60 protein-coding genes, 1 tRNA gene and 1 pseudogene (2 of these 62 only partly in view) are annotated in these 56,948 nt (G+C 50.0%); 47 read left to right on the top strand and 15 right to left on the bottom strand.

The window, feature by feature from the left end; genetic code table 11:
* The 6 genes from gyrB to dnaA all read right to left on the bottom strand — a co-directional run.
* Positions 1–1,003, bottom strand: partial view of a DNA topoisomerase (ATP-hydrolyzing) subunit B gene (gyrB, locus tag WFK81_RS18190; protein WP_336787797.1) — the 5' portion only. 905 nt of this gene lie to the left of the window's left edge; the window shows 1,003 of its 1,908 coding nt (coding positions 1–1,003); the start codon lies at positions 1,001–1,003; its stop codon lies off the left edge, out of view.
* 41 nt (positions 1,004–1,044) lie between these two features.
* Positions 1,045–1,296, bottom strand: coding sequence for an extracellular matrix regulator RemB (gene remB, locus WFK81_RS18185; protein ID WP_012772007.1), 252 nt, complete (start codon positions 1,294–1,296; stop codon positions 1,045–1,047).
* 30 nt (positions 1,297–1,326) lie between these two features.
* On the bottom strand, positions 1,327–2,436 hold the full coding sequence (recF, locus tag WFK81_RS18180; RefSeq protein WP_336787796.1) for a DNA replication/repair protein RecF: 1,110 nt from the start codon (positions 2,434–2,436) through the stop codon (positions 1,327–1,329).
* A gap of 38 nt (positions 2,437–2,474) precedes the next feature.
* A complete protein-coding gene (gene yaaA / locus WFK81_RS18175) occupies positions 2,475–2,690 on the bottom strand; it encodes a S4 domain-containing protein YaaA (protein ID WP_167201603.1) in 216 nt (71 codons plus the stop codon).
* 50 nt (positions 2,691–2,740) lie between these two features.
* Positions 2,741–3,883, bottom strand: coding sequence for a DNA polymerase III subunit beta (gene dnaN, locus WFK81_RS18170; RefSeq protein WP_336787795.1), 1,143 nt, complete (start codon positions 3,881–3,883; stop codon positions 2,741–2,743).
* A gap of 239 nt (positions 3,884–4,122) precedes the next feature.
* Entirely contained in the window at positions 4,123–5,475 is a 1,353-nt protein-coding gene (gene dnaA / locus WFK81_RS18165; protein ID WP_336787794.1) for a chromosomal replication initiator protein DnaA, read from the bottom strand.
* A 564-nt stretch (positions 5,476–6,039) separates the two neighbouring features.
* On the opposite strand from dnaA, the gene rpmH reads away from it, so the two are divergent.
* From rpmH to WFK81_RS18105, 12 genes are all read left to right on the top strand, one after another.
* The gene (gene rpmH / locus WFK81_RS18160) at positions 6,040–6,174 is read left to right on the top strand and encodes a 50S ribosomal protein L34 (protein ID WP_015847830.1); all 135 of its coding nucleotides are present in this window, start codon (positions 6,040–6,042) and stop codon (positions 6,172–6,174) included.
* 119 nt (positions 6,175–6,293) lie between these two features.
* Positions 6,294–6,647, top strand: a complete 354-nt coding sequence (rnpA, locus tag WFK81_RS18155) for a ribonuclease P protein component (RefSeq protein ID WP_336787793.1) — start codon at positions 6,294–6,296, stop codon at positions 6,645–6,647.
* 104 nt (positions 6,648–6,751) lie between these two features.
* On the top strand, positions 6,752–7,528 hold the full coding sequence (locus WFK81_RS18150; RefSeq protein ID WP_132308067.1) for a YidC/Oxa1 family membrane protein insertase: 777 nt from the start codon (positions 6,752–6,754) through the stop codon (positions 7,526–7,528).
* Entirely contained in the window at positions 7,525–8,157 is a 633-nt protein-coding gene (gene jag / locus WFK81_RS18145) for an RNA-binding cell elongation regulator Jag/EloR (protein ID WP_336787792.1), read from the top strand. Before WFK81_RS18150 ends, jag begins: the two co-directional genes overlap by 4 nt.
* 84 nt (positions 8,158–8,241) lie before the next feature.
* Positions 8,242–9,621: a tRNA uridine-5-carboxymethylaminomethyl(34) synthesis GTPase MnmE gene (mnmE, locus tag WFK81_RS18140; RefSeq protein WP_336787791.1), complete on the top strand. Its 1,380-nt coding sequence runs from the start codon at positions 8,242–8,244 to the stop codon at positions 9,619–9,621.
* Between the two features lie 70 nt (positions 9,622–9,691).
* Complete coding sequence (gene mnmG / locus WFK81_RS18135) at positions 9,692–11,581, top strand: tRNA uridine-5-carboxymethylaminomethyl(34) synthesis enzyme MnmG (RefSeq protein WP_336787790.1); 1,890 nt, start codon at positions 9,692–9,694, stop codon at positions 11,579–11,581.
* Positions 11,581–12,303 (top strand): 16S rRNA (guanine(527)-N(7))-methyltransferase RsmG, encoded by a 723-nt coding sequence (gene rsmG, locus WFK81_RS18130; RefSeq protein WP_336787789.1) that lies wholly within the window; start codon positions 11,581–11,583, stop codon positions 12,301–12,303. Before mnmG ends, rsmG begins: the two co-directional genes overlap by 1 nt.
* 320 nt (positions 12,304–12,623) lie before the next feature.
* Entirely contained in the window at positions 12,624–13,442 is an 819-nt protein-coding gene (gene noc, locus WFK81_RS18125; protein ID WP_336787788.1) for a nucleoid occlusion protein, read from the top strand.
* 140 nt (positions 13,443–13,582) lie between these two features.
* On the top strand, positions 13,583–14,356 hold the full coding sequence (locus tag WFK81_RS18120; protein ID WP_336787787.1) for a ParA family protein: 774 nt from the start codon (positions 13,583–13,585) through the stop codon (positions 14,354–14,356).
* Positions 14,337–15,194 carry a ParB/RepB/Spo0J family partition protein gene (locus WFK81_RS18115; protein ID WP_336787786.1) on the top strand — a complete coding sequence of 286 codons (858 nt, stop codon included), beginning with the start codon at positions 14,337–14,339 and terminating at the stop codon, positions 15,192–15,194. The genes WFK81_RS18120 and WFK81_RS18115 overlap by 20 nt, the downstream gene beginning before the upstream one ends.
* Before the next feature lie 138 nt (positions 15,195–15,332).
* Positions 15,333–16,490: an aminotransferase class V-fold PLP-dependent enzyme gene (locus WFK81_RS18110; protein WP_336787785.1), complete on the top strand. Its 1,158-nt coding sequence runs from the start codon at positions 15,333–15,335 to the stop codon at positions 16,488–16,490.
* Positions 16,491–16,518: 28 nt separating this feature from the next.
* Complete coding sequence (locus tag WFK81_RS18105; RefSeq protein WP_336787784.1) at positions 16,519–17,001, top strand: DUF4446 family protein; 483 nt, start codon at positions 16,519–16,521, stop codon at positions 16,999–17,001.
* A 4-nt stretch (positions 17,002–17,005) separates the two neighbouring features.
* Here WFK81_RS18105 and yyaC read toward each other — a convergent pair whose 3' ends face one another.
* Positions 17,006–17,620 (bottom strand): spore protease YyaC, encoded by a 615-nt coding sequence (gene yyaC / locus WFK81_RS18100; RefSeq protein WP_336787783.1) that lies wholly within the window; start codon positions 17,618–17,620, stop codon positions 17,006–17,008.
* A gap of 113 nt (positions 17,621–17,733) precedes the next feature.
* Between yyaC and WFK81_RS18095 the strand changes: the two genes are divergently transcribed.
* The 5 genes from WFK81_RS18095 to WFK81_RS18075 all read left to right on the top strand — a co-directional run bounded on the left by WFK81_RS18095 (position 17,734) and on the right by WFK81_RS18075 (position 20,650).
* Positions 17,734–17,973, top strand: coding sequence for a DUF3343 domain-containing protein (locus WFK81_RS18095; RefSeq protein WP_336787782.1), 240 nt, complete (start codon positions 17,734–17,736; stop codon positions 17,971–17,973).
* A gap of 23 nt (positions 17,974–17,996) precedes the next feature.
* Positions 17,997–18,872, top strand: coding sequence for a mechanosensitive ion channel family protein (locus WFK81_RS18090; protein WP_336787781.1), 876 nt, complete (start codon positions 17,997–17,999; stop codon positions 18,870–18,872).
* Positions 18,862–19,080 (top strand): DUF951 domain-containing protein, encoded by a 219-nt coding sequence (locus tag WFK81_RS18085; protein ID WP_116394502.1) that lies wholly within the window; start codon positions 18,862–18,864, stop codon positions 19,078–19,080. The genes WFK81_RS18090 and WFK81_RS18085 overlap by 11 nt, the downstream gene beginning before the upstream one ends.
* Positions 19,081–19,147: 67 nt before the next feature.
* Positions 19,148–19,238: transfer RNA gene (locus WFK81_RS18080), tRNA-Ser, on the top strand.
* Between the two features lie 95 nt (positions 19,239–19,333).
* Positions 19,334–20,650, top strand: a complete 1,317-nt coding sequence (locus tag WFK81_RS18075) for an NAD(P)/FAD-dependent oxidoreductase (protein WP_336787780.1) — start codon at positions 19,334–19,336, stop codon at positions 20,648–20,650.
* A gap of 316 nt (positions 20,651–20,966) precedes the next feature.
* On the opposite strand, the gene WFK81_RS18070 is transcribed toward WFK81_RS18075, so the two are convergent.
* Positions 20,967–21,152 carry a YjzC family protein gene (locus WFK81_RS18070; RefSeq protein WP_132308095.1) on the bottom strand — a complete coding sequence of 62 codons (186 nt, stop codon included), beginning with the start codon at positions 21,150–21,152 and terminating at the stop codon, positions 20,967–20,969.
* A 185-nt stretch (positions 21,153–21,337) separates the two neighbouring features.
* Between WFK81_RS18070 and rpsF the strand changes: the two genes are divergently transcribed.
* The 6 genes from rpsF to WFK81_RS18040 all read left to right on the top strand — a co-directional run bounded on the left by rpsF (position 21,338) and on the right by WFK81_RS18040 (position 25,673).
* Positions 21,338–21,622 (top strand): 30S ribosomal protein S6, encoded by a 285-nt coding sequence (gene rpsF, locus WFK81_RS18065; RefSeq protein ID WP_091189332.1) that lies wholly within the window; start codon positions 21,338–21,340, stop codon positions 21,620–21,622.
* A gap of 36 nt (positions 21,623–21,658) precedes the next feature.
* Entirely contained in the window at positions 21,659–22,195 is a 537-nt protein-coding gene (gene ssb, locus WFK81_RS18060) for a single-stranded DNA-binding protein (protein WP_336787779.1), read from the top strand.
* Positions 22,196–22,213: 18 nt separating this feature from the next.
* Positions 22,214–22,498, top strand: a complete 285-nt coding sequence (rpsR, locus tag WFK81_RS18055) for a 30S ribosomal protein S18 (RefSeq protein WP_015847810.1) — start codon at positions 22,214–22,216, stop codon at positions 22,496–22,498.
* A 237-nt stretch (positions 22,499–22,735) separates the two neighbouring features.
* Entirely contained in the window at positions 22,736–23,158 is a 423-nt protein-coding gene (locus WFK81_RS18050; RefSeq protein WP_336787778.1) for a DUF1641 domain-containing protein, read from the top strand.
* A gap of 23 nt (positions 23,159–23,181) precedes the next feature.
* Complete coding sequence (locus tag WFK81_RS18045) at positions 23,182–24,360, top strand: NAD(P)/FAD-dependent oxidoreductase (RefSeq protein ID WP_336787777.1); 1,179 nt, start codon at positions 23,182–23,184, stop codon at positions 24,358–24,360.
* Between the two features lie 167 nt (positions 24,361–24,527).
* Positions 24,528–25,673 carry a cation:proton antiporter gene (locus tag WFK81_RS18040; RefSeq protein WP_336787776.1) on the top strand — a complete coding sequence of 382 codons (1,146 nt, stop codon included), beginning with the start codon at positions 24,528–24,530 and terminating at the stop codon, positions 25,671–25,673.
* A gap of 53 nt (positions 25,674–25,726) precedes the next feature.
* Here the strand turns inward: WFK81_RS18040 and WFK81_RS18035 are convergent, their stop codons facing one another.
* On the bottom strand, positions 25,727–27,034 hold the full coding sequence (locus WFK81_RS18035) for a hemolysin family protein (RefSeq protein WP_336787775.1): 1,308 nt from the start codon (positions 27,032–27,034) through the stop codon (positions 25,727–25,729).
* A gap of 286 nt (positions 27,035–27,320) precedes the next feature.
* Between WFK81_RS18035 and WFK81_RS18030 the strand changes: the two genes are divergently transcribed.
* Positions 27,321–28,088: a DUF1836 domain-containing protein gene (locus tag WFK81_RS18030; protein ID WP_336787774.1), complete on the top strand. Its 768-nt coding sequence runs from the start codon at positions 27,321–27,323 to the stop codon at positions 28,086–28,088.
* Between the two features lie 126 nt (positions 28,089–28,214).
* Here WFK81_RS18030 and WFK81_RS18025 read toward each other — a convergent pair whose 3' ends face one another.
* Complete coding sequence (locus tag WFK81_RS18025; RefSeq protein ID WP_116394511.1) at positions 28,215–28,568, bottom strand: DUF4870 domain-containing protein; 354 nt, start codon at positions 28,566–28,568, stop codon at positions 28,215–28,217.
* Positions 28,569–28,689: 121 nt separating this feature from the next.
* On the opposite strand from WFK81_RS18025, the gene WFK81_RS18020 reads away from it, so the two are divergent.
* The 14 genes from WFK81_RS18020 to WFK81_RS17955 all read left to right on the top strand — a co-directional run bounded on the left by WFK81_RS18020 (position 28,690) and on the right by WFK81_RS17955 (position 46,095).
* Positions 28,690–29,118, top strand: a complete 429-nt coding sequence (locus WFK81_RS18020) for a CBS domain-containing protein (protein ID WP_336787773.1) — start codon at positions 28,690–28,692, stop codon at positions 29,116–29,118.
* Positions 29,119–29,244: 126 nt separating this feature from the next.
* Complete coding sequence (locus WFK81_RS18015) at positions 29,245–31,086, top strand: amidohydrolase family protein (protein ID WP_336787772.1); 1,842 nt, start codon at positions 29,245–29,247, stop codon at positions 31,084–31,086.
* Between the two features lie 188 nt (positions 31,087–31,274).
* Positions 31,275–32,168: a DUF2232 domain-containing protein gene (locus WFK81_RS18010; RefSeq protein WP_336787771.1), complete on the top strand. Its 894-nt coding sequence runs from the start codon at positions 31,275–31,277 to the stop codon at positions 32,166–32,168.
* A 20-nt stretch (positions 32,169–32,188) separates the two neighbouring features.
* Positions 32,189–34,150 carry a DHH family phosphoesterase gene (locus WFK81_RS18005; RefSeq protein WP_336787770.1) on the top strand — a complete coding sequence of 654 codons (1,962 nt, stop codon included), beginning with the start codon at positions 32,189–32,191 and terminating at the stop codon, positions 34,148–34,150.
* A complete protein-coding gene (gene rplI, locus WFK81_RS18000; RefSeq protein WP_336787769.1) occupies positions 34,147–34,593 on the top strand; it encodes a 50S ribosomal protein L9 in 447 nt (148 codons plus the stop codon). Before WFK81_RS18005 ends, rplI begins: the two co-directional genes overlap by 4 nt.
* Positions 34,594–34,785: 192 nt before the next feature.
* Positions 34,786–36,159 carry a replicative DNA helicase gene (gene dnaB / locus WFK81_RS17995; RefSeq protein ID WP_336787768.1) on the top strand — a complete coding sequence of 458 codons (1,374 nt, stop codon included), beginning with the start codon at positions 34,786–34,788 and terminating at the stop codon, positions 36,157–36,159.
* A 198-nt stretch (positions 36,160–36,357) separates the two neighbouring features.
* A complete protein-coding gene (locus tag WFK81_RS17990; RefSeq protein ID WP_127496875.1) occupies positions 36,358–37,644 on the top strand; it encodes an adenylosuccinate synthase in 1,287 nt (428 codons plus the stop codon).
* 134 nt (positions 37,645–37,778) lie between these two features.
* Positions 37,779–38,453, top strand: a complete 675-nt coding sequence (locus WFK81_RS17985; protein ID WP_336787767.1) for a hypothetical protein — start codon at positions 37,779–37,781, stop codon at positions 38,451–38,453.
* Positions 38,454–38,749: 296 nt separating this feature from the next.
* Entirely contained in the window at positions 38,750–40,147 is a 1,398-nt protein-coding gene (locus WFK81_RS17980) for a peptidoglycan DD-metalloendopeptidase family protein (protein ID WP_336787766.1), read from the top strand.
* A gap of 197 nt (positions 40,148–40,344) precedes the next feature.
* Positions 40,345–41,112, top strand: a complete 768-nt coding sequence (yycF, locus tag WFK81_RS17975) for a response regulator YycF (RefSeq protein WP_336787765.1) — start codon at positions 40,345–40,347, stop codon at positions 41,110–41,112.
* Positions 41,109–42,956, top strand: a complete 1,848-nt coding sequence (walK, locus tag WFK81_RS17970; RefSeq protein WP_336787764.1) for a cell wall metabolism sensor histidine kinase WalK — start codon at positions 41,109–41,111, stop codon at positions 42,954–42,956. The genes yycF and walK overlap by 4 nt, the downstream gene beginning before the upstream one ends.
* The gene (locus tag WFK81_RS17965; protein ID WP_336787763.1) at positions 42,953–44,449 is read left to right on the top strand and encodes a YycH family regulatory protein; all 1,497 of its coding nucleotides are present in this window, start codon (positions 42,953–42,955) and stop codon (positions 44,447–44,449) included. The genes walK and WFK81_RS17965 overlap by 4 nt, the downstream gene beginning before the upstream one ends.
* A gap of 28 nt (positions 44,450–44,477) precedes the next feature.
* The gene (gene yycI / locus WFK81_RS17960) at positions 44,478–45,233 is read left to right on the top strand and encodes a two-component system regulatory protein YycI (protein WP_336787762.1); all 756 of its coding nucleotides are present in this window, start codon (positions 44,478–44,480) and stop codon (positions 45,231–45,233) included.
* Between the two features lie 55 nt (positions 45,234–45,288).
* A complete protein-coding gene (locus tag WFK81_RS17955) occupies positions 45,289–46,095 on the top strand; it encodes an MBL fold metallo-hydrolase (RefSeq protein ID WP_336787761.1) in 807 nt (268 codons plus the stop codon).
* On the opposite strand, the gene WFK81_RS17950 is transcribed toward WFK81_RS17955, so the two are convergent.
* Positions 46,064–46,285, bottom strand: a complete 222-nt coding sequence (locus tag WFK81_RS17950; RefSeq protein ID WP_336787760.1) for a hypothetical protein — start codon at positions 46,283–46,285, stop codon at positions 46,064–46,066. The genes WFK81_RS17955 and WFK81_RS17950 overlap by 32 nt on opposite strands.
* A gap of 154 nt (positions 46,286–46,439) precedes the next feature.
* Here WFK81_RS17950 and WFK81_RS17945 point away from each other — a divergent pair, with 154 nt between their 5' ends.
* Together WFK81_RS17945 and WFK81_RS17940 are read left to right on the top strand one after the other, a co-directional pair.
* Positions 46,440–47,795, top strand: coding sequence for a S1C family serine protease (locus WFK81_RS17945; RefSeq protein WP_336787759.1), 1,356 nt, complete (start codon positions 46,440–46,442; stop codon positions 47,793–47,795).
* A 175-nt stretch (positions 47,796–47,970) separates the two neighbouring features.
* The gene (locus tag WFK81_RS17940; protein WP_336787758.1) at positions 47,971–48,882 is read left to right on the top strand and encodes a DUF4097 family beta strand repeat-containing protein; all 912 of its coding nucleotides are present in this window, start codon (positions 47,971–47,973) and stop codon (positions 48,880–48,882) included.
* Positions 48,883–48,982: 100 nt separating this feature from the next.
* On the opposite strand, the gene WFK81_RS17935 is transcribed toward WFK81_RS17940, so the two are convergent.
* Positions 48,983–49,312, bottom strand: a complete 330-nt coding sequence (locus WFK81_RS17935) for a YnfA family protein (RefSeq protein WP_015847786.1) — start codon at positions 49,310–49,312, stop codon at positions 48,983–48,985.
* Between the two features lie 157 nt (positions 49,313–49,469).
* Between WFK81_RS17935 and WFK81_RS17930 the strand changes: the two genes are divergently transcribed.
* The 6 genes and pseudogenes from WFK81_RS17930 (at position 49,470) to WFK81_RS17910 (ending at position 53,066) form a co-directional block, all read left to right on the top strand.
* On the top strand, positions 49,470–49,640 hold the full coding sequence (locus WFK81_RS17930) for a CxxH/CxxC protein (RefSeq protein WP_015847785.1): 171 nt from the start codon (positions 49,470–49,472) through the stop codon (positions 49,638–49,640).
* Positions 49,641–49,792: 152 nt separating this feature from the next.
* Positions 49,793–50,494 (top strand): ankyrin repeat domain-containing protein, encoded by a 702-nt coding sequence (locus WFK81_RS17925; protein WP_336787757.1) that lies wholly within the window; start codon positions 49,793–49,795, stop codon positions 50,492–50,494.
* A gap of 65 nt (positions 50,495–50,559) precedes the next feature.
* Positions 50,560–51,039 carry a 23S rRNA (pseudouridine(1915)-N(3))-methyltransferase RlmH gene (rlmH, locus tag WFK81_RS17920; RefSeq protein WP_127496882.1) on the top strand — a complete coding sequence of 160 codons (480 nt, stop codon included), beginning with the start codon at positions 50,560–50,562 and terminating at the stop codon, positions 51,037–51,039.
* Between the two features lie 12 nt (positions 51,040–51,051).
* Positions 51,052–51,204: pseudogene (locus WFK81_RS30985) on the top strand (Crp/Fnr family transcriptional regulator); the annotation flags it as partial.
* A gap of 368 nt (positions 51,205–51,572) precedes the next feature.
* Entirely contained in the window at positions 51,573–52,154 is a 582-nt protein-coding gene (locus WFK81_RS17915) for a CAP domain-containing protein (RefSeq protein WP_442956069.1), read from the top strand.
* Between the two features lie 309 nt (positions 52,155–52,463).
* Positions 52,464–53,066, top strand: coding sequence for a class I SAM-dependent methyltransferase (locus tag WFK81_RS17910; RefSeq protein WP_336787755.1), 603 nt, complete (start codon positions 52,464–52,466; stop codon positions 53,064–53,066).
* A gap of 178 nt (positions 53,067–53,244) precedes the next feature.
* Here the strand turns inward: WFK81_RS17910 and WFK81_RS17905 are convergent, their stop codons facing one another.
* The gene (locus WFK81_RS17905; RefSeq protein WP_336787754.1) at positions 53,245–55,269 is read right to left on the bottom strand and encodes a right-handed parallel beta-helix repeat-containing protein; all 2,025 of its coding nucleotides are present in this window, start codon (positions 55,267–55,269) and stop codon (positions 53,245–53,247) included.
* 589 nt (positions 55,270–55,858) lie between these two features.
* Between WFK81_RS17905 and WFK81_RS17900 the strand changes: the two genes are divergently transcribed.
* A complete protein-coding gene (locus tag WFK81_RS17900) occupies positions 55,859–56,281 on the top strand; it encodes a VOC family protein (protein ID WP_336787753.1) in 423 nt (140 codons plus the stop codon).
* 9 nt (positions 56,282–56,290) lie between these two features.
* Here the strand turns inward: WFK81_RS17900 and WFK81_RS17895 are convergent, their stop codons facing one another.
* Both WFK81_RS17895 and WFK81_RS17890 read right to left on the bottom strand, forming a co-directional pair.
* Positions 56,291–56,593, bottom strand: a complete 303-nt coding sequence (locus WFK81_RS17895; protein WP_336787752.1) for a Dabb family protein — start codon at positions 56,591–56,593, stop codon at positions 56,291–56,293.
* 23 nt (positions 56,594–56,616) lie between these two features.
* Positions 56,617–56,948, bottom strand: partial view of an NADPH-dependent FMN reductase gene (locus WFK81_RS17890; protein ID WP_336787751.1) — the 3' portion only. The gene runs 238 nt beyond the window's last position; only the last 332 of its 570 coding nucleotides appear in the window; its start codon lies off the right edge, out of view — the gene reads right to left on this strand; the stop codon is at positions 56,617–56,619.

Here is a 56,948-nt window from a genome sequence, read left to right as displayed (position 1 = left end):
CTTCGAACTGCGGCTCCGGAATTTTAACCGAAATAATCGCCGTCAAGCCCTCGCGGACGTCATCGCCGGAGAAGTTGGAATCGTTGTCTTTGATTAATCCCGTCTTGCGGGCATAGTCGTTAATAATTCGCGTTAACGCGCTCTTGAAGCCGGATTCGTGCGTACCGCCCTCATGCGTATTGATGTTATTGGCGAATGAATGGATATTCTCGCTGTAACCGTCGTTGTACTGCAACGAAACTTCAACCTGGATATGGTCCTTCGAGCCCTCTACATAGATCGGCTCCTCATGCATGACTTCTTTGTTGCGGTTCAAATGCTTAACGAACTCGATAATGCCGCCGTCGTACTTGAAAGTATTCGATGCGCCTGTACGCTCGTCAACCAGTTCAATCTCGAGGCCCCTATTCAGGAATGCCAGCTCGCGGATCCGCGATTGGAGCGTTTCGTATTCGTATACGGTGGTGTCGGTAAAAATCTCAGGATCCGGTTTAAACTTAACCGTCGTGCCGGTTTCATTTGATTCTCCAACAATCTTAACGTCATACTGCGGTACACCGCGGCGGTATTCTTGTTGGTAGATATGGCCATGAAGCTTAACGGTAACCGTTACGTGCTCGGACAACGCATTAACGACGGATACACCTACACCGTGCAATCCGCCTGATACTTTATAACCCTCGCCGCCAAATTTGCCGCCTGCGTGAAGGACGGTCATAACGACTTCAAGAGTCGACTTTTTCAGCTTCGCGTTCTCGCCCACCGGAATACCACGGCCATTATCGATAACCGTGATACTGTTGTCCTCGTGGACGCGAACCTGAATTTTTGTGCAGTACCCGGCCAGCGCTTCGTCGATACTATTATCGACAACCTCCCACACGAGATGGTGGAGGCCCTTGCCGCTGGTAGAGCCGATGTACATCCCCGGACGCTTCCGTACCGCTTCTAAGCCTTCGAGGACCTGTATCTGACTTTCATCATACGTATTCTGCTGACTCAACTGCTCACTACTCCTCTCATACCTGTTCGCCTAGGCTGCTTCTAGCCATTCGCCGCAAAATGATGGGCCCGTTTCTTCAAAGTAGAGGATGAAATCGGCGAATAATAGATTTTCTGCTTCGTCACAACAATGGATTTGGGCTCTTCTTCACCAATTGTTTCGACATCTTTGCGTTTACGGGCTCCTGCCACAAACTGCTTGGATAGCTTGGAGGATTGCTCTATCGATATATCAAAAATGGCTACCAGCTCGGCAGCCCGGATAATTTTCTCGCCGCCCAAATGGATATACATGTCCTCCGCCTCCCGTTTAAATGCCCGTTATCAGCGCGTCACTCGGCCTTCCCGCACATCGTAGATCCCGGCATCGCGGAGCTTGCTCACATTTACGCTCTCGAGTCCGGTCGTTGTAATAAACGTCTGAACCTTGCTCTGAAACGTCTCGATGAGCTGCGTCTGACGGTTCTGATCCAGCTCAGACAAGACATCATCAAGCAATAGCAGCGGGTATTCCCCAATTTCCTCGCAGATCAGCTCTATCTCGGCAAGCTTTAGAGACAACGCCGTTGTGCGCTGCTGCCCCTGCGACCCGTACACAGCCGCCTCCTTGCCGTTGATAAAGAAAGCCATGTCGTCGCGATGAGGCCCAACGAGCGACATTCCTCTGCGAATCTCCTGATCTTTCACCTGTGATAACTTTAACATAAATTGCTCAAATAAAACAGATTCATCTTCGGAGGGGCCGCCGTCAAAGGACGGGCGGTACTCAATGGTGAGGCGCTCGCCGCCCGCTGTTATGCCGGAATGAATGTGCTCCGCCCACCGTTGTAATTTATGAATAAAGTGTTTCCTTTTTTTCATAATTTTAACACCGTGCTCGGCAAGCTGCATATTCCAAATATCCAGCATGGCCTGCTGCGAGCCTCCGGGGGTGGCTGTCTTGAGATAATTATTCCGCTGCGCAAGCACCTTGGTGTATTGCGTCAGCGTATGCAAATAACCGGGCTGTACTTGGCCGATTTCCATATCGAGAAACCGTCTTCGTATGCCCGGCGTTCCTTTTACAATTTCCAAATCCTCTGGAGCAAACATGACGACGTTCAGCGATCCGATGAAATCGCTGAGCTTCCGCTGCTCAAGTCCGTTAATCTTTGCTTTCTTGCCTTGCGACGAATACATCAAATCAAGCTTTAGCGTCCCGTAACGCTTCTCCACCTCGCCGTGGATGCGGGCTGAATCGGCTTCCCAGCCGATCAGCTCCTTATCCTTCGAAGTGCGATGCGACTTGGTAAGGGCAAGGGCGAAGATCGCCTCCAGCAGGTTCGTCTTACCTTGCGCATTAGGCCCGACAAATAAATTGACCTTATTGTCCGTCACAAGCTCAAGCTCTTTGTAGTTGCGATAGTTGTGCAATTGGATGCTTTTTAAAAACACGTTCGTTTGTCCTCCCGGCCTGGCTGCTTCTTAAGCACTTATGCCCCGGTCACCGTAAAGACGCCGCAGCCTTCCACTTCAACGCGGTCGCCGACGTACAGCTTTCTGCCGCGGCGGTTATCCACAACTCCGTTTACGTGAACCTCGTTTTCCTGCAAGAAAAATTTCGCGTGTCCACCTGTGGATATACAATCAGCCAGTTTTAAAAACTGTCCAAGGGTAATGTATTCGTCACGAATGGCGATCTCTTTCATCACTTGCTCACCTGCCTTTCACCGTTATTGCCTAAGCTTGAATCAAGATCTTAGTTCGTTGTCCGATAAGGCAAGATGACATACGTGTTGTAGGAATGATCGGTCGGACGAATAACGATTGGGCTCATTGCCCCGGTAAAGCCGATAAAGATCTGCTCGCTGTCGATGACTTTGAGCACGTCCAGCATGTACTTGGAGTTGAAAGCAATCTTAAGCGGCTCGCCGTCGAACTGCTTGGCTTCCAGCTGCTCGGTAACGCGGCCAAGCTCCGTCGAGCTCGAGGAAATTTCGATCGAGCCGTCATCCAGCGTTGTCAGACGAACGATGTTCGTTTTCTCTTCTCTCGACATCAAATACGCGCGGTCGATTGCATCCGTCAAATTTTTTGTATCTAAAACGAGTTCTGTTTTGAACATGCTCGGAATAATTTTAGAAGTATCCGGGTAAGTTCCGTCGAGCACGCGGGTATAGAACAGGACGTTGCCGATCTTGAAAAGCACTTGGTTGTCGGCTACGACAATATCAACGAGGCCATGCTGATCCGGAACCAGCTTCGACAGCTCGACTAACGTTTTCGCTGCGATTACAACATTGTTAAACCGATAGTCTGCGGCGGTCTCCGCTTGCGCGATGCGGCTGGCCAGACGGTGGCGGTCAGTCGCCACAAACTTCAGCTGCTTGTCCTGCAGGCTCCAAAGCACACCGGTCAGAATAGGTGTCTGCTCATTTACGGAGGCAGCCAGAACAGTCTGGCGGATCATCGCCTTGAGAAGATCGCCAGGCATTTGGAACAGCTCGTTCTGCTCGATGGAAGGGAGAACAGGGAACTCCTCAGGATCGAGGCCAACCATCTGAATATCCGTCGAACCGGAACGAATCAGGGTTTGGAAATGAGCGCCTACTTCAATTTCTACATTGTCAGACGGAAGCTTCTTAACGATTTCGACAAAAAATTTAGCGGGAAGAACAACATTGCCCGGTTTATCCACATGTGCAATAACGAGATTATCCCGTTCTACAGGGATAAAGCTTTGAATAGATATATCGGTATCACTTGCCGTTAAGGTAACCCCTTGATGGGTTACTTCAATCTTGATGCCGCCGAGAATAGGAATAGTCGGACGGGAAGAAGCCGCTTTGGCAACCTGCTGGATGGCTTCGTTCAGTTCGTGTTTGGAAATTGAAAGTTTCATGGTTTCACTCCTAAGTCCGTTTCGGATCGATGGTTTTCTAGGTTTTAAAAATCGGCGGAGCCGTAATGGGCGTTTTCGCCCTATTTTGATGATGTTTTTTTAAAAAATATTAGTAGTCGTAGTAGTAGGCGGCCTTAATATGTGGATAACCGTCTAAAACACGGATAAAGCAAGCCTATCCACATGTGTATAGCTTGTGCATAGGCTTGCTTGGTTGTTCATATAGAAGTGAATAACTTTTACGTGTGATTTTTGATCTTCTCGGTCAGATTCTGCAAAATCTTGTACAAGTCCTGGTCTTGCTTCAGCTGCTGCGAAATTTTCTCGTGCGCATGAATAACGGTCGTATGGTCACGCCCTCCAAACGCCTCGCCGATCTTCGGGAGCGAATAATCGGTTAGCTCGCGGGAGAGATACATGGCAATTTGCCTCGGATAAGCGACGGCTTTGGTCCGTTTCCGCGCTTTGAACTCTTCGAGACGCAAACCATAGAACTCGCCAACCTTTTGCTGAATATCGTTTATGGTGATCATCTTCGGACGGCTTGACGGAATAATATCCTTCAATGCCTCGGCAGCCAGATGGGATGTAATATCCTGATTTATAAGCGAGGAGTAAGCGACCACTCGAATGAGGGCGCCTTCCAGCTCACGAATATTCGTATCGATCTGATTTGCAATGTAGACCATCGCTTCGTTCGGAATATCCAGGTTCTCGGCTTTTGCTTTTTTCCGCAAAATCGCGATCCTTGTCTCCAAATCCGGTGCTTGAATATCCGTTATTAATCCCCACTCGAACCGCGAACGCAGCCTTTCCTCCAAAGTCGGAATTTCCTTCGGCGTACGGTCGCTGGAGATGACGATTTGCTTCCGTTCTTCATGCAAGGCATTAAAGGTATGGAAGAATTCCTCCTGGGTCCCGTCTTTGCCGGCCAAAAACTGAATATCGTCAATCAGCAGCACGTCAATATTGCGATACTTGTTGCGGAAGCTCTCGCCCCGGTTATCCCGGATCGCATTAATGAACTCGTTCGTGAATTTCTCGGACGAAATATACATAATCTTCGTGCTTGGATTGTGATCCATGATGTAGTGGCCGATGGCGTGCATCAAGTGCGTCTTGCCAAGTCCTACGCCGCCGTATAAAAAGAGCGGGTTATAGGCTTTCGCCGGCGCTTCCGCCACGGCAAGCGATGCGGCGTGCGCAAAACGGTTGTTGGCCCCGATAACAAACGTATCAAACGTGTATTTCGGGTTAAGCATATGGGAGAAAGACTCTTCTTGTACGATCGGCGCTTCCGCAGCCTTTGGCGCAGCGATCGGCGCGGGTTCAGCCGGCTTCGCCTCTTCGATCGAAAAGCGTACGTCTACCTGCCTGCCGAGAAACTCAAACAAGGTGTTGCGAATTAATTTGGTATACCGGCCTTCCAGCCATTCAGCCGCAAATGTTGTCGGCGCCGTCACTTCCAGGAGCGAATCGTTCACGAAGGAAGCTTTGGTCGCTTTAAACCAGGTATCGAAACTGGGTTTGCTTAGTTTCGTCTGAATGATTGACAACACTTGCTGCCATAAATCATAGGTATGGCTGTCCACAGACGTCACTCCTTATCAAAAATCGCCGAATAGGCGCAATTAAGCCAAATCATGTCGAATGAATGGTGATTATTACGAAATACCCACAATATGAAGAATAATAGGAACATGAGTTATGAATAGGGGATGAGTTTGTTCACATTGTTATCCACAGGCTGTTGATAAAAGATGCTAAATCGATGAGGTATTCACACCGAAAACATATTAATCATAGCAAAAGATCCCTTGTATTTCAACGAATTGTGAGATTTTATCCACAAATTCAATAGCTTGTGCATAAAAGTTATCTACACCACTACATATTGTTAATATCTTGTTACCATTTCGACAAAGTTCGTCTAAAGTCCCGAAAAATTATGCACATGTTATTAGTTTTCCGACAAAGGGTCTCATTCCATACATTTATCCACAATATTTGGATGGGAGCGTTTTTAATTGACTTTTTGGGCTCGGCGTGGTTTAATAAAAAAAGCGTGTTTCAAAAATTAGCTGTTACAGAGAACAAGCAGATCGGCGCTGAGCCGTACTGTTTTGAGTACTTGATATACGGGAGGTGCAGTTCAGATGAGACCTACATTTAAACCGAATGTAAGCAAACGCAGCAAAGTACATGGCTTCCGCAAACGGATGAGCTCGAAAAACGGACGTAAAGTTTTGGCAGCGCGTCGTCAAAAAGGCAGAAAAGTTCTTAGCGCATAAGCAAAAGACCACGTCGGGTGGTCTTTTTTTTTGCCCTGCGGGCGATACTGATAAGTAGGTCCGCGGGGCAAGCATACATAAAGCGTTATTAATATGAAGAAAGAACGGTGAGCCTGGTCGTGCAAAGAAAATTGCGTCTGCGTAACCGCGCTGACTTCAACCGGATCTATCGTTACGGCAAATCGTTTGCCAATGGACAGTTTGTCGTGTATTGGTCGAGGCAGCCGGTAGCGGAGCCATTCCGGTTAGGCGTCTCCGCCAGCAAAAAAATCGGCAACGCGGTTGTGCGCAACCGGATGAGGAGAGTTATTAAGGAAATCGTCCGTTTGAACGGAGACAAGATCGTGCCGAATACCGATTTTATATTAATAGTAAGAAAACCTGCGGTTGAGATGGAGACAAAGCAGCTGGAGAAGAGCGTTTTTCACGTGCTTAAGAAGGCCGGTTTGCTGAAGAAGGACGCACGATATTAGCAATAGCGGCCAGCATTTCCAAGTTGTTTCTTTGTCCTATTATTTATGGTATAGTTTAGTCAATAAAATAATGCTTAGTATGGAGTGTTCAGAGAGGAGATTTGGTGTTGGTTTTAAAAGGAAACCGCAAGTGGCTGCTCGTACTGGGTATGGTGCTGATGGTTGCTTTGCTATCGGGCTGCGCACCGCATAACGCAACGACGAGTACAGCCGATTTGCAGCACGGCAACTTCTGGGAAAAGAACGTTGTTTATTACTTTGCCCTTACCCTCGATAAGTTTGCAGACTGGTTCAACGGTTCGTATGGACTAGCTATCCTGCTCATTACGATTATTGTTCGTACGGCAATTTTGCCATTAACGCTCAAGCAGTATCGCAGTTCCAAAGCGATGCAGGCGATTCAGCCGCAGATGGCTGAAATCAAGAAAAAATACAAAGATAATCCGCAGAAACAGCAGGAAGAGACAATGAAGCTGTTCCAGGCGAACAAGGTCAATCCAATGGCCGGCTGTTTACCGCTTCTTGTTCAGATGCCTGTGTTTATGGCGCTTTATAACTCGATCTACTGGAATCCCGAGGTTCGTACGCATGAGTTCCTGGGCTTGCAGCTTGGCGAACCGGGACCTTGGTATTTCCTCCCGATCATTGCTGCGGCTACGACATTCGTTCAGTCGAAGATGATGCAGAAGCAGCAAACGCAAACTATGCCGGGCATGGGAGCGATGCTTATGATCTTCCCGGTCCTGATCTTCGTGATGGCCCTTAATTTCCCGTCGGCGCTTCCGCTGTACTGGATTTTCAGTAACATTTACACCATTATCCAAAACTACTTCCTGTACGTTCGTTCATCAAACAAGGGTAAGGAGGCCCTCGCGAAATGAAGAAAATCGTAGCATCAGGAAAAACGATTGATGATGCTGTACGGAGCGGTTTGACACAATTAAAAGTAACCAAGGATCGCGTCAAAGTGCTCGTTATGGAGCAGCCTTCCAAAGGTCTGTTCGGACTCATTGGCGTAAAGGAAGCGAAGGTTGAACTGGAGCTTATACCCGATCCAACGATTGAAGCAGAGCAATTTCTTCGTGATGTGGCAGAGGCGATGGGACTTACGATCGCTATCGAACGGAAACAAACGAAAGAAGCAACTTATCTGTCCGTTTCGGGCGGAGGGGATATTGGCATGCTGATTGGCCGGCGCGGTCAAACGCTTGACGCGCTGCAGTACTTGGTTAACATTGTGGCAAATCGATACTCGGACAGCCATCTTCGGATCGTGCTTGATGCGGAGGATTTTCGCGAGCGTCGCCGCAAGACGCTGGAGGAATTATCGGAACGCCTTGCCGGCAGAGTTGTCCGCACGAAGAAAGAAGTCGTGCTGGAACCGATGTCGTCGCATGAACGCAAAGTGATTCATTCCCAGCTTCAGAACCACCCAAGGGTAAAAACTTACAGCAAAGGCGACGAGCCAAATCGGCGAGTTGTTATTGCTTTAAAGGAAAAGCAGATGTAAAGTTAGATCCATACGTTATTCAATTCGCAGCAATGGCTCTCGTGGTCATTGCTGTTTTTCCATTTGAGAGGTGCATAAAAGCTGATGGTACACGATACGATTGCGGCGATTTCGACGGCGGTTGGAGAGGGCGGCATAGCCATTATTCGCGTCAGCGGTCCTGATGCCATAGAGGGAACCGCGCGAATTTTTCGTTCAAGAACCGATTTGCGGGATGCGGCAACGCATACCGTACATTACGGTCATATTATAGATCCGAAGAATGGGGAACAGGTTGAAGAGGTTCTTGTAACCGTCATGCGCGGTCCCCGTTCGTTCACGGCAGAGGATGTCGTCGAAATTAATGCCCATGGCGGCGTTGTGGCGGTAAAGAAGGTGCTCGATCAGGTGCTTCTGCAGGAGGGCATGCGGCTTGCGGAGCCGGGCGAGTTCACGAAGAGAGCTTTTCTAAACGGCCGGATCGATCTGATGCAGGCGGAGGCGGTTATTGACCTGATCCGTTCGAAGTCGGATCGGGCATTCTCGGTTGCGCGCAAGCAGGCGGAGGGAACCTTGTCGAAGCGGATTAAAGCCCTTCGGCAGACGGTGATTGAGCTGCTTGCTCATATTGAGGTCAATATCGATTACCCTGAGCATGACGTCGAGGATCTGACAAGCAACTATATCCGTGAGCAAAGCGGGTCCGCGCTGGAGGAGATCGGCAAGCTGTTAAAAACGGCGAATGAAGGTAAAATATTGCGAGAGGGCATTATGACCGCTATCGTAGGACGCCCTAATGTGGGCAAGTCCTCCTTGCTTAATATGCTTGCGCAGGAGAATAAAGCGATCGTGACGGATATTCCGGGTACGACGCGGGATGTTATCGAGGAGTATGTGACGCTTAATCACATTCCTCTTAGACTGCTCGATACGGCAGGCATTCGCGAAACGAGCGATGTCGTGGAACGGATCGGAGTCGAGCGTTCGCATAATGCGCTGGAAGAAGCCGATTTGATCCTGTTTGTGCTTAACAATAACGAGCCTATTCATGAGGATGACCGTGCGCTCCTGGAGAAGGTGAAGGACCGCCAGCTTATTCTTATTATTAATAAATCGGACTTGGAATCGAAGCTCGAGATGGCTGAGATTGAGGCATTGATCGATGAAGAGCGGATTGTCCGCATGTCTGTGCGCGAAGAGGAAGGTCTTGACCGGCTGGAAAAGGCGATCAGCAAGCTGTTCTTTGAAGGGCAGCTGGATTCCGGAGATTTGACATATGTCAGCAACGTTCGGCATATTTCTTTGCTGAAGCGTGCGCAGCAATCGCTTATTGATGCCATTGATGCGTCGAATTCCGGCATCCCGATTGACTTGATTCAGATCGATGTGCGTTCCGCATGGGAATCACTTGGCGAAATATTGGGCGATGAGGTTGGCGATTCGTTGATCGACCAGATCTTCTCGCAGTTCTGCTTAGGCAAATAAGAAATAACGATGACGACCGGCAGGGTTTGTGAACCCTTGCGCGGTTTGATGAATTGGAGGGATAAAGAAAATGACCTATGAAGCTGGGCAATACGAAGTGATTGTAATTGGAGCGGGTCATGCCGGTGCGGAAGCAGCGCTTGCTTCCGCGCGAATGGGCTGTGAGACGCTTTTGCTTACAATCAACCTGGACATGGTGGCCTTTATGCCATGCAACCCGTCGATCGGGGGACCGGCAAAAGGACATGTCGTACGCGAGATTGATGCGCTAGGTGGAGAAATGGGCCGCAATATCGATAAAACATTTATCCAAATGCGGATGTTGAACACAGGCAAAGGACCCGCTGTTCACGCGTTGCGCGCACAGGCGGATAAATTCTCTTACCAGCATACGATGAAGAAGACAATCGAGGAGACGGATCATCTCACGCTTCGCCAAGGCATGGCGGAAGATTTGATTGTCGAAGATGGCAAAATTATCGGCATCGTGACCAAAACAGGCGCTATTTATCGGGCTAAAGCGGTTGTCATTACGACGGGCACCTACCTGCGCGGCAAAATTATTATGGGCGAGCTGATGTACGAGAGCGGCCCGAACAACCAGCAGCCATCGGTGAAGTTGTCCGCAAGCCTGAAGGAGCTTGGCTTCAAGCTCGCTCGCTTCAAGACAGGCACGCCGCCGCGCGTGCATAAGGATACGATTGATTTTTCGAAAACGGAAATCCAACCGGGCGATGATAATCCGAAGTTTTTCTCGTACGAAACCAAATCCTCCGACAATGAACAGCTGCCTTGTTGGCTGACGTATACATCGGAAGCAACACATAAAATTATCAACGATAATTTGCACCGTGCCCCTATGTTCTCCGGAGCGATTGAAGGTACGGGTCCGCGTTATTGTCCGTCAATTGAAGATAAAATCGTCCGCTTCGCGGATAAACCGAAGCATCAAATCTTCCTGGAGCCGGAAGGCAAGCATACGTCGGAATATTATGTGCAAGGACTTTCGACAAGTATGCCCGAGGATGTACAGCTCGGTATTTTGAGATCTATTCCAGGTTTGGAAAATGTTGAGATGATGCGTAACGGCTATGCGATTGAATACGATGCGGTTGTACCGACTCAGCTATGGCCATCGCTGGAGACAAAGCTCGTCGACGGGTTATTCACAGCCGGACAAATCAACGGCACTTCCGGTTATGAAGAAGCCGCGGGACAAGGCATTATCGCGGGTATTAACGCAGCGCGCAAAGTGCAGGGGAAAGAGCCGGTTATTATCGACCGTTCCCAAGGCTACATCGGTGTTATGATCGATGATTTGGTGACGAAAGGGACCAACGATCCTTATCGTCTTCTTACTTCCCGTGCCGAATACCGCCTGTTGCTTCGTCATGATAACGCGGATCTTCGTTTGACTCCAATCGGTTATGAGATTGGACTTATTTCGGAAGAACGTTATCAGGCTTTCCTTCATAAGAAAGAGCTTGTGGCTCAAGAAATCGAACGGCTGGGTACGGTGAAAATTAAGCCGGAGGCTGCTCAGCCGGTACTCGATGCCGCGAATTCGGCTCCTATTGCTTTTACAATGGATGCCTTGTCGCTGCTACGCCGTCCGGAATTGTCCTATGCGCTGCTTGAGCAGCTGTCGCCTTCCGATCTTCCGTTGACGGAAGAAATGAAGGAACAGGTTGAAATTCAGATCAAGTATGCCGGCTATATCGAGAAGCAAATGCATCAGGTTGAACGCTTGAGCAAGATGGAGAAAAAGAAAATTCCCGATGATATCGTATACAGCGAAGTGCACGGGTTGGCTTCGGAAGCAAAACAAAAGCTGGCGGATATCCGTCCATTGTCGATCGGCCAGGCATCTCGGATTGCAGGCGTTACCCCGGCGGACATCTCCATTTTGCTTGTATATTTGGAACACTATAACCGGGTGACGGCAGCGAGAGGGCAATGATGACAGAGACGCATGTTTGGTTTGAAAAGCTGCTGGGGGAGAACGGCATCACGTTATCCCCGAAGCAGCTCGAACAATTTGATTCCTATCACCGCTTGCTGGTGGAGTGGAATGAGAAAATGAACCTAACAGGCATCACCGAACGGGATGCCGTATTTGAGAAACATTTTTACGATTCAGTTTCGTTATCGTTCTTCGTTAATATGAAAGAGGTAGGCAGCATTGCCGATATCGGATCCGGAGCAGGGTTCCCAAGTATTCCGCTCAAGATTTGCTTCCCGCATCTGAAAGTTGTCATTGTCGATTCGCTAAACAAGCGGATTCAATTCCTGAATCATTTAGTCCAAGAGCTTGGGCTCGAGAATGTGAACTGTGTTCATGGCCGTGCTGAGGATATCGCGAGATTGCCAGAGTATAGGGATTCCTTCGATCTTGTAACGGCAAGAGCGGTTGCGCGACTGAATGTATTGAACGAGTTTTGTCTGCCTTTCACCCGCAAGGGCGGAACCTTTGCCGCAATGAAAGGCTCGCAAAGTGTGGAAGAGGTGAAGGAGGCTGCCGCAAGCCTGCGTGAGCTTAAAGGGAAAGTTCGTGCAGAGCATGCCTTCAAATTGCCGTTTGAACAGTCGGAGCGTTATATCGTTCTCATCGACAAGACGGATTCTACTCCAAAAAAATACCCGCGCAAAGCAGGCACTCCGCTGAAGCAGCCGCTTGTGTAGCGGATATTGCACAACCTCCGTATGTTCCACGTGAAACATACGGAGGTTTTTATTTGCGACTATTCGAAATATTACGAAGATCAAGCAGGAAAAAACCGAAGGGAAGTCGAAATAAAAGAATAGAGATGGCATCCCGGTTTGAGATGGTTTTACATAGGGTTTGCAGCAGATCCGCTAGTTTCTCCAACGAGGTTGTCTGAGAGAGGCAATATAGATAAAATGGTAGTAACGGGAATTTACCGTTAATGCATAGCAGCACATCTTGGAAACCAACCAATATAACGGCAATGGTTTCTTGGTCGGGTGGTAGAGTAGATAATATGAAAGAATCATTTTCCCGTTTGTTCGGTCTAAGTGATCAGCGGAGCGGTCAAGAAGAGGTTCGGCAAATTCCTATTCAAGATATTGATACGAGTCCATTCCAGCCTCGGACAATTTTCGATGATGATCGTATCGATGAGTTGTGCCAAACGATCAAAACGCATGGCGTTATTCAGCCTATCGTTGTTCGCGCGCGTAATGGCAGATACGAGATTATTGCAGGCGAACGTCGTTGGCGTGCGGTTACGAAGCTTGGATACGATACAATTCCGGCTATTATCCGCGAGTTTAACGATTCACAGACGGCATCAATTGCATTGATCGAAAATTTGCAACGCGAGAATTTGACGGCGATTGAGGAAGCGGTAGCCTACCAAAAGCTGATCGAGCTTCATGAGCTGACACAGGAGAGCCTTGCGCAGCGTTTAGGCAAGAGCCAATCTACAATTGCAAACAAGCTGCGGTTGTTGGGATTAAATGACACTGTCAAAGAGGCGCTTGCTAGTCGTAAAATATCAGAGAGACATGCAAGAGCTTTGCTTTCTCTTGATACGGAAGAGCTGCAGAATCAGGTGCTTGAAGAGATTATTGCGAAGGAATTAAATGTCAAGCAGACGGAGAATCGCATTGCTTCTCTAAAGGAAGAACCGAAGGCGAAGCAAACGAAACGTTTTGCAATGCCGAAGAACACGCGTCTCGCTTTTAATACCATTCGTCAGGCTGTACAGATGGTGTCCAGTACGGGAATGGAAATCAAGGCGGATGAAAAAGACCTTGGCGATTTTTACGAAATAACTATTCATATACCGAAAAATTAGCTTTGCGTAAGTCATCTATGATGAACGTAATAGTACTAATCCGGGCCGTCCTCTTTTGAGGACGGCGAAACCGTTTATACCGATACGTTTCACCGTTTGATCATCAGGGATTAAAAGTTTGGACACAGAGGTGAACAAGTTTGTCTAAAATCATTGCAATAGCCAATCAAAAGGGCGGTGTTGGTAAAACGACAACGTCTGTTAACTTAGGGGCTTGCCTGGCAACACTCGGTAAACGGGTACTGCTCATTGACATTGACCCTCAAGGTAACACGACAAGCGGAATTGGCATTAACAAAGCAGACGTAAATAATTGTATCTACGATGTGCTTATTAACGATGTGCATCCGAAGGATGCCATGTTTGAAACAAAGATTGATGGTCTGAACATCATTCCGGCAACCATTCAGCTTGCAGGTGCCGAGATTGAAATGGTACCAACGATTTCGCGCGAGCTTCGTCTGAAAAAAGCCTTGTCTCTTGTTAAAGATCAATTCGATTACATTCTGATCGATTGCCCGCCATCGCTTGGCTTGCTGACGATTAACTCTTTGACAGCGGCTGATTCGGTTATCATTCCAATTCAATGCGAATATTACGCGCTGGAAGGGTTAAGCCAGCTCTTAAATACAGTAAGGCTTGTTCAAAAGCATCTGAATACCGCTCTTCAAATCGAAGGCGTATTGTTGACCATGCTGGACGCGCGGACTAACTTGGGTATTCAGGTTATTGAAGAAGTGAAAAAGTATTTCCAACAAAAGGTATATCAAACTATCATTCCGCGTAATGTTCGTTTGAGTGAAGCGCCATCTCACGGCGAGGCTATTATTACGTATGACCCAAGATCAAAAGGTGCTGAAGTATATCTTGAACTTGCTAAGGAAGTGATTATGTATGAGCAAGCGGCTAGGTAGAGGACTTGATGCGCTTATTCCATCGCTTTCGGTAAGCGAAGACGATAAAGTCATTGAAATTCAATTGGCGCAACTGCGTCCAAATCCATACCAACCACGTAAAACGTTTGATGACGAGTCCATTAAGGAATTGGCAGAGTCGATCAAGCAACACGGTGTTATTCAGCCGATCATTGTACGGACAGTATTGAAGGGTTACGAGATCATTGCGGGGGAAAGACGGTTCCGTGCTTCCCAGCTCTGCGGAAACGCAACGATCCCTGCAGTCGTTCGAGCATTTTCCGATCAACAGGTTATGGAAATCGCCTTAATTGAAAACCTGCAGCGCGAAGATCTGAATGCGATTGAAACAGCTATGGCTTATCAAGGGTTAATGGATAAGTTTAAGCTAACCCAGGAAGAATTGTCGATGAAGGTGGGCAAGTCTCGTTCTCATATCGCAAACTTCCTTCGCCTTCTTGCGCTGCCTGCTGAGATCAAAGACAATGTTTCACGTGGAACAATCTCGATGGGCCATGCCAGAGCGTTGGTAGGTATTAAGGATGCAGCGGTACAAAAGGATATGGCCAACCGCACCGTCAGCCTTGGGTGGAGCGTGCGCGATCTGGAGGAAGCGATTCAAAAGCTGGAAGTGAAGGAGACGGCAGAAGCGGCAAAAGCGAAAGCGAAGTCGAAGAAACGGGATCCATATATCGAGAGCTTGGAAGAGTCGCTAAGAGACCGTTTTAAAACAACGGTTAAAATTAAACAGCAAAAGGATAAAGGCAAAATCGAGCTGCAATACTTCAATAAACAGGATCTTGAGCGGTTGCTCGAGCTACTCCAAAATATGGCATAATTTATGCAAAATTCTAGCATACCAAAGTTGTAATCTTTGTACTGAAAGATTAAACTAAGGTATGCTATTCTTATGTTCTGTTGTGGTATTTGAGAGAGAGTTTTGAAAGGAAAGAAAGAGAGAGGAGGATGGAATAAGGTGGAAGGGGTTATCTATCTGGACCATGCTGCAACATCGTGGCCAAAACCACCGATTGTACTCGAGGCGATGCAGCATGCCATGCTGCATGAAGCGGCAAATCCGGGACGGGGCAGTCATCGAATGGCCGTAAAGGCAAGTCGGGTCTTGTTTGATACGCGCAAGCAATTAGCGAAGCTGTTTCGGATCAAAAATCCGAATGATATAGCCTTTAGCGCTAATACGACAGCCGCATTAAACATGGCGATAAAGGGCTGGGTGAAGAGCGGGGATCATGTGATTGCAACTTCGGTTGAACATAATTCGGTAAGACGACCTCTGGAGTATTTAAAGCATGCTCTAGGTATTCATGTCACGTATGTAGAAGCGGACGAAGCTGGTCGAATTCAAGTGGAACGGATTGCTTCGGCCATAACTGCACAAACTTCGTTGATTATCGTTAACCATAGCTCTAATCTGCTTGGCACGATTGCACCGGTCGCCCAAATTGGCGAACTGGCCAGAAGCAAAGGAGTAAAGCTGCTTGTTGATGCGGCTCAAAGCGCCGGGATCCTGGAAATTGATGTCGAGGCGATGGGGATCGATATGTTGGCTTTCCCTGGTCATAAAGGATTGCTTGGTCCACAGGGCACAGGAGGCCTATACATCCATCCTGACGTTGATCTCGTTCCTCAGCTGCATGGCGGGACAGGAAGTCAATCTGAGGCTCCTGAACAGCCTAGCGTGCGTCCTGACCGGTATGAGGCGGGTACGCAAAATACACCCGGCCTGGCAGGGCTCAAGGCGGGTGTCGAATATGTTCTGCATGAGACGGTTCATAACATCCATACTAAGGAATGGGCATTAACCCAGCGGATGATGGATGGACTTTTGGCAGTAGACGGGATTAAGGTTCTTGGGCCAAAGCTTGGCGAGCAAAGAACTGGAATTGTCTCATTCGTGGCGGACGGAATAGATCCGTCTGAAATGTCCTTTATTCTTGATCAGCATTATCAAATTGCGGTTAGAGCAGGCTTTCATTGCACGCCGCTAGCCCATGCCTGTGCAGGTACGATTGCGACAGGCGCAGTACGAGCAAGCGTAGGTTGTTTTACAACAGAGCAAGAAGCGGATGCCCTTGTTGCAGCAGTGAAAGAAATACGGAAGCAATATTCTTAGCATATTTTTCTGGGGGCGGAAGTTCGAAATGGATGAGTGGACGAATAACCCGATGAATGGGGTAACGGTTGTACTGGCATTGTTGGTCATCGTGTTATTGATTAGAGTTTCGATTGTTGGCAGAAGACTGAAAAAGCTTAGAAAGCAGTATGTGGAGGTAATGGGCAACACAGGCGTTACGAACCTGGAAGAAGTCATTATTGATCTAAAACAGTCTATTACAGCACAGGAGCTGCAAAGCGAAAAGCTGCAAAAACAGCTGGAACAAGTGAAGGAAGTGCAGCAGCAAGAAAAAGGCCGTGTTGGTGTCCTGCGTTACAACGCATTCGAGAATCAGGGCAGTGATCTTAGTTTCTCTATTGCAGTCGTGAATGCGGCGCAGGATGGAGTAGTGATCTCGGGGCTGCACAGCCGGGAGAATACTTATGTGTATGCCAAGCCGGTAAGCAAAGGCGAATCGAACTATACGCTTACTCCGGAAGAGCGCAAGGCAATAGCTGAAGCTAAATAGATTGCTAAGAACCCGGATGTTCCAGGGCTGCTGCCTGCTCTCTGGAACGGGCGGAAACATGAATGCTGTTCATAATGGAGGAGAATACGCTGGAAGCGATGATGTCGGCCATTTTCATGACCAGATGTAAACGCGTGTTTTGCAAGACAAAATACTCCATAAAGCCCCCGACGTTAACAATGCCTGTAATATGGATATCGCCAACAGGGGGAAGCTCTTTGTTTACACCGGCGCCAGGTCTTACAGGGCCTGTGCCTACTTGAATCGAGCCAATGCTGGATACTTGCCCAAGGCAGGCATCAATGCCGATCACAAACGGCTTCTGATAAGTGCGGTTGATCTGATGAAGTGTCTCTTCGAGGTTCATGGCATGTACAGGCTCTTCTAAAGTGCCGTAAAGGGAAAAGTAGGGGCTCTGATATTTGGAAAGGGTCGTGCCGATCAATGGACCAAGGGAATCGCCGGTTGAACGGTCTGTTCCAACACAGACGATGACGATAGGCCGTCCCGCGGACATTTCATCAATCATAAGAGAAAGCCGGCTGACGATTTGGCCAACAGCGTTCGCTTCCGTGTAAGGAACCTTTAACGGTACATCCTTCAAAAATGATAGTTTCATAGAATCCCCTCCGTAAATGCCAATATGATACTAGTATATGGATGGGACAACCATTTTATACGTCGCGAAGCCAATAGTTTCGTTCTATGAGGTGAGGGAGAGGAGAATTTGCGATGTTGATCGCCTTTGATTCGACGCAGCAGGCGCTGCGCGCAGAGATGCTGCTGGAATATGCAGAGGTAGAAATCGATATATGTCCAACCCCGAAGGAGATTACGGCCGGATGCGCATTATCGATTCATTTTCCGGGAGAAGAACTGGAAACGGTCAAGCATGTTATTGAAGCGGAGAACGTAGAAATAAGAGGAGTTTTCAAACCGGTCCAGGACGGGTATGAACAGGTGACCCTGTAGCATGGCAAGGATGGTGCGGTGGAATGGATATTCAAGCCTACTATAAAGATATTGCAGCATGGTTAACAAACGAGACATTATGGGAAGGTTTTGGACAATCAGTCTTGCGCATTGCGCTTATTATTATCATTGGACAGGTTATAATCTGGATCGCGAACAAAACGATTGACCGGGTCGTATTAAACCGCTCGGCAAGCCGAATGGTTCTTCAAACCAGAAGAATGACGACCGTAGGCAAGCTGGTCAAAAACATGTTCTCCTATGCGGGATATTTCATTATCGGCATGCTTGTGCTGGGCGAATTTGGCGTACAGCTTGCGCCGCTGCTGGCGGGGGCAGGCGTCATTGGATTGGCCATCGGCTTTGGTGCCCAGAGTTTGGTTAAAGATATTATTACGGGCTTCTTTATTATATTTGAAGATCAGTTTGCGGTTGGCGATGTCATTCAGACGGGCAGCTTCAAAGGTACCGTCGAGGTCATTGGACTCCGGGCGACCCGGATCCTGAGCTGGACGGGAGAAGTTCATATTATTCCGAACGGCATGATCAATGAGGTTACGAATTTCTCGATGCATAATTCCATTGCGTTTATTGATGTTTCGATCGGTTATGAGGAAGATGCGGAGAAAGCGATTGCGATTATCCGCCGGGAACTCGAGCGGTTTGAGAATGACAATCTTGTTAAGCCTCCGGAGGTGCTTGGCATTCAGACCATGCTTTCTACCGAGGTCAAGGTACGCATAACGGCAGAATGTCTTCCCAACACTCATCCCGCCGTAGCAAGGGCATTAAATGCTTATATCAAAAAGGTGCTGGACGGCCACGGAATTGACATTCCGTATCCGCGAATGGTAACGTATCATCGCAATGAAAGGGGCGGCGATCCGAATGGAGCGTAAACAATTCGAGCTGGGCGATATCGTCCAAATGAAGAAGCAACATCCCTGCGGATCCAATGAAATGGAAATTATCCGCATGGGGATGGATATCCGCATCAAATGCGTGGGCTGCAAGCATAGCGTTCTGATTCCGAGGGCGAAGTTCGAAAAAAATATGAAGAAAGTACTGCGCTCCGCCGCGGATTCCGGGCAAAACGAACAGGCTTAATATTTTTTCGAAAAACAGTTGCATTAGGACAAGGCCTGTGATAATATAGTTTTTGCTTGACACAAACGGAGAGGTACCCAAGAGGCCCAAGGGGGCTGACTCGAAATCAGCTAGGCGTGTCAAAGCGTGCGTGGGTTCGAATCCCACCCTCTCCGCCATATACAGTCAATAACGCTTAGGCGGTTACATAAAGATAAAGCTCCTACGAAATCACGTAGGAGCTTTTTTTATCTTCAGAAAAGCAGGTGAGTGAATGGATTCGTACGACATTACAATTATCGGAGCAGGCGTGAGCGGCATATTCGCCGCCCACGAATTAGCCGCAAGCGGGCGGAAGATTTTGTTGCTGGATAAAGGCAAGAAGCTGGAGGAACGAACCGATCGTTATATAGGGTTTGGCGGTCTTGGCTTGTCGGAAGGCAAATATAACTTTACGAATGATTTCGGCGGGGAGTTGGAGCGGAAGACCGGCTACGAGGCTGCGCTTACGTTGATGGATGACGTGGATACGATTCTGTGCGAATATGGGGGAGGTGCAGCGGAGCTTTACAGCACCTATGATCTTGAACTATCCGAGCGGGCAAGGGAGGCCGGCTTTGGCGTGCTCACGACAAAGACCAGGCATTTAGGAACCAAACTTTCAAAGGTCGTTCTAGAGCGCATGTATGACTATTTGAACGCGTATATAACAATGAAGTTTGAGTCGGAGCCTGTCCGTATCCTTCGGAAGGATAACGGGCGGTTTGCTATAGAGCTGCCTGACGAGACGGTTATTGATTCCGGACAGGTCATTGTGGCAACCGGCAGAAGCGGGAACGATTGGCTTACCGGCCAATGCGAGAATCTTGGTATTGGCAGGGGAGAAGCGAGGGTCGATCTAGGGCTTCGAATCGAGATGAAGGGCGACCAGCTTGCTTCGATTCTGCAGCGTTCATTCGAGACCAAGCTTAGCTTCGAAGGAGAAGACTACACGGCTACAACTTACTGCATGAATCCGCGGGGCAGGGTTGTGCTCAAGCTTCAGGAAGGACTAGCCATGCCGGATGGACAGAACTTCCGCGAGAAGGAGGAGGGCAGCTCCAATCTAAACTTTACGCTTTTTGTGCCAAACCGGTTTGCTACGCTTAAAGAAGCCGATGATTACTTGAAACATATTGTAGGCGGGATTAACCGCGGGCGGAATCGGATTGCTGCTCAAAGGCTGGGTTCTCTCCGCAGAGGGGAAGAGCACTGCTCTGGCAGCAAAGACAACTTCAAAAGCGTTATGCCAACGCTGGAAGCGGAGTTTGCGGAGCTGAGGGAGGAAGTGCCGGAGCGGTATATAGAAGCCACTCTGGCGTTTCTGAGCGCTTTGGAGAAGCTTTTGGGAGAACCCATTGATGAAGATACCATTCTATACGCGATTGACGGGAAGCTATATTCGCCTGCAATCGAGACAAGCGGGAGATTCGAAACGAATATTCAAGGATTGTACGTTATCGGAGACTGCTCCGGCACAACGCATTCCTTATCCCAGGCAGCTGCAAGCGGCGTTTATGTAGGCCGTCTGCTGGCAGGGAAGAAAGTATAAAAAAGGGACTCTTTCGAGTCCCTTTTTCGACGGTGTTGTAAGTTTCGATGAATTCCCACAATCATGCAACAGAAAACCAGGTGCAATCTTTACAGATCGGTACACAATTCCATCAGGTATCGCTTTTCCGATCGTGATTGCTCGCGTGTTACAGAAAGTATTCTTTAGCACAACGCCTCGCTTCTTAAGTGATGAGCAGTAAAATTCTTCTAGTAGTCCTTGCCCCTATACAGGTCCAATGGAACCACACCTCTCTTCACCGTCGATAATTATGATGTCCGTGCTGCAAAGAAGTTATGCAAGGCTCATTTAAAAATTAATTGTGTCCCATCCGTTTCCATCTACGCTCATGATTAGAGGTCTCCGGAAATTTTTCACCGCGTTTGAGTCGTACCTTCTGCGGATTGGTGATACCCATATGGAAAGAATTATCGCCAGTTTCAATATAGACGCCATCGTTTGGCGCGCTGTCGCCCGGGGAAAACAATGTCCATTCGCCCATACTTGTTCACCTCCTTGTCCGGTTTGTAGTATTCACCGGAGAAGGGGCGGACATGAAAGGCAGAAATCGGGAACGGCGGATGACTTGTCAATGAGTAGGCGATTTGCTATACTGTGTAGATGCGAGTAATAATCTCGTTCCTTGCCCTTTCGGGGGCCGCTTAGTCCAAAAGGAGGTGAAACACAATGCGCAAATATGAAGTGATGTACATCATTCGTCCGGACGTTGAGCAAGAAAACGTTCAAGCCATCGTCGACAAATTCAGTGGCATCATTAACAATGGCGGGGAAGTCACGAAGCAAGATGTGATCGGTAAACGCCGTCTTGCGTATGAGATCAATAAGATTCGTGATGGTTACTACGTTCTGGTTCATTTCAACGCGAACAACGAAGTTGTTAATGAGCTTGACCGCATCATGAAAATTACGGATGAAGTTATCCGTTTCTTGATCGTCAGAGACGTTGCTTAATCCACGCTAGATGTTCGATTGGGAGGTCCAGAGGCGATGTTGAATCGTGTAATACTGATTGGCAGATTAACAAGAGACCCCGAATTGCGTTATACGCCCGCGGGTGTAGCAGTTACGCAATTTACGATAGCAGTAGACCGGCCGTTTACAAGCGGTCAGGGCGAGCGCGAAGCGGATTTTATTCCGGTCGTAACTTGGCGGCAGTTGGCTGAGACATGCGCCAATTACTTGCGTAAAGGTCGTTTAACAGCGGTAGAAGGACGCATTCAAGTGCGTAACTACGAGAACAACGAAGGTAAACGCGTCTATGTGACGGAAGTTATTGCCGATAACGTTCGCTTCTTGGAATCTAACCGTGAAGGCGGAGCTTCGCAAGAGAGTGGCGGTTATGCCGGAGGCAATAACAACAGTGGCGGCGGATCTTTTGGCGGCGGCGGCGGTAACGCTCCTTATGGCGGCGGTAACGGCGGCGGCGGAAGCCGGCCTAGTACTCCACGCAACAACAACAGCCGTGATCCGTTCTCGGATGACGGTCGACCGATCGATATATCAGAAGATGACTTGCCATTTTAATTGAAAGGATGGGTTCGAATGAGCTTCAAGCAAAGAGAAGGCGGAGACGGAGAGCGTCCAGAACGCAAATTCGGCGGCCGCAAAGGCGGACGCAACAAACGCCGTAAAGTATGTTTCTTCACTGTGAACAAAATCACTCACATTGACTATAAAGATACTGATCTGCTCAAAAAGTTCATCAGCGAGCGCGGCAAAATCCTGCCACGTCGTGTAACTGGAACTAGCGCGAAATACCAACGTCTGCTGACTGTTGCTATCAAGCGTGCTCGTACTGTAGCATTGCTGCCGTACACAACTGAGTAGTTCTTTTGGAAGAAAGCCTATTGGGAAACCAATGGGCTTTTTTTCTTTTATTTTATAAAATAGGAATTGATCATTTGGCGGAAGAGGAATACAATAAGATATAGTTCGTGCATACAAGTCGTTGATAATGCTGGGTCTTCATTGTGAATAATTTCACTTTAAATGACAGATGTGGAATAACGGCTTATGCAAGTAAATCAATTGATCGATTACAGATGGAAAGAGGGATGCATTCGTATGTCTGAAACCGTAACGAAATTACCTGAAGAATCCGGTTCTGTACGTGAACTGGACGTGCTTGAGCAACTGCTGAAGCCAGAAATTCAGCAATCGCTGACTCAATTGGTGGAAAACCTGCCTAAACTGGCAGAACTGGTGACTCTGCTCACTAAAGCTTACGATGTGGCTACAACCGTAGCGAACGACAAGGTTCTTGTGAACGATATGGTTCACGGCTTTGGCGAATTTGTTAAACCAATCGTAGATACGACTAAAGGCATCGCTAACGCAGCTGTTGAAGCTGGCGACCGCGCACAGGCCGATAATTCTACAATTGGTCTCTTTGGCATTCTGAAAATGCTGAAGGATCCGCAAGTACAATCCACACTTCGTTTTGCCCAATCGTTCCTGAACGTATTGGCTGAGCGTAAAAACGGTTAATCATACAAGAGCGGAGGGTAAACATGGCTAAGCAAATTTTAATTCTTGGCGGCGGTTACGGCGGTCTTCTTAGCGCACTGACAGCTCGCAAATACATTTCGGCTGAAGAAGCCGAAATTACACTGATCAACAAAACTCCTTACCACCAAATCATTACCGAGCTTCACCGTCTGGCTGTTAGCGGCGTTAACGAAGGAAACGTAGCTCTTCCTTTGGATAAACTGCTGAAAGGCAAATCGATCAACCTGGTTATCGACACTGTAGATAACATTGATCCGGAGAAAAAACAAGTGAAGCTGGCTGGCAACGGCACAGTTAGATACGACCAGCTGGTTGTCGCTCTCGGCGGCGAAACAGCATTCTTCGGCATTCCAGGCCTGGAAGAAAACAGCCTGACGCTGAAATCGGTTGAAGAAGCGAAAGCCGTTAGCGCGCATATCCAAAACCGCATTGCAGCTTACGCGCAATCGAAAAACAAAGCAGATGCAACAATCGTTGTTGGCGGCGGCGGCCTGACAGGCATCGAGCTGATCGGCGAGATCGTTGATATGCTTCCGAAATGGTGCGAACAATACGGCGTTGACAAGAGCGAAATCTCCCTGTACAACATCGAAGCTGGTCCAACGATTCTGATGGGCTTCCCGGCTGACCTTCTTGAGCGCGCGAAATCCAGCCTGACTAACCGCGGCGTTAACCTGATCATGGGTGTAGCGGTTACGGAAGTTCAAGGCAACAAAGTTATGCTGAAAGACGGCAGCTCCATCGAGACGAATACTTTCGTATGGACAGGCGGCGTTACAGGCAACCCTGTAGTCGCTAACTGTGGCATCGAAGTAAACCGCGGCCGCGCTTCGGTAACGGAATTCCTGCAATCGACATCCCACTCGGATATTTTCCTGGCTGGCGACAACGCGTTCGTTATGGGTCCAGAAGGCCGCCCGTACCCGCCAAGCGCGCAAATCGCATGGCAAATGGGCGAGTGCATCGGTTACAACCTGTTTGCGCAAGGCAAAGGCATTCCGATGAAATCGTTCCAATTCGTTAACTCCGGCGTACTTGCGAGCCTTGGCCGCAAAGATGCAATCGGTACGATTGGCGCTAGCCAGCTGAAGCTGAAAGGCACGGCAGCAACTCTGATGAAAGAAGCAAGTAACGTTCGTTACCTGACTCACGTAAACGGTCTATTCTCGTTCTTGAAATAATTTTTGCTGAAAAGCGAAACCGTTTCTCGGTTCGTCCGTATGAATAATAAAATAAGCATGACCTTGGAGGAGCCTGCCACAAGCGGGCTCCTTCTGTCTATTTTTGAGGAGCCCGCATAGATGCGGGCTCCTTTTGTTATGCTGAAAAGAAGGAGGAAGGAGCGAAAATGGAGTTTATTCTATATTTGGCTATTATCATTGTATCCACCAAGCTGGCTGGTGCGTTATCGGTGAAACTGGGACAGCCGGCCGTGCTTGGAAAGCTCATTGCAGGCATCATTATAGGACCGGCTGTGCTTGGCTGGGTGAAACCCGATGATTTTATCGGTCATTTCTCGGAGATTGGCGTTTTGCTGCTTATGTTTATTGCGGGTCTCGAAACGGATCTTGATCAGCTGAGGAAGAACTGGAAGCCATCCTTTGCGGTAGCGATTGGGGGCATCATTCTGCCTTTTGTCGGAGGGTATGGGATTGCTGCAGCGTTTGGATTATCGAACAACGAGGCCCTGTTTCTGGGGCTGCTGCTCTGCGCGACCTCGGTAAGCATATCGGTGCAGACGTTGAAGGAAATGAATAAGCTGCAGTCGAGGGAAGGAACCACTATTCTTGGCGCTGCGGTCGTAGACGATGTTTTGGTCGTAATCCTTCTTGCCGTTATGATGAGCTTTCTTGTACCCGCCAGCGATGTTTCCATCGGGCTTCTGATCGGCAAGAAGCTATTGTTCTTTGTTGCAATCGGACTTGCAGGGTGGCTGTTAGTACCTCGTTTCATGAAATGGTTTGCGCCTTTTAAAGTAACGGAGACCATCATGAGCGCCGGGTTGATTGTATGCTTCGCATTTTCGTACTTTGCAGAAGAGATGGGGATAGCAGGCATTATCGGAGCATTTGCTGCCGGTATTGCCGTATCGCAGACGGCGTTCAAGCATGAAGTGGAATCCAGGGTAGAGCCTATTGCCTATACGCTATTCGTGCCGGTCTTCTTCGTGAGCATCGGGCTCCACATAACGTTTGATGGCGTTGGGGAGCAGCTGCTTTTTATTGTGCTTGTAACGCTTATTGCGGCGGTTACGAAGCTGTTGGGAGGCGGTCTTGGCGCTCGGCTAACGGGCTTTAATAACCGGTCTTCTATTGCTATCGGAGCGGGAATGGTATCGCGGGGCGAGGTGGCGTTAATTATTGCCGCGTCGGGACTGGAATCGGGATTATTGCCGGAGAAGTATTTTACGTCGGTTGTTCTGATTGTTATTCTGACGACGCTTATTACACCGCCGCTATTGAAGCAAGTCTTTAAAGAGAGGCAGACGGCCTAACACGGTGAAAAAGGAAAGGGCAGCCTGCGAAGGCTGCCCTTTGATTATATAATTTACGCCGTTTCCACTTCGGCTTCATGAGTGCTTTCATCGGCTTCTTCTTCGATAATAAGCTCGACCTTCTTAATGCGGTGCTTGCCAACCTCACGGATGATAAAGCGGAGATTCTCGTATTGCATTTCCTTGCCGGGCTTCGGATCGGTAAACTCCGTGAACAGCCAGCCGCCGACCGTGTCGACATCTTCCTGATCGATTGCGACGCCAGTTATTTCGGATACATGGTCAAGCGATACTTTGCCATCAAGCAGGTAGCAGTTATCCGCAAGCTTCTCGATTTCTTTCCGTTCATCGGTATCGAATTCATCCCGAATCTCGCCTACGATTTCCTCCAGAATATCTTCGATTGTAATCATGCCGGAAGTACCGCCGTATTCATCCATCAGAATCGCGATATGAACGCGTTCTTGCTGCATTCGCTTCAAGAGCGTCTTAACCGGCAATACCTCGGATACGGTAAGAACCGGATGAACCAGCTTCTGGAAGTTGAACTCTTTGTTTTCCTGGAATTCAAGGAACAATTGCTTCGTGTTAATCATGCCAACGATATTGTCTTTGCTGCCCGTTGCTACAGGGAAGCGGGTGTACTGCTCTTTACGGATGATGTCCATATTCTCCATCATCGAGTTATTCGTATATAAGCAAATCATATCGGTACGCGGAACCATGATTTCTTTGGCGAGCATTTCGTCAAAGGCGAAGATTCGGCTCACGTAACCGTATTCGGTGTTATTGATTTTACCGCTTTGGAAGCTGTCGTTCAGAATGATCTGAATTTCTTCTTCGCTATGCGCTTCTTCATGCTCTTTCACAGCCTTCAATCCAAACATACGGATCAGGCCTGTTGCGGAACCATTCAGCACCCAGATGAACGGGTACATGATCTTGTGGAAGTAGATGATCGGTTTGGCTACGGCAAAGCTGATAAATTCGGCTTTTTGGATGGCCCAAGTCTTCGGTGCAAGTTCGCCCATGACCACATGCAGGAATGTAACGGCAACGAATGCTATAACAAAGGAAATAATATGATTCAAATCGCTGTGTACGCCCAATTTCTCGAATAACGGATGGATAATTCGTTCAACGGTCGGTTCGCCCAACCAACCAAGTCCGAGGGCGGTAATCGTAATACCGAGCTGACAAGCCGATAGATAGGCATCAAGGTTGCTTGTCACGCGTTGTACGGCTAGCGCGTTTTTCTTCCCCTCGAGCACGAGCTGGTCCACGCGGCTTGCGCGAAGGCGGATAATCGCGAACTCCGTAGCAACGAAGAAGGCGGTTAATACAATTAATACAGCAATCATAAACAAATTAAATCCTATACTACTGTCCATTTGGGTTCTTCACAATCCTTTATCAAATATTATAAGTTCCTATGATCTACTATAACGAACTTCAGCTAGCAGATGCAAACTTGCTATTTTACTTTACGGGCGCATTACCCCCCATTATGACGAAAAATTCGGAGCTAACATTACAATTTTGGCAAATACCTCGTCTTTACAAGGCTCTCTACAGGGGCGTATGATAAGTTCAGATGAGCTTGTAATCATCAAGCCAATCCCTTTAGGTCATAAGGAGGTAAGCGATATGGAAGCTTTTACGCTTACCCGCAAAGAGATGGCGGATTTGCTGCTTGCGATGCAAGGCCAAAATTGCTGTGGGCCGCTACAGGTTCTGCAGCAGGCTTGGAAACAATCGCACCGTGATGCTTATGAATCCGGATCGTCCCTGCCTGCCTTCCTGTCGACGGCGCTTCCGCCCGTCCTGGTGAAGCTGATTAAAGGACGCGAGGTAAAAGGATTCTCTTTGCAGGAGATATCCGCGTTAGGCGGATTAATAGATTTTTCGCAAATGTCGATTACATCGATGCAAAACTGGGTAAAGAGAGATTTCAAGGCTTATTTCGACTGTCCGAAAATCGGCAAAAAATATTCTCTGAACCAAACGGCACTCTTATTTATTATCGAGGACTTGAAATCCAGCCTCGATTTTGGTTCTATACGGAAGCTGTTCGACCGGCTGTTCAACAAACCGGAAGACGAAACAGACGACTTGATTGGCCCGCTTGAGCTGTATGCCGCGTATACTTCGATGTATGAACAGCTTGCCGCAAGCGGCTACCGGCTGTTCGATATGGCTCTCCCTTATGCCGATGCGAAGGACCGGGAGGCCATGATGGAGAAAATGCTCCACGGTGCTTCGGAGCCGTTTCTGCAAGTTTTGCCTAAGTTAAACGAAGAGCAGACAGAGGCGCTGCGCCATATTTTGTTTATCGCCGTAATTTCAATCCGTACTTCTTACTTTCATTCGCTGGCCAAACGGTACTGCCATGCCACCCTGTTTCTGAATTCCTAAACGGTTCATAAACATAGGTAGCCAAGGTGAAGCGGCTATCGCCGTCATTGGCGGGGCGAGTTTCAATCCGGAGAATTCTAAAAAGGCAGCAACGAAAGCCTTGCGCTCCCGTACTGCCTCAGCTTATCAGAATTTATGTGATTGCTGCTCTGCCCAATCGCCGATATACGGCAGCTTGAAGCGCTTGCCCTGCAGGGCAAGCAGCATCAGGGCTATCCATAGAATAAAGCCAAGGGGCGTCAGAACCAAACCAAGAAGCCAACCGATCACGGGAATGAAACCAAGCACGATATTAAGTACAATAAAGACAACGGAAATCGCGATAGACTGAAGGGCATGAAATTTTACGAACCGGCTCTGTTTCTCCACGACCAGGAATATAATACCGGTGATAAAGCCTAGGAAATAAGCAAGCAGTCCTGCCACTTTGGGGTCAATACCCGTTGAGGAACGGTCAGGCTCGAAGGAAGCGCTGGACATGAAGGGATCTCATCCTTTCTATAATCGACTCTCTTGAGAAGATTGTATTCATGTCCGAAAAGGTATATGTCATTACGTATGTTATAGTGAAGCCACTAGAAAGATTGGAGTTGAATGACGGATGAATATTGCGTTTTTTCTGCTGCCCAAGCAGGAAGTTGTAACGGTAACGCAAGATGCAACGCTCAGGCAAACCCTAGAGAAGATGGAGCATCACCGCTACTCTGCGGTCCCGATTATTAATGAAGAAGGGGGCTACGCGGGTACGGTAACGGAAGGTGATCTGCTCTGGTACATGAAGAACACGCCGGGCGTAAGCTTTGAGAATGCCAATAAGGTAAAGCTGCAGGATGTGCCGCTCCGCATGATGAACCGCTCGGTTCGGATTGACGCGGACATGAAGGATTTGATTGCCCTTGCGAAGGTTCAGAACTTTGTTCCCGTCGTGGACGACCGCGGTCATTTCATCGGCATCGTCCGCAGAAGCGAAATTATCGATTACTGCCAGTCCTTTATTCCGGGTTCGCCGTCGGTTGCGATGGAAGCTTGATTTGTCCGTTTGGCATTTATGAGCATGATCATTTCGCACCTCAAAAAGGATGGCTTGCGGGCTATATTTTCAGATAGGTTAGGAGAAAATAGGCCAAAGCGCGAGCATGACTTCAGGAGGGGCTTCATGAATAGGAATGAGCACCAAAAAGACGGAGGCCGCATACGGTACCGTCTTTTTGTTTTATTATTGGCGATGGTTATCTCGCTGGCAGGGCCGGCGAAAGGCTTTGCCGCAGCACCGGAGAACGTCTACGATACGGTTATTGCCGGAGGCAGGGTTATGAATCCGGAAACGGGGCTGGATAAGAAGGGCTGGAATGTAGGCATAATCGGCGACCGGATCGCAATTGTTACATCAAAGCCTTTGAAGGGTAAGCATGTTATAAATGCAGCTGGTCTTGTCGTGGCGCCGGGATTTATCGACAACCTGTCCTATAACCCGAACCCGCTTGGCGTCTGGAACAAGATTGCCGACGGGGTAACGACCAATATTGCGATGCATGGCGGAACCTCCACGCCGAAAGAATGGTATAACTATTATGCAACAAGCACGGCGCCGGTCCATTTCGGAGCATCGTTCTTCTATACCGAAGCCCGCAACCGCTACGAGCTTAGCCGCTATGACAGCGCGCTGCCGCATCAGACCGTAGAGCTGGTCAAGCAGGCGGAGCAGGCGCTGAATAACGGAGCGCTCGGCATTTCCTTCAGCCTTGAATATGTACCGGGAATAACGGCGGCCGAGATCTTGCCGTTGATGGAGCTCGCTTATGAGTATAACGTGCCTGTCTACTTCCATGCCCGGTATTCCGATATGGAGGAGCCGGGCACCAATATGGATGCGCTTAACGAGTTGATCGGATATTCCCGAAAGACGGGCGCAGCCGTCCATATTGATCACATCAACAGCACGGGAGGCACCTTCTCGATGAAGAAGTCGCTTTCCCTTCTGGAGGCTGCCCGCAAGCAGGGGCTCGATATTACCGCCTGCGTCTATCCCTACGATTATTGGGGGACATTCCTCAACTCGACAAGGTTTGATGAAGGCTGGCAGTCGAGATTTCGAATCACCTTCCGCGATCTTCAGATAGCGGGGACCAATCACCGTCTAACCGAGGAGACGTTTGGCCGTTACCGGGCGGAGGGCAAGCTGGCGGTAGCTTACGCCATCCCCGAGCAGGATGTCGTGAATGCGCTGAAGGCGCCTTACGTGATGATCGGGAGCGATGCGATATTGGAGCCGGGCAACAATAACCATCCTCGTGCTTCCGGTACATTCGCCAGAACCATCGGGAGGTATGTCCGGGAGAAGCATACCCTGTCATTAATGGACGCCCTGTCGAAAATGAGTCTTATGCCGGCTCAGAGGCTTGAGAAGCAAGCTCCGGCGCTTCGCAAGAAGGGCAGGCTTGCTGCGGGAATGGACGCGGATATCGTCATTTTCGATTACAAGACGATTAAAGACCGTTCAACCGTCGAACATCCGGAGCAGCTATCGGGCGGCATCCGTTATGTGCTTGTCGGGGGTCAGCTGGCTCTTGATAACGGCAAGCTGAACAAGGATGTACGGGCCGGTCAGCCTGTCCGAAGCGAATTCGCAAGGGTGAAGAGAGGGGCGGGATTGCTTAGCTGGGGGACCCGCCAATATGCGGTAGTCGATTATAAGGGCGTGCCGTTTGTGGACGTCCGCTCGCTTGAACAGCAGGGCTACAGGCTGGCATGGGACAAAACGGCCCATAAGGTCATAGCGCGGCGAAGCAGCAGCCAGACTATTCCGGCGATTAGCGGCGCCGAATTGGCTCCTTCGGAAGGAATGCTAATGCTGGAGCGGGGATATCGGCTGGAGGCGGGGGATGTAAAAGCGGACTTAATCTCGATCGGAACCCGGACGTTTATGCCTTTATCCTTGCTGGGCAAGCTGGGGCTTGAAGTGACCGCAGCGGGCGATGCGGTATGGAAGGCAGGCTGAGCCGCTGGTGACAACGAAGTCGGCAGCGGGGCTTTATATGGCGGGTCCGGGGCTTCATCCGCGACAGGCGGGCGGCAAGCGCTAAAGGATGTACGTGATCTATTTTGCTTTTATGATATAATGGAGTTTGAATGTTTGTTTACTGATTATGTACGCAAGAGGTGAACGGCTTGAAAGGTAAGCCCGGTATGAAAGCAGTTCTATGGAGCGGCGCGTCTCTGCTTCTTATTTTGTCATTGGCGGTACCTGTGTTCAACATGCTGACGATTATGCTGCTGATGGTGCCTTACGTCATTTTGTATACGACGCTGTCAACAAGGTCCTTTTTACTGCATCTTGTACCGGTATGGATCATCGCGGCCGTGATACTAGGGCCGTCGGTTCTTATTATCGCGTTATTTTTCTTGATCCCCGCTATGGTAATGGGGCAGATGTACCGGAAGCGGGCTTCAGCACCGCATATATTAAGGCGAACTACGCTGACGATTTTGTTCTGTCTGCTGGCGGAGCTGCTTATTTTCGAAGGGGTTCTAAACCAATCGTTTATTGATCAAATCGGTGAATTCGTCCGCAGCTTAGTGGCTGACCTGGACTCGGAGCATGTGCTTCCGAAGGAATGGGACAGCGACTATACGGAATCCGTCATCAAGATTATGATCCATTCGATCCCGCAGGCGATCATTCTGATCTCTTTCGTGTATGCGGCCATAACGCAATATTTTGCGCGCAAGGCGCTGGCTTCTTCTATCGAGGATATTCCTACCATGCCTAAGGCGAAAGACTGGATGCTTCCGCGCATCATGGTCTTTTACTACCTGGTCCTTTATATCCTGGAGATGTTTGCGGACAGCGGCAGCAGCTCCTTCTATTCCGTAGCGCTTATGAATTTAGTGCCGCTTATGCGGTATGCGTTCACGATTCAGGCGATCGGATTCTTCTTCTACATCGCGCATCAGCGGAGATGGAATAAGGCGGTCCCGGTTATTATCGCAATTCCGCTTCTTATCTTTCCGCCGCTAAGCTTAATTGGCGTACTTGATGCCGCTTTTCCGATCCGTAAGTCGTTTTCGAAATCATCATAAGCAATAGGAGCGAATAGGAAATGCCGAAGTTTCTTGTCACGCGATGGCATGGCATGCATCAGGTCTGGTCTATCGCATTAATGGTTCTTATGACCGTCGTGCTCACCTGGTTTTGGTGGGTGCTTGGCCTTATCGCGCTTCTTCTCACAATAGCCGCAGCTGTCTATACAGTCCTTGCGGAGCGGGCTTTCCGCAAGGATTTGAAGTCATATCTCGGGACGTTATCCTACCGGGTGAAAAAGGCCGGCAATGACGTCATCGGCGAGCTTCCGTTCGGCGTTATTTTGTATAATGAAGACCGAACGGTAGAATGGCATAATCCGTACATTGCGCAAATTGCGGGCGAGGAATCGGTGATTGGGATGCCGCTCGCCGAGTTGTTCCCGGCTCTGCAGCAGGTTAAGGACAAGGAAGGAACCGTTGAAGCGACGGTTGACGGACATGTCTATCAGCTGCTCTTCAAGCAGAAGGAGCGGATTCTGTACGTACAGGACATTACGCTCCTCTGGCAGCTCAGCAAGCGGTACGACGAAGAGAAGCTAGCAATGGGCGTCGTTATGATCGACAGCCTGGAGGAAGTTACGCAGGGGATGGACGACCATCAGCGGAGCTCGCTCCAGGCGAAGGTAACGACCGAGATTACCGAATGGGCGCAGCGGTATCAGCTGTACCTGAAGAGGGTAACCTCGGACAGGTTCCTCTTGATTACCGATCAGAAGACGCTAAGGCAGCTGGAGCAATCCCGGTTTGTCATTTTGGATGAAGTGCGGGAGATGACCGCCGATCAGAAAATCCCGATTACGCTCAGCATCGGCTTCGCTGCCGGTGCGGAAAGCATCGTCGAGCTTGGCCAATGGGCGCAGTCAAGTCTGGATATTGCCCTTGGACGCGGCGGCGACCAGGCGTCGGTGAAGGTTGGCGGGCGCCAGTCGTTCTACGGCGGAAAGACAAATGCGGTGGAGAAGCGTACCCGTGTCCGCGCCCGCGTCGTTGCGCACGCGCTGCGGGATTTGATTAAGGAAAGCGGCAACGTCGTTATTATGGGTCATAAGATGCCGGATATGGATGCGATAGGCGCGGCTATCGGTATTCTGAAAGCGGCTCTGATGTTTGGCAAGGAAGCTTATATCGTGCTCGAGGGCATTAACCCGGCCATTCAGAAGATGATGGAAATGCTGCGCGAGGACGAGAAGTTCACGAAGAGGTTCATTACGCCGGAGCAGGCGCTTGGCATAACGGACAGCAGGACGCTGACGGTTGTAGTTGATACGCATAAAGCGTCGATGGTGAAAGAGCCGCGGATCCTGGCGCAGACGAATAAAATCGTAGTGGTTGACCACCACCGCCGCGGCGAGGAATTTATCTCGAACGCGATCCTGGTTTATATGGAGCCTTACGCCTCCTCAACCTGCGAGCTCGTGACCGAGCTGCTGCAGTATATTCACGACCGGGTGCTGCTTGACGTGCGCGAGGCAACGGCGCTTCTGGCAGGCATTACGGTCGATACGAAAAACTTCTCGCTCCGGACGGGGGCCCGCACGTTTGACGCGGCATCGTTCCTGCGCCGCAACGGCGCCGATTCGATGATGATCCAACGGATGCTGAAGGAAGATCTTGAGGAGTATGTGCGCAAGGCGGAAATTATCAAGCACGCCGAAGTGTATTATGATCATGTGGCCATTGCGGTGACGGAGCCGGGCCGAAAGGTGGCTCAGCTGCTGATCGCGCAATCGGCGGATACGCTTCTAAATATGACGGATATTTATGCCTCGTTTGTTATTGGGGAAAGGCCGGATGGACTTATCGGCATAAGCGCCCGCTCGCTCGGGCATATGAACGTACAAGTCGTAATGGAAAGAATGGGCGGCGGCGGCCATCTGACGAACGCGGCGGCTCAATTAGAAGGCACCGTGCAGGAAGTGGCGGCCAAGCTCAGAACTGTACTTGCACAAATCGAAGCGGAAGAGGGGTTATTCGAATGAAAGTAATTTTCTTGAAAGACGTTAAGGGTCAAGGCAAAAAGGGCGATGTAAAGGATCTGTCTGAAGGCTACGTACGCAATTTCCTGCTGCCGCAAGGACTTGCGAAGCTGGCATCCGACGGCAACCTGAAGACGCTGGAAGTGCAGAATGCTTCGGAAGAAAAACGCAAAGCGAAGGAAAAAGCGGACGCGGTTGAGCTCGGCAAGAAGCTGGAAGAGCTGAAGGTTGTTATCAAAGCCAAAGCGGGCGAAGGCGGCCGGTTGTTCGGCGCCATTACAAGCAAGCAAATTGCGGAGGCGCTCGCCGCTCAGGCAGGCGTGAAAATCGACAAACGCAAAATCGAGCTGGAAGATGCAATCCGCACCCTCGGCGTTACCCAAGTACCGGTGAAGCTGCATGCGGACGTTAAATCGAAGCTTAACGTACAGGTTACCGAAGAATAAGAGCCCTTATGAAGTAAGCGTAATAGAAGCAAGACAACAATGGCGATGTGAGAGCATCGCCATTGTTGTCCCGCCAGACAGGCCGATGCTGGAACTTTCCATAGCTTTCGGCGGCCTGCAACTGCTACACTGTTCGTTGTAGCATGAACGGAATCGGAAGCAGTCAGCATTCATTGGAAGGGAGCCTAAAGCATGAGCATGAATAGTACGGAGCTGATGTTTGATCGGGTGCCGCCGCAAAACCTGGAGGCGGAGCAAGCCGTAATCGGCGCGATCTTGCTTCAGTCGGAGGCGCTGATCACCGCGATGGAGCGGCTGCGCAGCGAAGACTTTTATAGCGTTCCCCATCAACATATATACGAAGCGATGGTTGAGCTTGGGGAGAGCGGACAGCCGGTCGATCTGATTACGCTGACCGCGTATTTGCAGGACAGACAGCTGATTGAAGAGATTGGCGGCGTCTCCTACTTGGCCAAGCTGGCAAGCGCGGTGCCAACGGCGGCAAACGTCGATTACTACGCGCAGATCGTGGAAGAGAAATCGATGCTTCGCCGGTTGATTCGGACGGCCACCAATATCGTGTCGGACGGTTACGCAAGCACGGATGAAGTCGGTATTCTTCTTAGCGATGCGGAGCGTAAAATTCTGGAGATCTCGAACCGCCGTTCAAGCAGCGGCTTTATCTCCATCCGCGACGTTCTGATGGAAGTATTCGAGAAAGTCGAGACGCTCTACAATCAGAAGGGTGCAGGAACAACGGGTATCCCTTCCGGCTTCGTCGACTTGGATAAAATGACTGCCGGCTTCCAGCGCAGTGACTTGATCATTATTGCGGCCCGTCCTTCCGTAGGCAAAACGGCGTTCGCGCTGAATATTGCCCAGAACGTCGGCGTCCGCGCCCGCGAGACCGTCGCCATCTTCTCGCTCGAGATGTCCGCGGCGCAGCTCGTTCAGCGTATGGTCTGCGCCGAGTCTAACGTAGACGCGACCCGGATGCGTACCGGTCAGCTCGAGGGCGACGATTGGGAGAAGCTGACGATGGCGATTGGCGCCTTGTCGGAAGCTAATGTATTTATAGATGATACGCCGGGCATTACGGTTGCCGATATCCGCGCGAAATGCCGTCGCCTGAAGAAGGAAAAAGGTCTTGGCATGATTCTTATTGATTACTTGCAGCTCATTCAAGGCCGCGGTAAAGCGGGCGAGAACCGTCAGCAGGAAGTATCCGAGATTTCACGTACTCTGAAACAGATCGCCCGTGAGCTGGAAGTGCCGGTTATCGCCCTGTCGCAGCTCAGCCGTGGTGTCGAGCAGCGTCAGGACAAGCGTCCGATGATGTCCGACCTTCGGGAATCGGGTTCGATCGAGCAGGATGCCGACATCGTAGGGTTCCTGTACCGTGACGATTACTACGACAAGGAATCCGAGAAGAAGAACATCATCGAGATCATTCTTGCCAAACAGCGTAACGGCCCGGTCGGGACGGTCGAGCTGGTTTTCCTTAAGCAATTCAATAAATTCGTAAGCTTAGACAGGACCCACGAGGACCCGTCGCAGGCATCATAAGGTTATGTATAATATCCGAACAATTGTATGGGTGACTGTGCAATTGTTCGTTTTTTGTTTGACTTCTCTATACGGGACTGCTACACTGTTATTGCTGTCTTTTACGCGGTCGGACCGTTTTTGAGTAAGATGCGCCGAACCGGTTAATCCTAAGACGGTAATTTTCGGTGAGCAAAATCACCGGACGGGGGTATGTTTATGTCTACGGTTGTTGTTGTCGGTACGCAGTGGGGAGACGAAGGGAAAGGCAAAATTACCGATTACTTGGCGGACGGAGCCGACGTCGTCGCTCGCTATCAAGGTGGTAACAATGCCGGACACACTATTCTCATTGACAACAAGAAGTACAAATTAACGATGATTCCATCGGGTATTTTCAATCAAAATAAAATTTGCGTCATTGGCAACGGAATGGTTATTAACCCGCAAGCGCTGATCGACGAAATTAACTATATTCATGACAACGGCTTCTCTACGGACAACCTGAAAATCAGTGACCGCGCCCATGTCATTATGCCTTACCATCTCGTGCTGGACGGCCTCGAAGAGGACCGCAAGGGCGATAACAAAATCGGTACGACACGCAAAGGCATCGGCCCATGCTACATGGACAAAGCTGCGCGTAACGGTATCCGCATCGCCGACCTTATGGACGCGGAAGAATTTACGGAAAAAACACGCCGTCTCGTAGCGGAGAAAAATCAAGTCATTCAGCAAGTATACGGCGGAGAACCGCTTGATGCCGAAGCCATTATCGCGGAATACTTAGGCTACGCGGAGACGCTTCGTCCGTACGTAACGGACACTTCGGTTGTTCTGAACGATGCGATCGACGCAAACCGTAAAGTACTGTTCGAAGGCGCTCAAGGCGTTATGCTTGATATTGATCAAGGTACTTATCCATTCGTTACTTCTTCCAATCCTTCGGCTGGCGGCGTATGTATCGGTTCCGGCGTAGGTCCTTCGAAGATCCAGCAGGTTATCGGCGTAGCGAAAGCTTACACAACGCGTGTTGGCGATGGCCCGTTTCCAACGGAGCAAATTAACGAAATCGGCGATCTGATTCGCGACAAAGGCCATGAGTATGGCACGGTTACCGGCCGTCCGCGCCGCGTTGGCTGGTTCGACAGCGTTGTTGTCCGCCATGCGCGCCGTGTCAGCGGTATTACGGGTCTGTCCCTTAACTCGCTGGACGTACTGAGCGGTCTTGAGACCGTGAAGATCTGTACGGCTTATAAATACCGCGGAGAGGTAATCGAGCACTATCCGGCAAGCCTCAAGATGCTGGCGGAATGCGAAGCGGTATACGAAGAGATGCCAGGCTGGAGCGAAGATATTACAGGAGCGAAAACACTGGAAGATCTTCCGGTTAACACGCTGAACTACCTGAACCGCGTGTCCGAGCTGACAGGTATTCCGATTGCCATCTTCTCGGTTGGACGCAACCGTGAACAAACGAACATCGTTCGTCCAATCTACGAATAGAACGCGACACATTTAAAGGAAAGGATAGTCCAAGGCGCAATGGCCGGGACTATCCTTTTTTGTCGTTTTCATAGTTTGCTCTCCCTATTCTTTGACCATAATGATAGATAGCAGAAGGAAAGGGATGAGCGTAAATGTGGGTAAAAGCAGCCGTATGGATCGCGAAAATCGTAGCGGCGGGTCTCATTGTCAGCTTTCTCTCCATATGGACTACCGGCTATATCGTTAATAGTTACGTACAAACGCTGCTGAAGCAGTATAACCTGCCGCTGGAGGTACAGCCTATGGCTTTGTCCGGGGTATGGGGCAAGCTGTGGGGCGCGGAGGAGCCGGTCCAGACGGAGGATACCGAGAAGACAGGCACGGAAGCCGGCGACGGGGATAAGGTTGCGGTTGACGCGTTTGCCAACCAGCCGTCCACTGCGCCGCTTACCGATATCGGCATAGGCGGAGGCTCGAAGGCGGAGGGCGGTACAACCGGTCAATCGGCGGAAGCGGGTACAAGCACGGGTCAGACGGAGGGCAACAGCAAGACGGACGATAATGAGGCGCCGTCAATCGACGGCACGGAAACGGCTATTACAACCGAGGACATGAATAACATGAAGGGCCAGATGAGCGAAGCCGATAAGGATCAATTATTCGGATTGCTCATGAGCAAGCTGCCGCAGGAGGCCATGCAGACGATCTCCGGATACATGGAAAACGGGCTGACGGATGAGGAGCTTACGAAAATTCAGCAGCTGATGGCACAATATTTGGACCGCGATCAATATGAACAAATGATGGCAATTCTGAAAAAATATTAATTTCGGCTCTTGACAAGAATGGTTGCCGCGTTTATTAACCATATGTTAAAGTATTAGGCGAGTGATCCGACAGGACATTCGTCTTTTTTTATGTCGGATTCCGTATTTTATTGCAGGAAAAGTGCGAAAAGGAGACCATCATGACCGTTTTCAGCCCCAAGGGTCGTTTCCGGAAGACTTGGAATCTTGTAAACCAATACTTTCGGCCTAGTGATCCGCAAGACTCGAAAGGCAAGAAGCAGCCTCCTTCGGCAGGAGAGAGACCGCATACTCCTATGTGGAAGAGAAAGCCTGTCATGCTTACAGCAGGAGTGCTGGTAGTCCTAGCAGCAGCCGGTATCGGCGGTACCGGATACGTACAAGCGAATACAGTCGATTATTACAACGTATATAAAGACGGCAATATCGTGGGTTCCGTAAATGATCCCGCAGAGGTTGAGCAGCTGATTCAGCAGCAGACCGAAGAGGTAAAGAAAGCGAATCCGGAGCTCAGCATGGTGCTCGACACCGGAGAGATTACGTACAGCGGGGAAAGCGGCTTTAAAGCGGACCCTGAGACCGAAGAGACGTTAAGCAAGCTGAAAGGTCTGTTGACCTCGCATGCGGAAGGCGTCGAGCTGGTGATTGACGGCAAGGTAGCCGGCGTTGTAAAGGACCAGGAAACGGCCGATGCCATTCTGAACCGGGTGCAGAGCAAATACGCTCCGCAGCTTGCGGCAGCGAAGAAACAGAATGAAGTGAAGACGTTGTCCTACTCCAAGACAGAGGCTGAGAAGAAGAAGGAATCACCCAGCGGCAACAAACTGACGGGCGTCAAATTCGTCGAGAATGTTAAGACAGACGCAGTAGAGGTTGATCCAAACAAGATTATGGATGCCAACGAGCTGTACCTGAAGCTTGTGAAGGGCAGCAACAAGCCAACGAAGTATACGGTACAGAAAGGCGACTGTATCGGATGTATTGCCAGTAAGTTCAATATCTCCGAACAAGTCATTTACGATAACAACGGCTGGATCGAGCAAGATATGATTAAGGAAGGCGATGTCCTGGATCTGACCGTGCTTCAGCCGGAGCTAACGGTAAAGACGGAAGAACGCCAGTCCGAAACGATTACTTACGATGCTCCTGTAGAGATCCGCAAGAGCGACTCGATGAAGCTTGGCGAATCGAAGGTGCTGACGGAAGGCAAGAGCGGCAAGAAGACTCTTACATACCGGATTGTGAAGCAGAACGGTAAGGTTGTTACGGAAGAGCTCGTTGATAGTCAGGTTGTCGTGAAGCCGGTAGCCGAGGTTATCATCCGGGGAACCAAGGTTATTCTTGGCGAAGGTACAGGCCATTTTGCATCTCCTGTATCCGGCTGGTCGCTGTCGAGCAAGTATGGTCAGCGCTGGGGACGGATGCATAAAGGCATCGACATGACGGGCGGCAAAACGATCATGGCTCCGGATAACGGTGTTGTTGAGTTTGTTGGCCAAAAGACGGGCTATGGCAATTGCATTATCATTAATCATAAGAATGGCTACAAAACGTTGTACGGACATCTGAAGTCCATCGGCGTGAAGAAAGGCCAGATTGTTGAAAAAGGCGACAGTATCGGCATTATGGGCAGCACCGGCGAATCGACCGGCGTGCATCTGCATTTCGAAATTACGAAAAACGGCGTACTGCAAAACCCGTTGAAGTACTTATAATATATTTTTTATCCAAGAAGGCTGTCCTTAACAGGGCAGTCTTTTTTTTGATCTGGATTTCCCGGAATAACACGTTTGGCGGTATTAATTATGAGTTTTATTGGAAAAGGGCTGAACGAACTTTAATTGGGAACTTGACGACTCACTATGTTAAAATAGAAGAGTAAAAATAGGACGAGCGACAGGCGGGTGTAACGATGCACGGGAAAATTTTAGTGGTCGACGACGAACAGCCCATTGCAGATATATTGAAATTCAACTTGGAGAAAGAAGGGTATCAGGTCATTTGCGCGTTTGACGGCGGCGAGGCAGTGCGCCTCGCATTCGAAGAACAGCCGGACCTGATTTTACTTGATTTGATGCTGCCGGTGAAGGATGGCATGGACGTCTGCCGCGAGGTGCGAACGCGTCTTCATATGCCAATCATCATGCTGACGGCAAAGGATACGGAAATAGATAAGGTGCTGGGACTCGAGCTTGGCGCAGATGATTACGTAACGAAGCCGTTCAGCACGCGAGAGCTGTTGGCCCGGGTCAAAGCCCATTTGCGCCGGCAGCAGAAAACCTCTGAAGCCGCGGCTTCTTCGTCCGACAACGCAAACGCCGGTGAGAACGGTCAAAGTGCCGCGGACGAGAAGCAGGGACTCAAGCTGTTCAACCTGTTTATTGATACCGATATGTATGTCGTCTATAAGGACGGCGAGCCGCTTGACCTGACCCACCGCGAATATGAGCTTGTCTATTACATGGCTCGCAACAGCGGCAAAGTGATGACGCGCGAGCATTTGCTGCAGGCGGTCTGGGGCTTTGAATACTTCGGCGATGTGCGAACCGTGGACGTCACGATCCGTCGTCTTCGCGAGAAGATCGAAGATGATCCAAGCCGTCCGGAATATATTATGACCCGCCGCGGTCTCGGCTATATGATGCGCAATCCGAAGTCGGGAGGGCTTGGCTACGCATGAGCGGGCGGAGGTTTTTTCGCACCATTCAAGTCAAGCTCGTCATTATTTATCTCTTGCTCATCCTTGTCGCGATGCAGCTCATTGGCGTCTACTTCATCAGCACGGTAAAGGCGTCATTGACCGACAATTTCACGACCAATATGAAGGAGCAGGCGGATATTCTCTCGAAGCTGGCGGCGCCTAATCTGTCGATGAAGCCTACCAGCGACGGCGAAACCAATAACGAAAGTACGGAGAACCTCAGTCTTGTGGTCCGCAATTTGTTCAGCATAAGCGGGACGGAGGTGCAGGTGCTGGACGGCAACGGGCGGGTTGTTGCGACCTCGCTGCAGGTGCCGGAATCGTACATCGGGAAGAAAAATACGTCTCTTGCGGTAAGCCGCGCGTTAACCGGAATTTCCGATAACGAAGAAGAGATTATCGACGAGAACGGCATCCGTAAGAAAATCATTGCTCTCCCCGTTACGTACAACGACAACGATAAAGTTGTTGGCGCGGTCTATATGGTGGCGTCCATGGACAGCCTGTACGATACGGTGAACCGGGTTAACCAGATCTTTTTCTCCGGCACGCTTATCGCGCTAGGCCTTACCGGAATTCTTGGCATCTTGCTTGCCCATACGATAACGAGTCCGATTCAGGGTCTAACCAGGCAGGCGGCGGCCGTAGCGGACGGGAAGTTTGATCTGCAGGTGCCGGTGCTTGGGGATGACGAGATCGGGCGGCTAAGCTCGGCCTTTAATGATATGACGATTCGGCTGAAGGAGGCGCTCTCGGTCAACGAAGAGGAGAACGAGAAGCTTGCCTCCATTCTGTCGAACATGAGCGACGGCGTAATCGCAGCCGACGAGAACGGCAAGGTGATTGTCTGGAATCGCCGCTCGCAGGAGATGCTTGACGTGCGCACCTGCGAGGGCTGCAATCTGCCAGATCTGCTTGGCATGCCGTTACAGAAATATCAGGAGCTTCAGAACGGCCGGGAGCAGACCGTCATATTGCCGCGCAGCGAAGATGACGCCGAAATGGATGACGCGGAGGGCGTTCTACGCGTCACCTTTACGCCGATTCACCGCCGCGACAAAGGGATTACGGGAACGATTGCCGTGCTTCAGGATGTTACGGAGCAGGAAAAGCTCGAGCAGTCGCGCCGTCAATTCGTCGCGAACGTCTCGCATGAGCTGCGCACGCCGCTCACCACGATCAAGAGCTATGCGGAGGCGCTTAATGACGGGGCGCTCGATGAGCGGGAGTTGTCCGAGCGGTTTGTCGGCGTTATCCGCAATGAGACGGAGCGGATGATTCGCTTGGTTACGGACCTTCTGCATTTGTCGCGCCTCGATTCCAACCAAGCGCCGCTGCGGCGGCGGAAAACCAACATCCATGAAATGCTGGACGAAGTGACGGACCGCTTCTCTTTCCAGTTGCGCCAGAAGTCGATCCGGGCGGCGATTATCGTCGACCGCGATCTAAAGTCGGCGTGGCTTGATCGCGACCAGATTGACCAGGTGCTCGATAACCTTATATCGAACGCCATTAAATATACGCTTGAGGGCGGGGCTATTGAGCTTAGCGCCCATAAACAGGACACCGCTACGATTGCGATTAGCGTTAAAGATACGGGTATCGGCATTCCGAAGAAGGATTTGTCCCGTATTTTCGACCGTTTTTACCGGGTGGACAAGGCTCGCTCTCGCAATATGGGCGGTACCGGGCTTGGTTTATCCATTGCCCGGGAAATCGTGAAAGCGCATGGCGGCACGATTTCTCTCAAGTCAGAGCTGAACGAGGGCACGACGGTGACCTTTACGCTGCCTTCGCTGCAAGAGGAAGGTGAGACGGCATGATGGAGAAAGCGAAGACGCTCCTGCTCGTTATGCTTGTCGCGCTCAGCTTGATTCAATCGTACTTCCTCGCGTACAGCATGCCCGGCCTTGGCGCAACGGTCAAGACGGGGCAGGATTATATTAACGCTGAACCGCTTGGCAAGGAATCGAATGTGGAAAGCGTCATCTTCCCGGAGGAGATTGTCCTCCACTTCGGCGGCAATGAGCATACGGTACTGTACCCGGGAACCACGTTCTACAATATGATCCTGAAAGACCGGATTCAGGGCCGCGAGTTCAAGGGCTTCCAGCGTAATCCGGCCAACGTGCTTAATTGGGACGAAGTAAGGAAGAACGACATCGGCGTTGAGCTGCGTTTCCAGAACGGTATTCCGGTGGAGCTACTCAAGAAGCTGCTCAAGGTGCAGGGGGATCTGCTGTTCCTAGGCGAGATGATCGACCGGATCTGGATCTTTAAGGCAACGGATTCCGAGGTAGTCCGGACGTTCTTCTTCAGCGCCGACGGGCAAAAGGTATACGAATCGACGCAGGCCGACTTGACGGTCCGCGACGTTCAGGATTATGTCGGCTTTGGCGAATACCAGCCGAAGTATCAGATGACCTCCGACGGCATCTATTTGCCTAAGCAGCCGATACAATCGGTACAAATGGTCTTCCCTTACGAGACCTACTCTTCGGAACTGATGCAGCAGAACCTGTTCTTCGACCCGGCCACTACGAAGGCGCTCTATGATCGGAGCGGCTCGCAGATTTATACGGACGGCAAGCGTGGTCTGCAGATTGAGCAGAAGGGCATGTGGATGATCTATACGAACCCGGCCGCCTCGCAAAGCGAGGAAAATCCGCTTAGCGAGAATGTTTTTGCTTCAGTTGAATTTATTAACGATCATGGCGGTTGGGACGGCGTACATCGTTTCGTTAACCCTGGAATGAATCTTGAAGGCAAGACGGGCAAATACGCGGAGTTCCAGCAATACGTAGATAACTATCCGGTTATCGAAACCAAGGACTTCGAGTACGGAAGCATGCGGCTTACGCTGCAGCAGGGAGTCGTAACGGAGTACAGCCGTTCGCTCATTACGCTTGCCAGCCGGTCGAAGACGAGAGAAGCCAGATGGCTGCCGGGCGGCGCCCAGCTGCGCAGCGCGCTGGATCATTATGACCGCCGTTCGGAGGTTGTCCGTTTGTTCCCGGCTCTTAAAGCTGAACCGCTGGAGAACAATCAAATAAAATTTATTCCGGTATGGGCGGTTCAGCTCGAAGACGGTACGCAGGAGGCACTAACCGAAGCGTATCCGACAGGCTTTGTTCCGCAGGAAGTGAAGGATAGCCCGAGCTCCTCCCATGATTCGGATGAAGGAACCGGCGCGGATAAAGGCGGAAAGGAAGCTTCGGGACAGGAGACCGCGTCCAAGGACGGCAACAGTCTGTTCGGAGGCTCGGATCCGCTGCAAAATCCGATCGCGCCGCCGGATAAAGAAAGCAAGCAATAAGCCGTAACGAACGGAGGCGAAAGATCAGGTGGATTGGGGCAGGGCCAAAAGCGTGCTTATTATTTCGTTTCTGCTGCTTAATATTTTGCTCGGCTATCAGGTATGGTCGAACATCGGCGAGCAGTTAAACGCCAACAAGAATACAGCAGAGCTTCCGAGCGAGACCTACGCCTTCATGAAGCAGAAGGGGATTGAGCTGTCCGCCAATCTGCCGGTCGAAACCCCGAAGCTGCGGGATTTAACGTATATGCTGCGCAGCGGCACCCTTGAAGGGCTGCCGGAGACGAAGCTGGAGACGCCGGTCGACAGCCGGATTATTTTCTCCGAGAAGGACCTGGTCAAGACGCTGGGCAGCCAGATTGTCGATCTGGACAAGTATAGGTTCGATCCGGCGATGACAAGAGACGGCGTATATGTCCTGTACCGGATGGCGGATAACCGTCCGATGTTTGACGTAAAGCTGGAGCTCTATTACACCAATCAGAAAATAACCGGCTTCCGCCAGGTCCGGGTAGATTTGACGGGCCCGGGCGAAGCCAAGGAACAGACCGTATTGCCTGCTTCGAAGGCAATGGCGCCGTTTATTGAGCGGAACCTGCCGGACGGAGCGGTCATTACCGACATCCAGCTTGGCTACCACGGTCAGATGTTTGATACGGAGGCACAGGTAGCGGCGCCTTATTACCGGGTGCTGCTGGAGGACGGGAACGAGTATTACATTCATGCGATTAACGGGGAAGTTGCGCAGGTGAAGGAAGAAGCGCCGCCGGACCGCGTCCGGTAGCGGATAGATTGGCTTTATTGTTCATGGGAGCAGGGGAAAGGATAGAAGTTAAGCGATGGGACTTACGTTTACAGTACTGGGAAGCGGATCTACGGGCAATGCGACGATAGTTAGCAACGGGGATAAAATGGTGCTGGTCGATGCCGGCCTCAGCATGAAGAAAATAGAGGAGCTTATGCGCGAGCAAGGCGTGTCCGGCCATCAGCTGTCCGCGTTGTTCGTTACGCATGAGCATTCCGACCATATTAAAGGGCTGGGCGCATTCGCCCGCAAGTACGAGCTGCCGATCTTTGCGAATGAGGGAACCTGGGGCGGAATGGAGCGCCATGTTGGCACCATTGAGCCGGAGAAGCGGGTCATTATGGAGACGGGTGAATCGCTGCGGATTGGCACGATGGAAATTTGCTCCTACCCGATCTCGCATGACGCGGCGGAGCCGGTCGGCTATACGTTTGTCGATAACGGGGAAAAGCTAAGCCTTGCGACCGACCTTGGTTACATGAGCGACAAAGTGAAGCAGGCGATTATCGATTCGGACGTGCTGGTGCTTGAATCGAACCATGATACGGAGATGCTTCGAATGGGCCGTTATCCGTGGAACATCAAGCGCCGCATTCTGAGCGATGTCGGGCACTTATCGAATGTTGCCGCCGGGGAGGCATTATGCGAGCTGCTGACGGACCGGACGAAGCGGGTATATCTGGCCCATCTCAGTCTGGACCACAACCTCATGGATCTGGCTATGCTGACGGTGAGAAATGTCATGGAGGATAACGGAATCTTTTTCAAACAGAACGAAAATCCTCTGCGCGCGACGTATCATGACCGGCCTACGGCATGGGATGAAGTGAGGCGGAAATAAACGACTCCAGCTGGTTGTCCAGCTCATCGGCTTTGGCGGTCAGCTCTTCGCGGGTGATCAGACCCTTGTCCACCAATAGCTCAAGCATAGCGCTGAGGGTAAGGACGGTGCGGTAATGGTCTTCCTTCAAATCAGCCAATTTGGCGGCAAGCTCTACTTGCTCACAAGGGGAGAATGGTTTAGTTTTCATAGATACGGTTCGCTCCTTTTTCGCTATGATGGAGGAGTGCGCAAGTAAATCTATTATTATTTTAGTCTAATCTTCCGAAAACATTCTTAGATTGAAAAAATAGTTTTTGTTCGAAATTCAAAGGCAAGCATAAGCATCGATAGGAGCGGTAACGATGGGAATATTTGATGACGATTTCTATTCGACAAAAGTATCAAGACGTGCTCGTTCCACTTCTTCGAAGGATGAATTTGCCTTCTCCAATAAAAAGGGAATGCGCAGCTGGTCGAATGTCCGTATCGCATTTGTTGCTTCTTTCACCAGCGCGGTGGCAGCGGTGTTGTTGTTTGTGCTTGTCTTTGGCGGCGGGGGCATTGGCCCGGGCTCGCATGCGGCAAGCGTATCGGCTTCCGGAAGCGCCTCGCTGGAGCAAAGAACCATTCAGGCTTCGGCAAAGGTTCGTCCGGCGGTCGTCAGCGTCATTAATGAGCAGACGGTTCCTTATGGACTCATTCCCGGTGACGATACTCAGGGTCAAGCAGGCAGCGGTGAGGAAGGGCAGATCCAAGGCTCGAAGCAGGAGGTAGGCGTTGGCTCGGGCGTGATCTTCAAGCTGAAGGACGGCAAGGCCTACATTATTACGAATCATCATGTCATTGCGGGTGCCGAGTCGGTGAAGGTTATGCTCGTGAACGGCGAGAAGCGCGAAGCGAAGATCGTTGGCAGCGACCAGATTACGGACCTGGCGGTGCTCGAGATGGACGGCAAGGACATTAAGACGGTAGCCGAGATTGGCAAGTCGTCGAAGCTGCAGCCGGCTGAATTCGTCCTTGCGATTGGCAATCCTCTTGGACTAGGCGATTCGCTGTCGATGGGGATTGTGAGCAAGACGCACCGGATCGTGCCCGTGTCCTTGAACGAGGATGGCGTGTATGACTGGCAGCAGGAAGTAATTCAGGTGAATGTCTCGATTAACGAAGGCAACAGCGGTGGACCTTTGATTGATATGGATGGCAAGGTTGTTGGCATTAACAGCATGAAGATTGCCGAGGTAGGCGTTGAGGGATTAGGTTTTGCGATACCGATTGATAACGCGATGCCGATTATCGACAGCCTGATGGAGAAGGGATATGTATCCCGCCCTTATCTTGGCGTCTATACAGTGGACCTGGAGCAGTATTTCTTGCAGAAGCAGCAGGAGCAAGCGGCTGGCAGCAATGGCAAGGCCGATCAGGGCAACGGCGCAGCTTCGGGAAGCGGGGAATCCGAGCTGCCTGAGTTAAATCTCCCTGATGAAGTATTGGGCGGGGTTATCGTGCTTGAAGCGGTAGGACCGGCGAAGGACGCGGGCATGAAGCTGAACGATGTGATCGTGAAGCTGGACGAGAAGAGCATTGGCAGCACGATGGAGCTGCGGCAGTACTTATACCAGCAGAAGCATATCGGCGATGAGATTAAAGTAACCTTTTACCGTGACGGCAAGCTGAAGACTGCATCGTTCAAGCTGGCGGAGAAGACGAAGGACGAATAAAAAGTAAGGGAGCCGTGCTGACGGGAAACTGTCGGTGCGGCTTTTTTTGTGCTTTTGTGCGATACCCCGACTAAAGTCTAACCCTTGGGCCATCCTCTGGAAGGTTTCTGGCAATTGCTCGCTGAAGTAAACTATAGTCAAGAAGCAAGAGAGCAGAGAGGGAGAGAATTCAACCATGAATAGACGATGGGTCAGAAATACGATAGGAGTGGTCCTTGTGGCGATCGGAATTATCGCATTGTTGCAATATCAATTCGGCGGAGTGAAAAGCAAGGAATATGCCCACACGTTGCAGCTCGAAAATAAATTGCAGGAGCTGAGCATTACATCCGACAGCCTTGGACTTGAAGTCGATTTTGTTCCAAGCACGGACGGAAGCAACTCGGTTCATGTGGAAGGCAAAGCAAAGCCGGAGGTTATCGACCAGATCAAAAACGCGAGAGTGGAGAACGGCAGGCTGAACCTCCGGCTGAAGGAGAAATGGCATTTTGGCTTATTCGATTTCTCCGGCTGGAACGAGAAGCAGATTGTCACCGTGTCGCTGACGGAAGAGGCTATGGCATCCCTTGAGGCATTGAAAGTGAACAGTGATTCGGGTTCGGTAAGGGTGAACGGTGCAAAGGCAGCAGCCGGTGTGGTGAAATCGGATTCGGGCAGCATTAAGCTTGGAAGCTTTGAGGGCGGCACGCTGTCGCTGAAGTCGGATTCGGGCAGCATTAAGCTTGAGAGCTTCAAAGGCAGCAGCCTGTCGATTAATTCGGATTCGGGCAGCATTCATGCGGGGACTGTTCTTGCGGAACTGAGTGCCTCTTCCGATTCGGGAAGCATTACGATCGATCACCTAAGCGGCAAGGCTGTTGTGCGTTCCGATTCCGGCAGCATCCGTATCGGGAAGGATGATACAACCGGCGCGGACGTGAAGAGCGACTCCGGCAGCGTGAGAATCGAGATACCTGCTTCGTACGGCGGCATGTTTGATCTGGATTCGGATTCCGGCTCCATTCATAAACCGGAGCAGCAAGGGACTTCGGGAGAAGTCATCAAGGTTCGCACAGACAGCGGCAGTATCCGGATTAGCCAGCCATAACATAGGAAGCCGCATGGGCAAAGTGGATGCCCGTGCGGCTTTTGTATTTATTTGAAAGAAGATATTCGGGTAGATAAGCCCCTGGGAGGGCGTAATTGGATTAGCTGCCACGCGGAGCGTAGAGCATAATGGCAACGCCGATGATGCAGACGGCGGCTCCGATCCAGTCGTAGAGATCGGGCGCTTTTTTATCGATGAGCCATCCCCATAGGACGGCCAGAATGATAAAGACTCCTCCATAAGCAGCATAGACGCGGCCGAATGAGGGGAAATTTTGCAGAGTGGGAATAACGCCGTACGCGATCAGGATAATGCCGCCTACGATGCCGTACCAGAGCGGCTTTGCTTCGCGCAGCCATAACCAGACCAGATAACCGCCGCCAATCTCGGCCAAGCCGGCAATCACGAACAGAACGATAGCAATAAACACGGGATAGACTCCTCTTCGTATAGACTTGTAATCATTATACCGGGATGGCGGAAGGAAGGAAATCAAAGGAAGAATTGGCCAGATTACTTCACATCGGCAGGCTTGTTTGCTATGCTAGCTATATAATAAACAACTTTGAAGAGGAAGCGAAATTCGAATGTATTGTGTGTGCAAGCAGCATGTAGAGCTGGCGATTGATAAATTTGTGGACGAATACGAGGATGCGCCGGATATTGTCGATTTGAAGGAAACGGAATTTGCGGATTGGGATCCGCCACGCAGCTGCGATCTTTGCGGGGAGGCAGCCGCCGAATTTTTGGTGGTGTAGGAAGAGAAACTAGTTGAAAGGCGCTTAACGCATTGGTGCGGGGCGCTTTTTTTCATAAGGAAAATTTACTCCATATGGCTGAACCGCTAAACTTATATAGACAGAGTGATTAGGCACCTACAGCAGGGAGGGCTTTGCAATGGGGATACCCTATGAAGCAATGGATGCTTGTAGGCCTCCTGTTGGTTCAAGGATGCGACAACGGTGCTGGAGGCGAACGTTATATTCAAGAAGAGGAGAGTGTACGCGTGATGGGAACGATTGATGAACAGCTTCTTCAAGCCTCGGAGGATGGACAAGCCGATAAAGTCCGCCAACTGATTCAAGATGGCGCAAACCTGGATGTTCAGGATGCGAAGGGACGCACCCCTCTTATGATTGCGACTTACAATAAGGATTTTGCGGTGGCAGAGGTGCTGACCGAAGCGGGGGCGGATGTGAATTTACGGGATGAGATGTTGAACTCGCCATTCCTGTATGCCGGAGCCGAAGGGTATTTGGATATTTTGAGGCTTACGATTGATGCCGGGGCGGATACGAAAATAACGAACCGTTACGGCGGCATAGCCATCATTCCGGCCTCGGAGCACGGTTATGTTGAAGTTGTTCGGGAGCTGCTTGAGCGGACGGATACGAATGTGAATCATGTCAATAATCTAGGTTGGACGGCATTACTCGAAGCCATTATTCTAAATAACGGTAACAAAAGACAGGTAGAGATAGTGAAGCTGCTGATCGAGCATGGGGCAGATGTCAATCTGGCCGATAACGATGGCGTTACTCCGCTGCAGCATGCCCGCAAGAGAGGGTTTAAAGAAATCGAGCAGCTGCTGGCTGATGCCGGGGCGAAATAACAGGAAGAGTTCCACGTGGAACGTAAGAGCGGTATAAATGAAACATACATAAGGGATGAACATTCATGCATATACAGATTGCTTCGGTTGGCAAGCTTAAGGAAAAATATTTGGTGCAAGGCATCGCGGAATATGCCAAGCGGCTCGGGCCGTACGTGAAGCTCACGCTCACGGAAGTGCCCGACGAGAAGGCGCCGGAGACGATGAGTCCGGCGGAGGAAGCGCAAGTGCGCGAGCGGGAGGGGGAACGGCTTCTGGCGCAGCTGAAGCCGGACGCCCATGTAGTCGCGCTCGCGATTGGCGGCGAGCTCTGGTCCAGCGAGGATCTCGCGGACCAGCTCGATAAGCTGGCCACGTATGGGCGGAGCCACGTGGCTTTTGTTATTGGCGGGAGCACGGGGCTTGCTCCCGCGGTGCTGCAGCGCGCCCAGCAGAAGCTCAGCTTCGGGCGCATGACGCTGCCGCACCAGCTGATGCGGCTGGTGCTGATCGAGCAGATCTACCGCGCGGTGAAGATTAACCGCGGTGAACCGTATCACAAGTAACGGCAAGTTTTTGAGCGAAAGGATCACATGTATAACAAGCACCCTCATGACCCGCAGGCATCTCTGATCGACCGGGTACCCCAACATCAATTCGCCAGTTATCTCGGCATTACTCCGGAGTCACTAAGCAGAATTAAGAGGAGAATGCACCAAGACCTTCGCTGATCCGATAACCCTATCCTTGGAAATTAGCCATGAAAAACCCCCTAAGTTTAAGTAATGATTACATTGCAACTTGGGGGGGATTACGTGCATTGACTTAAGTCAAGAGACGAGCCTGGAAATTGGGAACCTCATATCGTGGTTCAGTTGGTTCGCGATCGAGCGGTATCCGTGGGCGATTCCGATGGCTATGGATAGCGACAATGTAACCCGGAGAATAATAATTCAGGAAACTGAAGATCTGCAGAGCAAACGATCTGGTGTTCTGTCCGTCATCAGTTTATTACGGCATCGAGGGTGTGAATAGATTGAAAAGATATATCGCATTAGCAGGGCTATTGCTGGCAACGGGCTGTGCGGCCAATCCTAACATGACACAACATCAAACGGTTCCCAAACAAGCGAGCATTGAGACTCCCGCCAATCCTGCTGCTTTGGCACCTACCGTGACACAGGCATCGTCAATAGCTGCTCCTGGAACGCGGAGAACATCTATATCGGCCAAACAAGCGCCTGATGCAGCTCCAAAATGGTTCATAGGCGAGGGAGGGCCGACAGGAAGTCCCGCGGAACAGACCGCAGAGGTATCCCAATTTGAGCAGCAAGTTCTGCAATTGGTCAATAAAGAAAGGGCAACGGCAGGTCTGAGTCCCCTTGGCATGGACGGTAATTTGTCCAAAATGGCTATGGCAAAGGCGCAGGATATGTTCAATAACAATTACTTCGATCATACGTCTCCGACGTACGGGTCCCCGTTCGAAATGATGGGCAAGTTCGGGATCGTTTATAGGGCAGCAGGCGAGAACATCGCCAAAGGCCAAACCGGTCCTTCACAAGTTATGAACGACTGGATGAACAGTGAAGGGCACAAAGCGAACATCTTGAACAGCAGCTTTACCAAAATCGGTATTGCTTACTTCAAAGGCGAGTGGGTGCAAGAATTTACCGGCTGACTCAGTTTCCCTCTCTGTATATCTTGTTTTTGCTTACTGCAAGAGATGATGTCCTTAACGGTATCGTCTCTTTGCTTTTTCAAGCTTAAAAAGATGGACGGACAGTTGGTTTTGAGGTGTTGTGAGGGGTGGGTTTGTGCTGCAATGATCTCTGGCAGGTTCGATATTCCGGTTCCTGCTGCTATAAAGCCGGGAATGGATTCCCCGAAAGTTACAGCTGATTAATTGGGGAACATCAGCGGCGGAAGAACTTCCATAATATCTATGACTTAGCGGCAAAATAATCTTCCAGAGGGGAATGACAATAGGATGAATCCGTGGAATGAAAGATTCGGATTGGACGAATACGCATATGGCGAGCTGCCCAATGTCTTTATCGAAGAACAAGCGCATCGATTAAAAGGGGAGCGGATCGTTGCTTTCGCGGAAGGCGAAGGCAGGAACGCTGTTTTTTTGGCAAGGCAAGGCTATCGCGTCACGGCATGGGATTATGCGGAGAATGGGTTAAAGAAAACGGAAAAGCTGGCGAAACGGTTTCAAGTGCAGGTGGAAACAGAGCTGAAGGATTTGCTGCACGATTCGGTGCCTTCGGAAGCTTATGACGGCGCCTTTATGGTCTTCGGGCACTTCCCGAAAGCGGATCAAAAGATTGTGTTCGATAAATTACTCGCCGTTGTCAAACCGGGCGGCATCATTATGTTGGAGGTTTATTCGGAGGATCAGATTCGTTACCAAACCGGCGGTCCTAAATCGGTCGACATGCTCTATAATCCCGCTGATGTACTGGCATGGACGAGCGGTCACGAGGTGCTGCATTTCTTCTATGGAGAGCAAAGAAGAGAAGAGGGGCGGCTGCATACCGGGGTTGGACACGTAATCCAAGTCGTTCTGGCTAAGAAGCAAAGGTTTTGATAATGGAGAGTGGCCGCAAGGCCGTCGGTGGTGAACCGTACCATAATAGGCATGAATTTTCCTTACCTGGGGCAAATCCACTGTGAGACGCTCATTATGTCCATATCATCTTTCTGTAGTGTAACAGTACACACGAAAAAAGATCCAGTCGCCTAAAATGACTGGATCCTCAATAAAACTAAAATTCAAAGTCAATGGTTCCATTTTCGGTCAATTCAAACGGACCGGGTGAGACATCTGCATCAGGTCTCTTTTTTCCGAAAAAGTCGGAGTCAAAACGATATGGGCTGCTGTCCGGTTCCTCATACTTCATATCGGCGTGATAGGTCTTGCCAAGCAGATCGGTGGTAACCAACATTGCAGAGGCTCCCTGGAGCAATTCAGGCTCATTGACCTGGATTTTCACCTTACCTTGCGCAGGATCAATCTCAACTTTTATACCCTTCTGCGCATAACTCTTGGCATTAAATTCATGACTACTTGGAACCGCATTGTTAAAATATAAATTTCCACCCATAGCCACCGGAAGAACTGCATTTCCTATAAAGAAATCCTTTGCGGCATCGCCAAGCTCAGCAAGTTCCTCAGGGGTGTATTCCCACCATTTCTTATCCTTTATATTAGGATGCTTGTTGTAGCCCCCCAGTCCCACAGCATGCAGATAGCAGATGGAATTGTCTGGAACACCATCCATGACCGTCTTCCCGTTCTCTCCAACTTCATCCCTTGGTTTAAGTGGGAGATGCTCAAAAAAGGTTATGGGAACAGGTTCCTTATTAGCATCATTATCCCCCAAAAAGATATTGTTGTAGTACCTGTCATCGCCTCCGGTGATATTGGAGTATCCGGCCATTGCCGTCTCGTGAGGGAAGTGATATGGCGTAGTACGGGTAACCTCGGAACGAACTACAAATCTACCTGCAAACAAATTATGGGCAAATGCTCCACCCTGCGCCATATTTCTGAAATTCATCGGAGAGAGGAACAGATTATGATCAACCATATACGGACCATGGCAAACCTCAACGAAGAAGTCTTCTGAAAGGTTATCAAAAAATACATTGCGGCTGATGCGGGTGCCCTGTGCCTGCCAGTCAAGCCAAAGCGCACGGTAACAGCTATAGATCATATTTTCACTAATTTGCGTATCCAGGGAAGCATGCAGTTTGATTCCTGCTACTTCGGCACCGTGTCTGAGCCGTTTGTGGTGAATATTATAAATACGGTTCTGATAAATCCGGCTGAAGGCTCCCCCCATATGACCCACAATGCCTGCCTGTTCGCAATCATGAATCACATTACCTCGAACGATGTGACTGCCGACTCTATCCTTATGCCAGCCGGAGCGTAATGCTCGCAGAATAACCTCCTGCTCCCGTTGAGTACCGCCTTTAATATGCTTGTCCGAAGCCTTGGTGTGACCTGTTCCGATTTCGGTACCCAGGCTGATCCCAACGCATTTGGATTCACTGATCCTATTGTTTTCAATAATCCAACCCTTGCTCCAGTGAGGTCCGATTAAACCTTCCTGGTAGTCAGTAGGCGGAGCCCATTGAGGGGAGGCTTGACGAAGTGTGAAGCCACTTACGGTTATATAGTTAAGTCCTGGTTTCTCAGGCCAGAAGCAATAAGGACGGACATTAATCTCCACATTTTCCTTACGAGGATCTTTTCCACCAAAATTGGCCCAGATTTTTGTAGTTGTAGCACCAACTTCGGCATACCATTTCAGCAGGGAGTCCTCGGGATATTTGGCTTCGGGCCAAGCTTCGGGCTTGTGAACCTTTTCGACACTCTCGCATTCATACAGAGACTTGCAATCCAAATATACATCACCGAGATGAACAGGGAAGGGCCCGTCAAACAACCAGTCTCCACGGAGCTCCAATTCAAAGGGATTGCGAACGGAAAAGATGGAATTGGGTACCTCTGTGCTCCAAACATGACCTCCTTCAGACTTCCAGCCGGTGATCCGATCAGCCCCTGTAATGACTACTTCCCCGTCTCCTGCGGATCGATATATGATTCTATGCTCCGCTGTTCCTCCATTAGCCGGGTTAACCCATTCCCTGTATACTCCGGCATGAACAATAACCGTATCACCAGCCATGGCAAGAGCCGCAGCGCGTGATATTGTACGAAAGGGTTGCTCAGCTGTTCCTTTTACCTGGTCATTCCCATGTATGGATACATGATATTCCATAAAAGCCTCCTTCTTTCTACCTTATAAAAGTCGTAAGAATTCCTTACAAGCTAGTTGCCGTCATTTTTTTAAACCTTTACATATAGTGTCTCGTCGGATCAGAAGGCTATAAATATTATGAAAAATATAGATGTTTAATGGCAATCATATTATTAAAGCGCTTTAATTTCAGTATAATAGATTCAGGGTACCTTTTAAAGGTGCCCTGAATTCGTTTTGAGGTATGAAGAGTTGAAAAATTTGATCTCACCGTTAGCCCCGATACGCTGAACCTTACCATAAGTAAAGGCAAGTTTTAGGGGTGAAACATGTAGGAGCCTGTAAAAGCGTGATGTATGGCGTGGGTTTGGGATAGGTCACTAATAGGTACTTGGCTGGGGAGTGGACGTAATAGTGTTGGAACCCGAATCATTCCGAAATCGGATACCAAGGAAGCCCTAAAAATTCTAAAACGCTACTGACATAACGTTGTCAGTAGCGTTTTTTTATAATTGGACATGTAAATGTAAAGGAGATAGATAAGTAAAAAGTATGTTTTACAACGGCTGTGGGACACAGCCAAACCTATTGTTAGGAAGGATGATATCTTGTGAATTTCGCTTCTGTACGCATCATTACTGACGACGTGGATCGTCTCGTCGAGTTCTATGAGAAAGTCATGGGGGTTTCGGCGGGGCGGCCCGCGCCCGTATTTGCCGAACTCGTTGTACCGTCATGCACACTTGCAATCGGCCACTCCCAGACGACGCAGCTATTCGGCGCCGGTTCCGCAGTGGGGGCCAATAATCGCACAGTTATTATTGAGTTCCGCGTCGACGATATCGAAGCCGAATATGTGCGTTTGAAGCCATTTGTCGATGATTGGGTAATGGAACCGACCACGATGCCGTGGGGGAACCGTTCTATGCTGTTCCGCGATCCCGATGGCAACCTTCTTAACCTCTTCGAACCTGTGACCGAGGATGCGATTAACCGCCATTTAACACGGATGATTGACCCTATGTGTTTTTAAAGGGGAACATTAAGCAAACGGGTAGTCCATAACGACAATTCCTTCGACAAATGGGCCAATGGATTGCAATAAACGTTGATGCAGGGGATGCTGAATATAATCCCGGCAAGCCTGCTGATTCTCAAAAGTAACTCGGATCCCCAGCGTAAAACCTTGCTTATGCTCAATTTCCTCCGTCACGTTTATCCCGGCGCTAAGATTCACGATCCCCGGAATGTTCCCTTTAAAGTCATGCGCACGCTTTATTGCACCTTCTTTCGCTTCATTAGAAACATCGGGCTTAAACTTCAATAGTACAATATGCTCAAACATCTTACTCCCTCCTAAGTTGCTGATTATTTTTGACTTTCGAGCTGTTTCAATTGGGAAAGTTCCTTCATCCATAGCATGAAATTGTTGGCTACGAAATCAAGGTATTTAATGGTGATTTCATTTATCAGCTCACCCTTTTCGTTAAGCTTCTCATGAACAAGGCCAATGTACACTTCATTTCCAGGCAACAACGGCGAGGAAATGCCGGATGCGAACAGAATATCGCGCAGATGGCCCTGCGCTTTGACCGATCCCAACAATCCCATGGAAGATCCAACGATCCACGAAGGCTTCCCAATCATGACTCGATCCCCGCGGGATAACCAGTCAATCGCATTCGCCATAACGCCGGGAA

Source organism: Paenibacillus sp. MMO-177, assembly GCF_037147795.1.
In the GTDB taxonomy this organism is placed as follows: domain Bacteria; phylum Bacillota; class Bacilli; order Paenibacillales; family Paenibacillaceae; genus Pristimantibacillus.
Note: the sequence above shows the minus strand (reverse complement) of the source record. Positions and strands in the feature narration are given on the sequence as shown.

Excerpts from the sequence above, each read along its gene's own strand:
- WFK81_RS17905 (WP_336787754.1), bottom strand. The coding sequence starts at position 55,269 with ATGGAATATCATGTATCCATACATGGGAATGACCAGGTAAAAGGAACA.
- rpsR (WP_015847810.1), top strand. The coding sequence starts at position 22,214 with ATGAGCTTCAAGCAAAGAGAAGGCGGAGACGGAGAGCGTCCAGAACGC.
- dnaN (WP_336787795.1), bottom strand. The coding sequence starts at position 3,883 with ATGAAACTTTCAATTTCCAAACACGAACTGAACGAAGCCATCCAGCAG.
- WFK81_RS18075 (WP_336787780.1), top strand. The coding sequence starts at position 19,334 with ATGGATTCGTACGACATTACAATTATCGGAGCAGGCGTGAGCGGCATA.
- WFK81_RS17895 (WP_336787752.1), bottom strand. The coding sequence starts at position 56,593 with ATGTTTGAGCATATTGTACTATTGAAGTTTAAGCCCGATGTTTCTAAT.
- rsmG (WP_336787789.1), top strand. The coding sequence starts at position 11,581 with ATGACAGAGACGCATGTTTGGTTTGAAAAGCTGCTGGGGGAGAACGGC.
- WFK81_RS17915 (WP_442956069.1), top strand. The coding sequence starts at position 51,573 with ATGACACAACATCAAACGGTTCCCAAACAAGCGAGCATTGAGACTCCC.
- WFK81_RS17985 (WP_336787767.1), top strand. The coding sequence starts at position 37,779 with ATGTGGGTAAAAGCAGCCGTATGGATCGCGAAAATCGTAGCGGCGGGT.
- rlmH (WP_127496882.1), top strand. The coding sequence starts at position 50,560 with ATGCATATACAGATTGCTTCGGTTGGCAAGCTTAAGGAAAAATATTTG.
- WFK81_RS18050 (WP_336787778.1), top strand. The coding sequence starts at position 22,736 with ATGTCTGAAACCGTAACGAAATTACCTGAAGAATCCGGTTCTGTACGT.
- WFK81_RS17945 (WP_336787759.1), top strand. The coding sequence starts at position 46,440 with ATGGGAATATTTGATGACGATTTCTATTCGACAAAAGTATCAAGACGT.
- WFK81_RS18040 (WP_336787776.1), top strand. The coding sequence starts at position 24,528 with ATGGAGTTTATTCTATATTTGGCTATTATCATTGTATCCACCAAGCTG.
- WFK81_RS17910 (WP_336787755.1), top strand. The coding sequence starts at position 52,464 with ATGAATCCGTGGAATGAAAGATTCGGATTGGACGAATACGCATATGGC.
- rpsF (WP_091189332.1), top strand. The coding sequence starts at position 21,338 with ATGCGCAAATATGAAGTGATGTACATCATTCGTCCGGACGTTGAGCAA.
- yaaA (WP_167201603.1), bottom strand. The coding sequence starts at position 2,690 with ATGAAAGAGATCGCCATTCGTGACGAATACATTACCCTTGGACAGTTT.
- WFK81_RS17930 (WP_015847785.1), top strand. The coding sequence starts at position 49,470 with ATGTATTGTGTGTGCAAGCAGCATGTAGAGCTGGCGATTGATAAATTT.
- mnmG (WP_336787790.1), top strand. The coding sequence starts at position 9,692 with ATGACCTATGAAGCTGGGCAATACGAAGTGATTGTAATTGGAGCGGGT.
- rpmH (WP_015847830.1), top strand. The coding sequence starts at position 6,040 with ATGAGACCTACATTTAAACCGAATGTAAGCAAACGCAGCAAAGTACAT.
- WFK81_RS18025 (WP_116394511.1), bottom strand. The coding sequence starts at position 28,568 with ATGTCCAGCGCTTCCTTCGAGCCTGACCGTTCCTCAACGGGTATTGAC.
- rplI (WP_336787769.1), top strand. The coding sequence starts at position 34,147 with ATGAAAGTAATTTTCTTGAAAGACGTTAAGGGTCAAGGCAAAAAGGGC.
- WFK81_RS18070 (WP_132308095.1), bottom strand. The coding sequence starts at position 21,152 with ATGGGCGAATGGACATTGTTTTCCCCGGGCGACAGCGCGCCAAACGAT.
- mnmE (WP_336787791.1), top strand. The coding sequence starts at position 8,242 with ATGGTACACGATACGATTGCGGCGATTTCGACGGCGGTTGGAGAGGGC.
- remB (WP_012772007.1), bottom strand. The coding sequence starts at position 1,296 with ATGTATATCCATTTGGGCGGCGAGAAAATTATCCGGGCTGCCGAGCTG.
- ssb (WP_336787779.1), top strand. The coding sequence starts at position 21,659 with ATGTTGAATCGTGTAATACTGATTGGCAGATTAACAAGAGACCCCGAA.
- WFK81_RS17980 (WP_336787766.1), top strand. The coding sequence starts at position 38,750 with ATGCTTACAGCAGGAGTGCTGGTAGTCCTAGCAGCAGCCGGTATCGGC.
- WFK81_RS17940 (WP_336787758.1), top strand. The coding sequence starts at position 47,971 with ATGAATAGACGATGGGTCAGAAATACGATAGGAGTGGTCCTTGTGGCG.
- WFK81_RS18090 (WP_336787781.1), top strand. The coding sequence starts at position 17,997 with ATGGATATTCAAGCCTACTATAAAGATATTGCAGCATGGTTAACAAAC.
- WFK81_RS17990 (WP_127496875.1), top strand. The coding sequence starts at position 36,358 with ATGTCTACGGTTGTTGTTGTCGGTACGCAGTGGGGAGACGAAGGGAAA.
- dnaB (WP_336787768.1), top strand. The coding sequence starts at position 34,786 with ATGAGCATGAATAGTACGGAGCTGATGTTTGATCGGGTGCCGCCGCAA.
- WFK81_RS18105 (WP_336787784.1), top strand. The coding sequence starts at position 16,519 with ATGGATGAGTGGACGAATAACCCGATGAATGGGGTAACGGTTGTACTG.
- noc (WP_336787788.1), top strand. The coding sequence starts at position 12,624 with ATGAAAGAATCATTTTCCCGTTTGTTCGGTCTAAGTGATCAGCGGAGC.
- WFK81_RS17950 (WP_336787760.1), bottom strand. The coding sequence starts at position 46,285 with ATGAAAACTAAACCATTCTCCCCTTGTGAGCAAGTAGAGCTTGCCGCC.
- WFK81_RS18035 (WP_336787775.1), bottom strand. The coding sequence starts at position 27,034 with ATGATTGCTGTATTAATTGTATTAACCGCCTTCTTCGTTGCTACGGAG.
- WFK81_RS18015 (WP_336787772.1), top strand. The coding sequence starts at position 29,245 with ATGAATAGGAATGAGCACCAAAAAGACGGAGGCCGCATACGGTACCGT.
- WFK81_RS18085 (WP_116394502.1), top strand. The coding sequence starts at position 18,862 with ATGGAGCGTAAACAATTCGAGCTGGGCGATATCGTCCAAATGAAGAAG.
- jag (WP_336787792.1), top strand. The coding sequence starts at position 7,525 with ATGAAGAAAATCGTAGCATCAGGAAAAACGATTGATGATGCTGTACGG.
- WFK81_RS18020 (WP_336787773.1), top strand. The coding sequence starts at position 28,690 with ATGAATATTGCGTTTTTTCTGCTGCCCAAGCAGGAAGTTGTAACGGTA.
- WFK81_RS17955 (WP_336787761.1), top strand. The coding sequence starts at position 45,289 with ATGGGACTTACGTTTACAGTACTGGGAAGCGGATCTACGGGCAATGCG.
- WFK81_RS18115 (WP_336787786.1), top strand. The coding sequence starts at position 14,337 with ATGAGCAAGCGGCTAGGTAGAGGACTTGATGCGCTTATTCCATCGCTT.
- WFK81_RS18095 (WP_336787782.1), top strand. The coding sequence starts at position 17,734 with ATGTTGATCGCCTTTGATTCGACGCAGCAGGCGCTGCGCGCAGAGATG.
- yycF (WP_336787765.1), top strand. The coding sequence starts at position 40,345 with ATGCACGGGAAAATTTTAGTGGTCGACGACGAACAGCCCATTGCAGAT.
- WFK81_RS18010 (WP_336787771.1), top strand. The coding sequence starts at position 31,275 with ATGAAAGCAGTTCTATGGAGCGGCGCGTCTCTGCTTCTTATTTTGTCA.
- WFK81_RS18005 (WP_336787770.1), top strand. The coding sequence starts at position 32,189 with ATGCCGAAGTTTCTTGTCACGCGATGGCATGGCATGCATCAGGTCTGG.
- yyaC (WP_336787783.1), bottom strand. The coding sequence starts at position 17,620 with ATGAAACTATCATTTTTGAAGGATGTACCGTTAAAGGTTCCTTACACG.
- WFK81_RS17925 (WP_336787757.1), top strand. The coding sequence starts at position 49,793 with ATGAAGCAATGGATGCTTGTAGGCCTCCTGTTGGTTCAAGGATGCGAC.
- walK (WP_336787764.1), top strand. The coding sequence starts at position 41,109 with ATGAGCGGGCGGAGGTTTTTTCGCACCATTCAAGTCAAGCTCGTCATT.
- WFK81_RS18030 (WP_336787774.1), top strand. The coding sequence starts at position 27,321 with ATGGAAGCTTTTACGCTTACCCGCAAAGAGATGGCGGATTTGCTGCTT.
- WFK81_RS18045 (WP_336787777.1), top strand. The coding sequence starts at position 23,182 with ATGGCTAAGCAAATTTTAATTCTTGGCGGCGGTTACGGCGGTCTTCTT.
- WFK81_RS17965 (WP_336787763.1), top strand. The coding sequence starts at position 42,953 with ATGATGGAGAAAGCGAAGACGCTCCTGCTCGTTATGCTTGTCGCGCTC.